The sequence below is a fragment of the Pseudomonas sp. H3_D04 genome, from assembly GCF_054669175.1.
This window is the reverse complement of sequence record NZ_CP162801.1, coordinates 5,669,864-5,727,026: the sequence shown is the minus strand read 5'-3', so window position 1 is coordinate 5,727,026 and position 57,163 is coordinate 5,669,864. Positions and strand designations below refer to the sequence as shown.

48 protein-coding genes, 2 tRNA genes and 4 rRNA genes (1 of these 54 only partly in view) are annotated in these 57,163 nt (G+C 58.1%); 26 read left to right on the top strand and 28 right to left on the bottom strand.

Going from position 1 to position 57,163, the window contains the following annotated elements:
- Window positions 1-87: 87 nt before the first annotated feature.
- Entirely contained in the window at window positions 88-1,146 is a 1,059-nt protein-coding gene (locus AB4N91_RS26305; RefSeq protein WP_460111896.1) for a PA0069 family radical SAM protein, read from the bottom strand.
- Window positions 1,147-1,354: 208 nt separating this feature from the next.
- Here AB4N91_RS26305 and AB4N91_RS26300 point away from each other — a divergent pair, with 208 nt between their 5' ends.
- From AB4N91_RS26300 to AB4N91_RS26285, 4 genes are all read left to right on the top strand, one after another.
- Window positions 1,355-1,657: a hypothetical protein gene (locus AB4N91_RS26300; RefSeq protein WP_154913652.1), complete on the top strand. Its 303-nt coding sequence runs from the start codon at window positions 1,355-1,357 to the stop codon at window positions 1,655-1,657.
- Between the two features lie 137 nt (window positions 1,658-1,794).
- On the top strand, window positions 1,795-2,046 hold the full coding sequence (locus AB4N91_RS26295; RefSeq protein WP_102595197.1) for a hypothetical protein: 252 nt from the start codon (window positions 1,795-1,797) through the stop codon (window positions 2,044-2,046).
- A 189-nt stretch (window positions 2,047-2,235) separates the two neighbouring features.
- Entirely contained in the window at window positions 2,236-2,541 is a 306-nt protein-coding gene (locus AB4N91_RS26290) for a hypothetical protein (protein ID WP_010465681.1), read from the top strand.
- A 239-nt stretch (window positions 2,542-2,780) separates the two neighbouring features.
- Window positions 2,781-3,428: a phosphatase domain-containing protein gene (locus AB4N91_RS26285; RefSeq protein ID WP_154913650.1), complete on the top strand. Its 648-nt coding sequence runs from the start codon at window positions 2,781-2,783 to the stop codon at window positions 3,426-3,428.
- Window positions 3,429-3,431: 3 nt separating this feature from the next.
- Here the strand turns inward: AB4N91_RS26285 and AB4N91_RS26280 are convergent, their stop codons facing one another.
- The 3 genes from AB4N91_RS26280 to prlC form a co-directional block, all read right to left on the bottom strand.
- A complete protein-coding gene (locus AB4N91_RS26280; RefSeq protein WP_460111895.1) occupies window positions 3,432-5,480 on the bottom strand; it encodes a M3 family metallopeptidase in 2,049 nt (682 codons plus the stop codon).
- Between the two features lie 112 nt (window positions 5,481-5,592).
- Entirely contained in the window at window positions 5,593-5,880 is a 288-nt protein-coding gene (locus AB4N91_RS26275) for a YheV family putative zinc ribbon protein (protein WP_010465685.1), read from the bottom strand.
- Window positions 5,877-7,955, bottom strand: coding sequence for an oligopeptidase A (prlC, locus tag AB4N91_RS26270; RefSeq protein WP_191650654.1), 2,079 nt, complete (start codon window positions 7,953-7,955; stop codon window positions 5,877-5,879). The genes AB4N91_RS26275 and prlC overlap by 4 nt, the downstream gene beginning before the upstream one ends.
- A gap of 62 nt (window positions 7,956-8,017) precedes the next feature.
- Here prlC and AB4N91_RS26265 point away from each other — a divergent pair, with 62 nt between their 5' ends.
- From AB4N91_RS26265 to AB4N91_RS26255, 3 genes are all read left to right on the top strand, one after another.
- The gene (locus AB4N91_RS26265; RefSeq protein WP_010465689.1) at window positions 8,018-8,563 is read left to right on the top strand and encodes a gamma carbonic anhydrase family protein; all 546 of its coding nucleotides are present in this window, start codon (window positions 8,018-8,020) and stop codon (window positions 8,561-8,563) included.
- Between the two features lie 26 nt (window positions 8,564-8,589).
- Window positions 8,590-9,240 carry an HAD family hydrolase gene (locus AB4N91_RS26260; protein WP_102595200.1) on the top strand — a complete coding sequence of 217 codons (651 nt, stop codon included), beginning with the start codon at window positions 8,590-8,592 and terminating at the stop codon, window positions 9,238-9,240.
- 175 nt (window positions 9,241-9,415) lie between these two features.
- Entirely contained in the window at window positions 9,416-9,874 is a 459-nt protein-coding gene (locus AB4N91_RS26255) for an REP-associated tyrosine transposase (protein ID WP_077748819.1), read from the top strand.
- 102 nt (window positions 9,875-9,976) lie between these two features.
- On the opposite strand, the gene AB4N91_RS26250 is transcribed toward AB4N91_RS26255, so the two are convergent.
- Complete coding sequence (locus AB4N91_RS26250; protein WP_154913644.1) at window positions 9,977-11,053, bottom strand: aminopeptidase; 1,077 nt, start codon at window positions 11,051-11,053, stop codon at window positions 9,977-9,979.
- Window positions 11,054-11,113: 60 nt separating this feature from the next.
- On the opposite strand from AB4N91_RS26250, the gene AB4N91_RS26245 reads away from it, so the two are divergent.
- Together AB4N91_RS26245 and AB4N91_RS26240 are read left to right on the top strand one after the other, a co-directional pair.
- On the top strand, window positions 11,114-11,536 hold the full coding sequence (locus AB4N91_RS26245) for a PA0061/PA0062 family lipoprotein (RefSeq protein ID WP_077748817.1): 423 nt from the start codon (window positions 11,114-11,116) through the stop codon (window positions 11,534-11,536).
- Between the two features lie 40 nt (window positions 11,537-11,576).
- Complete coding sequence (locus AB4N91_RS26240; protein ID WP_145306378.1) at window positions 11,577-11,999, top strand: PA0061/PA0062 family lipoprotein; 423 nt, start codon at window positions 11,577-11,579, stop codon at window positions 11,997-11,999.
- A 6-nt stretch (window positions 12,000-12,005) separates the two neighbouring features.
- On the opposite strand, the gene AB4N91_RS26235 is transcribed toward AB4N91_RS26240, so the two are convergent.
- On the bottom strand, window positions 12,006-12,239 hold the full coding sequence (locus AB4N91_RS26235) for a DUF1161 domain-containing protein (RefSeq protein ID WP_010465702.1): 234 nt from the start codon (window positions 12,237-12,239) through the stop codon (window positions 12,006-12,008).
- 193 nt (window positions 12,240-12,432) lie between these two features.
- Window positions 12,433-12,864 carry an OsmC family protein gene (locus AB4N91_RS26230; RefSeq protein ID WP_008152515.1) on the bottom strand — a complete coding sequence of 144 codons (432 nt, stop codon included), beginning with the start codon at window positions 12,862-12,864 and terminating at the stop codon, window positions 12,433-12,435.
- A 242-nt stretch (window positions 12,865-13,106) separates the two neighbouring features.
- Between AB4N91_RS26230 and AB4N91_RS26225 the strand changes: the two genes are divergently transcribed.
- The gene (locus tag AB4N91_RS26225; RefSeq protein WP_010465706.1) at window positions 13,107-14,108 is read left to right on the top strand and encodes an LLM class flavin-dependent oxidoreductase; all 1,002 of its coding nucleotides are present in this window, start codon (window positions 13,107-13,109) and stop codon (window positions 14,106-14,108) included.
- A 64-nt stretch (window positions 14,109-14,172) separates the two neighbouring features.
- Here the strand turns inward: AB4N91_RS26225 and AB4N91_RS26220 are convergent, their stop codons facing one another.
- A complete protein-coding gene (locus AB4N91_RS26220; protein ID WP_010465708.1) occupies window positions 14,173-14,397 on the bottom strand; it encodes a DUF1161 domain-containing protein in 225 nt (74 codons plus the stop codon).
- Between the two features lie 123 nt (window positions 14,398-14,520).
- Window positions 14,521-14,736, bottom strand: coding sequence for a dodecin (locus AB4N91_RS26215; protein WP_010465710.1), 216 nt, complete (start codon window positions 14,734-14,736; stop codon window positions 14,521-14,523).
- A gap of 156 nt (window positions 14,737-14,892) precedes the next feature.
- On the opposite strand from AB4N91_RS26215, the gene AB4N91_RS26210 reads away from it, so the two are divergent.
- Window positions 14,893-15,219, top strand: a complete 327-nt coding sequence (locus AB4N91_RS26210; protein WP_010465712.1) for an ElaB/YgaM/YqjD family protein — start codon at window positions 14,893-14,895, stop codon at window positions 15,217-15,219.
- Here the strand turns inward: AB4N91_RS26210 and AB4N91_RS26205 are convergent.
- Window positions 15,192-16,109: a LysR family transcriptional regulator gene (locus AB4N91_RS26205; protein WP_010465714.1), complete on the bottom strand. Its 918-nt coding sequence runs from the start codon at window positions 16,107-16,109 to the stop codon at window positions 15,192-15,194. The two genes, AB4N91_RS26210 and AB4N91_RS26205, sit on opposite strands and share 28 nt — an antisense overlap.
- A 112-nt stretch (window positions 16,110-16,221) precedes the next feature.
- Here AB4N91_RS26205 and trpB point away from each other — a divergent pair, with 112 nt between their 5' ends.
- From trpB to AB4N91_RS26190, 3 genes are all read left to right on the top strand, one after another.
- Window positions 16,222-17,442, top strand: coding sequence for a tryptophan synthase subunit beta (trpB, locus tag AB4N91_RS26200; RefSeq protein ID WP_010465716.1), 1,221 nt, complete (start codon window positions 16,222-16,224; stop codon window positions 17,440-17,442).
- Window positions 17,442-18,254: a tryptophan synthase subunit alpha gene (gene trpA, locus AB4N91_RS26195; protein WP_010465718.1), complete on the top strand. Its 813-nt coding sequence runs from the start codon at window positions 17,442-17,444 to the stop codon at window positions 18,252-18,254. The genes trpB and trpA overlap by 1 nt, the downstream gene beginning before the upstream one ends.
- 121 nt (window positions 18,255-18,375) lie before the next feature.
- The gene (locus tag AB4N91_RS26190; protein WP_077748816.1) at window positions 18,376-18,831 is read left to right on the top strand and encodes an anti-virulence regulator CigR family protein; all 456 of its coding nucleotides are present in this window, start codon (window positions 18,376-18,378) and stop codon (window positions 18,829-18,831) included.
- A gap of 54 nt (window positions 18,832-18,885) precedes the next feature.
- Here the strand turns inward: AB4N91_RS26190 and AB4N91_RS26185 are convergent, their stop codons facing one another.
- The 11 genes from AB4N91_RS26185 to AB4N91_RS26135 all read right to left on the bottom strand — a co-directional run bounded on the left by AB4N91_RS26185 (window position 18,886) and on the right by AB4N91_RS26135 (window position 28,986).
- Complete coding sequence (locus tag AB4N91_RS26185; protein WP_154913642.1) at window positions 18,886-20,847, bottom strand: DUF7844 domain-containing protein; 1,962 nt, start codon at window positions 20,845-20,847, stop codon at window positions 18,886-18,888.
- Complete coding sequence (locus AB4N91_RS26180) at window positions 20,844-21,164, bottom strand: DUF2388 domain-containing protein (RefSeq protein WP_010465724.1); 321 nt, start codon at window positions 21,162-21,164, stop codon at window positions 20,844-20,846. Before AB4N91_RS26180 ends, AB4N91_RS26185 begins: the two co-directional genes overlap by 4 nt.
- 28 nt (window positions 21,165-21,192) lie before the next feature.
- Entirely contained in the window at window positions 21,193-21,510 is a 318-nt protein-coding gene (locus tag AB4N91_RS26175; protein ID WP_010465727.1) for a DUF2388 domain-containing protein, read from the bottom strand.
- A 106-nt stretch (window positions 21,511-21,616) separates the two neighbouring features.
- Window positions 21,617-21,934 (bottom strand): DUF2388 domain-containing protein, encoded by a 318-nt coding sequence (locus AB4N91_RS26170; RefSeq protein WP_010465729.1) that lies wholly within the window; start codon window positions 21,932-21,934, stop codon window positions 21,617-21,619.
- 144 nt (window positions 21,935-22,078) lie between these two features.
- Complete coding sequence (locus AB4N91_RS26165) at window positions 22,079-22,288, bottom strand: DUF1127 domain-containing protein (protein ID WP_010465731.1); 210 nt, start codon at window positions 22,286-22,288, stop codon at window positions 22,079-22,081.
- A gap of 260 nt (window positions 22,289-22,548) precedes the next feature.
- Entirely contained in the window at window positions 22,549-22,701 is a 153-nt protein-coding gene (locus AB4N91_RS26160; RefSeq protein ID WP_370694728.1) for a DUF1127 domain-containing protein, read from the bottom strand.
- 382 nt (window positions 22,702-23,083) lie between these two features.
- Complete coding sequence (locus tag AB4N91_RS26155; RefSeq protein ID WP_460111894.1) at window positions 23,084-24,577, bottom strand: acetyl-CoA hydrolase/transferase family protein; 1,494 nt, start codon at window positions 24,575-24,577, stop codon at window positions 23,084-23,086.
- A 180-nt stretch (window positions 24,578-24,757) separates the two neighbouring features.
- Window positions 24,758-26,194 (bottom strand): NAD(P)(+) transhydrogenase (Re/Si-specific) subunit beta, encoded by a 1,437-nt coding sequence (locus AB4N91_RS26150; RefSeq protein WP_010465736.1) that lies wholly within the window; start codon window positions 26,192-26,194, stop codon window positions 24,758-24,760.
- Entirely contained in the window at window positions 26,194-26,514 is a 321-nt protein-coding gene (locus AB4N91_RS26145) for an NAD(P) transhydrogenase subunit alpha part 2 (protein WP_003187417.1), read from the bottom strand. The genes AB4N91_RS26150 and AB4N91_RS26145 overlap by 1 nt, the downstream gene beginning before the upstream one ends.
- Before the next feature lie 15 nt (window positions 26,515-26,529).
- The gene (locus AB4N91_RS26140; protein WP_010465739.1) at window positions 26,530-27,651 is read right to left on the bottom strand and encodes a Re/Si-specific NAD(P)(+) transhydrogenase subunit alpha; all 1,122 of its coding nucleotides are present in this window, start codon (window positions 27,649-27,651) and stop codon (window positions 26,530-26,532) included.
- A 435-nt stretch (window positions 27,652-28,086) separates the two neighbouring features.
- The gene (locus tag AB4N91_RS26135) at window positions 28,087-28,986 is read right to left on the bottom strand and encodes a LysR family transcriptional regulator (protein ID WP_077748814.1); all 900 of its coding nucleotides are present in this window, start codon (window positions 28,984-28,986) and stop codon (window positions 28,087-28,089) included.
- Between the two features lie 157 nt (window positions 28,987-29,143).
- On the opposite strand from AB4N91_RS26135, the gene AB4N91_RS26130 reads away from it, so the two are divergent.
- The 10 genes from AB4N91_RS26130 (at window position 29,144) to AB4N91_RS26085 (ending at window position 39,879) form a co-directional block, all read left to right on the top strand.
- Entirely contained in the window at window positions 29,144-30,325 is a 1,182-nt protein-coding gene (locus AB4N91_RS26130; RefSeq protein ID WP_010465741.1) for an acyl-CoA dehydrogenase, read from the top strand.
- Between the two features lie 13 nt (window positions 30,326-30,338).
- Window positions 30,339-31,559, top strand: coding sequence for a CaiB/BaiF CoA transferase family protein (locus AB4N91_RS26125; protein ID WP_010465742.1), 1,221 nt, complete (start codon window positions 30,339-30,341; stop codon window positions 31,557-31,559).
- A gap of 28 nt (window positions 31,560-31,587) precedes the next feature.
- The gene (locus AB4N91_RS26120; RefSeq protein WP_178113210.1) at window positions 31,588-31,908 is read left to right on the top strand and encodes a hypothetical protein; all 321 of its coding nucleotides are present in this window, start codon (window positions 31,588-31,590) and stop codon (window positions 31,906-31,908) included.
- Window positions 31,909-32,200: 292 nt separating this feature from the next.
- Window positions 32,201-33,739 (top strand): 16S ribosomal RNA (locus AB4N91_RS26115).
- 123 nt (window positions 33,740-33,862) lie between these two features.
- Window positions 33,863-33,939, top strand: a tRNA-Ile gene (locus AB4N91_RS26110).
- A 10-nt stretch (window positions 33,940-33,949) separates the two neighbouring features.
- Window positions 33,950-34,025 (top strand) — tRNA-Ala (locus tag AB4N91_RS26105).
- 240 nt (window positions 34,026-34,265) lie between these two features.
- A 23S ribosomal RNA gene (locus AB4N91_RS26100) occupies window positions 34,266-37,157 on the top strand.
- A gap of 158 nt (window positions 37,158-37,315) precedes the next feature.
- Window positions 37,316-37,431 (top strand): 5S ribosomal RNA (rrf, locus tag AB4N91_RS26095).
- A gap of 107 nt (window positions 37,432-37,538) precedes the next feature.
- A 5S ribosomal RNA gene (gene rrf, locus AB4N91_RS26090) occupies window positions 37,539-37,654 on the top strand.
- Together the 16S, 23S and 5S rRNA genes with 2 tRNA genes alongside form the textbook arrangement of a ribosomal RNA operon.
- A 344-nt stretch (window positions 37,655-37,998) precedes the next feature.
- On the top strand, window positions 37,999-39,879 hold the full coding sequence (locus AB4N91_RS26085; protein ID WP_154913423.1) for a methyl-accepting chemotaxis protein: 1,881 nt from the start codon (window positions 37,999-38,001) through the stop codon (window positions 39,877-39,879).
- Window positions 39,880-40,005: 126 nt separating this feature from the next.
- Here the strand turns inward: AB4N91_RS26085 and AB4N91_RS26080 are convergent, their stop codons facing one another.
- The 5 genes from AB4N91_RS26080 to AB4N91_RS26060 all read right to left on the bottom strand — a co-directional run bounded on the left by AB4N91_RS26080 (window position 40,006) and on the right by AB4N91_RS26060 (window position 47,035).
- On the bottom strand, window positions 40,006-40,473 hold the full coding sequence (locus AB4N91_RS26080) for an SRPBCC family protein (RefSeq protein ID WP_102594826.1): 468 nt from the start codon (window positions 40,471-40,473) through the stop codon (window positions 40,006-40,008).
- 27 nt (window positions 40,474-40,500) lie between these two features.
- A complete protein-coding gene (locus AB4N91_RS26075; RefSeq protein ID WP_154913425.1) occupies window positions 40,501-43,911 on the bottom strand; it encodes a non-ribosomal peptide synthetase in 3,411 nt (1,136 codons plus the stop codon).
- Between the two features lie 13 nt (window positions 43,912-43,924).
- Complete coding sequence (locus AB4N91_RS26070) at window positions 43,925-44,854, bottom strand: diiron oxygenase (RefSeq protein WP_154913427.1); 930 nt, start codon at window positions 44,852-44,854, stop codon at window positions 43,925-43,927.
- Window positions 44,851-45,627 carry a DUF3050 domain-containing protein gene (locus AB4N91_RS26065; RefSeq protein ID WP_077750431.1) on the bottom strand — a complete coding sequence of 259 codons (777 nt, stop codon included), beginning with the start codon at window positions 45,625-45,627 and terminating at the stop codon, window positions 44,851-44,853. The genes AB4N91_RS26070 and AB4N91_RS26065 overlap by 4 nt, the downstream gene beginning before the upstream one ends.
- A gap of 697 nt (window positions 45,628-46,324) precedes the next feature.
- Window positions 46,325-47,035 (bottom strand): GntR family transcriptional regulator, encoded by a 711-nt coding sequence (locus AB4N91_RS26060; RefSeq protein WP_083375328.1) that lies wholly within the window; start codon window positions 47,033-47,035, stop codon window positions 46,325-46,327.
- A 220-nt stretch (window positions 47,036-47,255) separates the two neighbouring features.
- Between AB4N91_RS26060 and lapG the strand changes: the two genes are divergently transcribed.
- Together lapG and lapD are read left to right on the top strand one after the other, a co-directional pair.
- The gene (gene lapG, locus AB4N91_RS26055; RefSeq protein WP_010464935.1) at window positions 47,256-47,948 is read left to right on the top strand and encodes a cysteine protease LapG; all 693 of its coding nucleotides are present in this window, start codon (window positions 47,256-47,258) and stop codon (window positions 47,946-47,948) included.
- 14 nt (window positions 47,949-47,962) lie between these two features.
- Complete coding sequence (gene lapD / locus AB4N91_RS26050) at window positions 47,963-49,909, top strand: cyclic di-GMP receptor LapD (RefSeq protein WP_200667390.1); 1,947 nt, start codon at window positions 47,963-47,965, stop codon at window positions 49,907-49,909.
- A 137-nt stretch (window positions 49,910-50,046) separates the two neighbouring features.
- Here lapD and AB4N91_RS26045 read toward each other — a convergent pair whose 3' ends face one another.
- A complete protein-coding gene (locus AB4N91_RS26045) occupies window positions 50,047-50,385 on the bottom strand; it encodes a tryptophan synthase subunit beta (protein ID WP_102594831.1) in 339 nt (112 codons plus the stop codon).
- 147 nt (window positions 50,386-50,532) lie between these two features.
- Window positions 50,533-57,163: the 3' portion of a retention module-containing protein gene (locus AB4N91_RS26040; protein ID WP_460111893.1), read on the bottom strand. 8,111 nt of this gene lie beyond the right edge of the window; the window shows 6,631 of its 14,742 coding nt (coding positions 8,112-14,742); the start codon falls outside the window, past its right edge; it ends in the stop codon at window positions 50,533-50,535.

Genomic DNA, 57,163 nt, shown 5'->3' with positions numbered 1-57,163 from the left:
CTAGGACGTGTGTTCCAGGTCACAAAAAACGTGACCAGCCTAATGGCCAAGTGCTTTTCCTCCTACTCAACCATAGGCCAATTGTCCTCAAATCAACGACATCTGGCGACCTGGCGGACAGAAGGCGTCGCAGTCCAGGTTAAAACCTTCGCGATGATTGAGCCCCAACCGTTTGATCGATTTGGCAAAGCGTTGCGCCAACAGATCTGCAAACGGCCCCTCTCCGCGCATTCGGGCTCCGAACCGACTGTCGTAGAGCTCCCCGCCACGGCTCTGGCGGATCAGGCTCAACACATGAGCGGCACGCTGCGGATAGTGGGCGGCCAGCCATTCTTCGAACAACGGCGCCACTTCCAGCGGCAGCCGCAACATCATATAGGCGGCGCTCTGGGCACCGGCAGCATGGGCTTCGGTGAGCAGGCTTTCGAGTTCGCTGTCGTTGATCATCGGAATCATCGGCGAACACAGCACGCCCACCGGTATCCCGGCTTCGCGCATGACCCGGATGGCGCGTAGCCGGGCCTTGGGCGCAGCCGCGCGCGGTTCGAGGATGCGTTTGAGTTCATCGTCGAGGGTGGTGAGGCTGATCATCACCGCCACCAGCCGTTGCTCGGCGAGTTCGGCCAGCAGGTCCAGGTCCCGAAGAATCAGCGAGCCCTTTGTAATGATGGTCACCGGATGCCGGTACCGCAGTAGCACTTCAAGGGTCTTACGGGTGATTTTGTGTTCGCGCTCGATCGGCTGGTAGGGATCGGTGTTGGAGCCCAGATTGATCGGCGCGCATTGATAGCCGCGCTTGGACAGCTGTTCTTCCAGCACATCGGCGGCGTTGGTCTTGGCGATCAGTTTGGTTTCGAAATCGAGCCCGGGTGACATGTCCCAATAGGCATGGCTGGGGCGCGCGTAGCAGTAGATGCAACCGTGCTCGCAGCCGCGGTAAGGGTTGATCGAGCGGTCGAAGGGCAAGTCCGGGGAATTGTTGCGGGTGATGATGGTTTTCGCCGTTTCGATGCGCACTTGTGTGCCCTGCGTGACGGGCGCTTCCTGATACCAGCCGTCATCCTCGGCCACCGAGCGATTCGGCGCGATGCGGTTGTGCGGGTTGGTGGCGGTGCCGCGGCCGCGAGGGGGAATAGGAATGGCCATTTGAGCTCCTGCTAGCTGTATAAATACACAGTATTAGAAGCAACAAGATTTGCCTAGCTCCGTTCGGCGTGTTCTCCAAGGTAGAGGGGACTGGTTGTGTATATACCTGTCATGTTTGACAGTAGACGGGGCAAGAAATACATCCTATGAATAACAAGGCACCGATATCTGGCCGCTGTTTCACGTTTACGTCATAGGAGATTTGGTTATGGAGACGAGTAAAGGGATATTGTTGACGGTACTCGACGTTAATAAAGACGGAGTTCAAGAGGTCAAAATAGAATTTGTTACTCGGGAAACTGACTTCGATCTGGGCTCCGGGAATTTTAGCGACACTATCGTTAATTCATATGCGGTTTTGGTTTCTAAGAAAAATGGCTCGACAACATTAAATAAGGCTTCCGTGCATGGCGATATTGACCAAGATGGAGATATTGATATGGAGGATGAGCAACTGCTTTTTGATCTTGCAAACACAGTCATTAAATTCAAGGCGAGTAGCGGAAATTGAAGGCGCTGAACAGTACTGGATATACAGCCACCTGTCATGTATGACAGTAGACAGCTTGTGAGTGGGCGGCCTACTTTGGGTTGGAGGATTCCAATTCAATGGAACCTCCCTCTCAATTGACTGACTCACGAGGTGTCATGATGGCCGTTAAAGAGATTCGCATTTCCATTGAAGATTTTAACAACGATAAAGTCCCAGAAGTCTTGCTCGAGTTCTATGATAAAAAGAAGGAGCTCGAGTTTTCAACTTCCGTTTCGGCGTCAAAAAAGAAAGGTGTTTACGATAAGGTTGACGTTAAAGGTGACGCCGATGGTGATGGGGATTTCGATCCCGCCGATGATAAAAAATTCATCCGCCTTGCGGCTGCCGCCGCTGAAATGTTGAAGTAAGTATTGGTGAGGCCGTACGGAATGCTCCCTACGGCCTATTTAGTTTTGGATTTGTTGGAGTATTGATGGGTTCTATCAAATATTTGCAATCATGAGAAACACATCGCAAGTGGCGCAATTATAAACTTCATTAGTAGTATTCGTTTTACGCGAAATTGTCGTGTTTAAAACATTAAAAGGATTTAATGAATGTCGAATTACAATCAGCGCGGTATCTTTCTTCAGCTGTTGCCCGCCTCTATCGTTAGTCCAAAAGAAGTTCGGGTTTCCATGCAGTTTGCGTTAAAGGAGGAAGGTTATGACCCGGAAAACCGCACGAGCACTTACTCCCTGCTGGACTCCAGCACCCGCGAGGCTGTATCGAATGACGGCGGCGTGACCTTCACCATGGGCGCCGCTCGTTCTGATGTGGACGGTGATGGTGACATCGACGCGCAAGACAAGGCCGTTCTGCTGGCCCTGGCGAAAGCTTATTCGAAAATCACTAATCCTTGAGTGCTACTGAACGCAGGCTTGTATAAAAACTGCATGAGTATGTCTTTGAACTAAGCACTTATAAGCGGTGCGAAAATTTCCGTGCCGCTTCTGTGTTATTGAATTGTGTAGGTCGCGCGATGAAAGCAGGATGAACTGTTCGATTCACAATTCTTTGACGGTTGACTCACGGGCCTTTGACCGTTCAGGGCCGAAGCTGTGAGTCATCTATCCACTTCTTCACACACGGTCGTCCGAGCATGTCCTTAACGCGCCTCTTTCCTGTGACGCTCCTGTTGTCGCTGGCCGCACTTTTCAACCTGACGGTGGCCTTCGCTGACGACAGCGCATCGCCCCGCCCGGCGGAATGGGCTCAATCGGTAGAGGCGCAATACAACCTCTACCAAATGACCCCGACGCTTTACCGCAGCGCTTTGCCCGACAGCGGCGCCGTATCGCTGCTGAAGAAACTCAACGTCGCGACCGTCATCAATTTTCTGCCCGAGTCGGATTCAAGCTGGTTGTCCACGCCGGACATTACTCAGGTGCAGCTGCCCTATCGCACCAATCACGTGGATGACGCCCAGGTGCTCAAGGCCCTTCGTGCCATCCAGACCGCCGAATCCCACGGCCCGGTGCTCATGCATTGCAAACATGGTTCGGACCGCACCGGCCTGATGGCGGCGATTTATCGGGTGGTGGTGCAAGGCTGGAGCAAGGAAGACGCCCTGAACGAGATGACCCAAGGCGGCTTTGGTGACAGCACCCATTTCAAGGACGGTGTGCGTTACATGATGCAGGCCGATGCCGACAAGCTTCGGACCGCGCTCGCCAACGGCGATTGCAGCACCAGTCCGTTTGCGGCCTGTTCCATGAAGAGTTGGTTCCAGTCCGCCCACGTCGAATAAGCATCAGTTCAGTGGGCAGCGGCTGCTGGACGGCGTTGCGAAAAAGCTGTCGGCGATCGGTTGTCCGAGGAATTCTTCCAGGGCGACCAATAGCGATCGCGAATCCCCCGGCGAAAAAAAGGCTTCGCGAAAGGCCTTGCCGGTTTGCGGGTTGAATACCCACTCGCGTTGAAACCGTTTGAACACCTCGGTCGCCAGTACACCCGACCATTTGTAGGCGTAAACCGACGCTGCGTACCCGGTCACCAGGTAATCGAAGCTGTTGGCGAACCGACAGTAAGGCGGCAGTTGCAGGTGAGGGATCTCGCGCTGTACGTCGTCGAAGATCTGTTCAACGCTTCGGCCATCGCCTTGGCTGCGGTGCAATTCGAAGTCAAACAACGCGGACATTAACAGCTCTGCGGTTTGCCGGCTGGTCTGGGTCTGGATGGCTGCCAATGCGGCGTCGACTCGCGCTTCGGCCAGGCGCTCGCCGGTCTGGTGGTGAGCGGCCAGCCACAGCAGAAACTCCCCTGACAGGCACCAAAGCTCGAACAATTGCCCGGTGAACTCTGCCGAATCGCGTCCCAGCTGGGTGATACCGGACAGGCGATGGTGAGGCGAGCGGGTCAGAACGTGCTGCAGGCAATGGCCGAACTCATGGAACAAAACCCGCAGGTCCTTATGAGCGAGAAGGCAAGGATGCTCGGCAATTCCGGGCGTGAAGTTGCCATGAAGCACGGCGATCGGCAGCGTCAATCGACCTTCGGCGTTCACCCGTCGATTACGTGGCGTGGCGGTCCAGGCAAAGTCCGGCGCTTCGTCCCGATGAAAAGGGTCGAGGTAAATGTACCCGACGACCTGGCCATGCTCGCTGATTTCAAACAGACGCACGTTGTCATGCCAGCGACGGCACTCTTTCTGTTCGACGATCCGGATGCCAAACATGCGCTCGCTGAACAGGCAGAGCCGCTGCAAAGTCCCGTCCAGTGGAAAGTACGTTCGCAGGTTTTTCAGCGCCCCGCCGAGACGTTGCTGGCGCAATTGTTCGGCGAGAAACTCGTGGTCCCAAGGGGCAACTTCAGTCATGCCGCGCTCAAGCGCAATCGTCTTGAGTTCTTGTGCGTCCTTCTCGAGTTCCGGTGTTGCCTGCACGATTTGCCGCCGCAGGAAACCGGTGACTTGCTCGGTGGACTCGGCCATTTCCGTTACGAGGCTGAGTTGCGCAAAGTTCTCATACCCCAGCAACCTGGCTTTCTGATGACGCATGGACAACAGCAGCTCCAGCACCGGACCATTATCGAATTGCCGGTCGTGGGGGCCTTGATCGGAAGCCCGGGTGGAGTAAGCGACAAAGTATTCTTCGCGCAGGGATCGGTCTTCGGCATAGGCCATGACACGAGTGTAGGTGTCCTGGTCCAGACGCATCAGCCAGCCGTCGTGCCCTGCCTGTTGCGCGTTGACTGCCAGACGCTCCAGTGTCGCCGCAGACAAACCGCGCAACTGCGAGATGTCATCGATGCGCTTGCTCCAGGCTGCGCTGGCGCCTTCCAGGTTGGTCAGGAACAGGCTTTGCAGCACCCCGATGTCACGATTCAGCCGGGCCAGCGTCTGCTGTTGTTCGATGGGCAAGTCGATGCCGGACAAGCGAAACCGGCGCAGAATTTTGTTCAAAACCGCTTTGCGCGGTTCATCGTAATTCGCCGCAGCGGGACTTTGCGCCAGCCGCTGATAAGCCCGGAACAGTGCGTGATTACCCATCTTTTCAGATTTGTACTGCGCAGCGGCATCGCGGCAAGTCCCGCTGGCTGCGTCCCAGGCCTTACCCTCATGTTTCACCATTGAAAGGGTTTCGATGACGCCCATGGCCTCATCCAGGCGCGCATCGGTTTCATCAACGGCCAATACCAGATCATCCCAGTTCGGGGTCGTGGATTGGCTCGCGATAATCCCGGCAATGGCCTTGCGGTTGTCGGCAACAAGGGTGTCGATGGCATGCACCAGGTGCTCGGCGCGGATGTCCGGCCACGGCGGCAGGTCCCAGTGTTGTAGCAGCGGATTGTTATCAGGCATGGCGTCTTCCTTGAGTAGGGCTGAGGGATTCAGCCTAAGGAAGAAGCGCGGGGGAAGGGTGGTAAATAGATACCACCTTCCACCCGGTCAAAGGGTGGAAGGTGATGTTGACTCAATGGTGCTCGTCAGGCTTCTTCTTCAGCTTCGGGTTCGGGAAGAACTGCACCGCCTGAACCTTGGCGTCCGGCACCTTGAGCGCCGAAGTGTTGACCCGCGTGCCCAATTCCTTGGGCACCGACAGACCTTGTTCATTGAGCGTATCCGAATAACCGCAGGCCACGCATTCGCGATGCGGGACCTCGTCTTCGTTCCACATCATCAATTTGTCTGGCTCGCTACAGGCCGGGCAGACCGCCCCGGCGATAAAGCGTTTCTTCGTGATCACAGGCCCCTCGCTCATGCTGCCGCGTCCTCACTCAGGCCGCTATGGCGCAAGAGTGCGTCAATCGATGGCGCACGGCCACGGAAGTCGACGAACAGCACCATGGGTTCCTGCGAACCGCCACGCGCCAGAATCGCTTCGCGGAACGCACGACCTGTTTCGGTATTGAGCACGCCGTCTTCTTCGAACTTCGAGAAGGCGTCGGCCGACAGCACTTCAGCCCACTTGTAGCTGTAGTAACCCGCTGCGTAACCGCCGGCGAAGATGTGGGCGAAGCTGTTCGGGAAGCGGTTGTAGGCCGGTGGACGCATGACCGAGACCTCGTCACGCACACCTTCGAGTACTTGCAGCACGCTGCGACCGTCGCCGTGGGTGGCGTGCAGTTCGAAGTCGAACAGCGAGAACTCGAGTTGGCGCACCATCATCAGGCCGGACTGGAAGTTCTTCGCCGCGAGCATTTTCTCCAGAAGATCCTGAGGCAGCGGCTCGCCGGTTTCGTAGTGACCGGAGATCAGCGCCAGGCCTTCCGGCTCCCAGCACCAGTTTTCCATGAACTGACTTGGCAGCTCCACCGCATCCCAGGCCACGCCGTTGATGCCGGACACGCCGGCGTGTTCTACGCGGGTCAGCAGGTGATGCAGGCCGTGACCGAATTCGTGGAACAGGGTGGTCACTTCATCGTGGGTCAGCAGGGCCGGTTTGCCGCTGTCGGCTGGGGTGAAGTTGCACACCAGATTGGCCACCGGGCTTTGCAGCACGCCGCTGATGGTGCGGCGACGGTCACGGGCGCCGTCCATCCATGCACCGCCGCGTTTGTTGGCGCGGGCATAGAGGTCGAAGAAGAAGCGGCCGACGTGCTGGCCGTTTTCCTTGATTTCGAACAGGCGAACATCCGGGTGCCAGGCGTCGAAGCCTTTCAGCTCGGCGATCTCGATGCCGTACAGGCGCTGGACGATAGCGAACAGGCCGCCCAGCACTTTGTCGATCGGGAAGTAGGCGCGCAGTGCTTCCTGGGCAACGCTGTAACGTTGTTCGCGAAGCTTTTCGCCGTAGAAACCGCTGTCCCAGCTTTGCAGGTCCGGGCAGCCTTGTTCGGCGGCGTAGGCCTTGAGCTGTTCCAGGTCCTGGGCGGCGAACGGTTTGCTGCGTTTGGCCAGATCGCGCAGGAAGCTGAGGACCTGATCGCTGGATTCAGCCATTTTGGTGGCCAGGCTCAGTTCCGAGAAGCTGGCGAAGCCGAGCAGCTTGGCCAGTTCCTGACGCAGGTCGAGGATTTCTTCCATGACCGGGCCGTTATCGTTCTGACCGGCGTTCGGGCCTTGGTCCGACGCACGGGTGCAATAGGCGGCGTAGACTTCTTCGCGCAAGGCACGGTCCTGGGCGTAGGTCATCACCGCGTAATAGCTCGGGAATTCCAGGGTGATGAGGAAGCCATCCAGATCTTTGGCCTGGGCTGCGGCGGCCATTTGCGCCTTGGCCGAATCGGTGAGGCCGGCGAGGGCGGCTTCATCGGTCACGTGCTTGGTCCAGGCTTGAGTCGCGTCGAGCAGCTGGTTGGAGAAGCGGCTGCCCAGCTCCGACAATTTGCTTTGCACTTCGGCGTAGCGCTTCTGCTCGGCGTCCGGCAGATCGATACCCGACAGACGGAAGTCTCGCAGGGCGTGTTCCAGGATGGTTTTCTGCGCCACGTCGAAACCGGCGGCTTCCGGGCTGTTGGCCAAGGCTTCGAAGGCCTCGAACAGTTCACGGTTCTGGCCCAGCTCGGTGGAGTAGGCGCTCAAGGCCGGCAGGCAGGACTCGTAGGCTTCGCGCAATTCGGCGCTGTTGCACACGGCATTGAGGTGGCTGACCGGGCTCCAGGCGGCGCCCAGACGATCATTGAGTTCGTCCATCGCCAGCACCAGGCCGGCCCAGGTCGGTTGTTTGCCCTGGCTGTTGAGGATCTCGATAATGGCGGCACGGTTGTCAGCCAGGATCTGTTCAATGGCCGGTTGTACGTGTTCGGCCCGGATCGCCGAGAAGGGCGGCAGGTCGTAGGACTGCAAAAGAGGGTTGTTCACGCTCACGGTTGGCACCTTGGCTGGAAGAAACATGGGGCCATCTTAATTACAATCGACGCTCACCGCAGCTATCAGCAAAAGAGAGAGAGCCTATCGTGACCCTTCGCAAGTATCAGAACCACACGCCGCTACTGGGTAAAGGCGCTTTTGTCGACGGCTCGGCGGTGGTGATCGGCGACGTTGAAATCGGCGAAGACAGCTCTGTCTGGCCGCTGACGGTGATCCGTGGCGACATGCACCGCATCCGTATCGGTGCGCGCACCAGCGTTCAGGATGGCTGCGTGCTGCACATCACGCATGCCGGGCCGTTCAATCCCGATGGCTTTCCCTGCTTAATCGGAGACGACGTGACCATTGCCCATAAGGTCATGCTGCATGGCTGCAGTGTCGGCAACCGGATTCTGATCGGCATGGGCAGCATCGTCATGGATGGTGCGGTGATCGAGGACGATGTGATTGTCGGCGCTGGCAGTCTGGTGCCGCCGGGCAAGCGTCTGGAAAGCGGCTTCCTGTATGTGGGCAGCCCGGTGAAACAAATCCGCCCGCTGACGGACAAGGAAAATGCCTTTTTCACCTACAGCGCGGCGAACTACGTGAAGCTCAAGAATTTGCATCTGGCTGAAGGCTACGACCAGCTCTGACCCCGCGCCCCTATTCAGGATTCAACATGCATTACCAAACCGTTTTGTTTGATCTCGATGGGACCCTGACCGACCCGCGCGAGGGCATCACCCGTTCGATCCAGTTCGCCCTGAGCAAACTGGGGATCGATGAACCCGACCTGACCAAGCTCGAACACTTCATCGGCCCGCCGTTGTTGCAGGCGTTCATGCAGTTCTACGACTTCGACGAGCCCAAGGCTTGGGAAGCGGTGAATTTCTACCGCGAACGCTTCAAGGTCACAGGCCTGTACGAGAACCGTGTGTTCGACGGCGTCACACCGCTGCTGGAAACCCTCGGCGGGCAAGGGCGACAGTTGTTCATCGCAACCTCAAAGCCGTGGGTGTTCGCCCGGGAAATCGCCCGGCACTTCGACTTCGCCAGGCACTTCAAGGTGATTTACGGTAGCGAACTGGACGGGACACGCACCAACAAAGTCGAGTTGATTGCCTACCTGATGGCCGAAGAAGGCCTGGACCCGGCCAACACCCTGATGATCGGCGACCGCAAACACGACCTGATCGGCGCGCGCAGCAATGGGCTGGATGCGGTGGCGGTCGGTTATGGGTTTGGCAGCCGGGAAGAATTGAGCGCAGAAGCACCGGCCTATCACTTTGAGACGCTGGAAGAGATGCATCAGGCGTTTTTGCGGCGTTGATCAGTACGCCTTCGCGGGCAAGCCTCGCTCCTACAAAAGCAACATAGACCCCGTAGGAGCGAGGCTTGCCCGCGAAGAGGCCCGCCCAGATACATCCTGTGCAACAGTTACCACCCAAGTCCCTTCTAATCGTCCTAGGCTCAAAGTCTGAGGTCACGATCAAGGAGGATCATTAATGACAGAGCTAAAACATGCTCATCGATTGCGCACCGGCCGATATTCGGAGCCCGGACAGATTTACCTCCTGACAGCCGTCGTTTTGAACCGGCAACCGTTATTCCATGACTTCAAGAGTGGGCGACTGGTAGTCGATGCCCTGAAAACTGCTGAGCAGGAAGGGTTTGCGACGTCACTGGCCTGGGTCGTCATGCCCGATCATTTCCATTGGCTGATCGAGTTACAGAATATTCAGTTACCCAGTTTGATGGCTCGAACCAAATCACGCATCGCAGTAACGCTTAATCGCTCGGCAGGACGCCAAGGTCCGGTTTGGCAACATGGTTATCACGATCGCGCCATTCGTAAGGAAGAAGATCTACAGGCAGTTGCTCGCTACATCGTCGCCAATCCGTTGCGAGCTGGCTTGGTCGAGAGGGTAGGGGATTATCCGCTATGGGACGCGATCTGGTTGTGAGGTTGAAAACGCCTTCGCGGGCAAGCCTCGCTCCTACAAAAGCAACATAGACCCCGTAGGAGCGAGGCTTGCCCGAGAAGAGGCCCGCCCAGCCACCAGATTTTATGACCCCGTCAATGCCTTCAGCGCTACCTTGCGCTCAACCACTGGCAACGCACCAAGCTGCTCGACGGCGGCATAAAACTTCAGCCAGTCCCCACCCTCCTGCCTGTACAGCGCCGCAAACGCCGGCACCCATTGGTCATACAACCCAAACGGTAACAACCGGGCGTTGTTCATTGGCGCGTTGATCCACGCGTCATAGCGTTTATCCCCGGCCCATTGGCTATCGCGCAGCTGTCGATAGTCATGGCGCAGACGTTCGAATTCCGCCGCTTTGCGTTGGCGCATCTGGTCGGCGGGCAGTGGCAGGGCGTAGAGATTTTCAAGCCGCGTGCGCGTATCCAGAACCAATTGAATAAATTGGTCTCGATGCTGCGCCTGCGCGCCATTGTCCGCTGCCAGACCGCGTGATGCCCGCCATTGCCGGGTGCCTTCCTGCTCGACGAAGGTGGCGAAGGACTCGTTGAACTCGGTGTCGTCCTTCACATAAAAGCGCTGGTGCGCGAGCTCGTGAAAGATCAGCGTTGCCAGCCGCTCGTCGCCCCAACCCATCATTGAACTGAGAATCGGATCGTTGAACCAGCCGAGCGTCGAATAGGCCTCGACGCCGCCAATGGACACGTCCATACCTTTCAGGCGTTGCAAGGCCGCTTCGCCGCGGGCAGCACTCTGGCTGTAGTAACCGCGGTAGGCGACGCAACCGGCGATAGGGAAGCAATGGTTTTGTGCTGTCAGGGAAAATTCCGGCGTGGCAAAGACGTTCCAGACCACGAACGGCCGGCCAATGTCGGCGTACAGACGGTAGCTCTGGTTATCCGGCAGATGCAGCTGTTGGCTGGCGAATGTCCGGGCCTTTTGCGATTGGGTCAGGTGCGCACGCAGCATCGGATCGCGAGACGGATCGGCAAGCACCTGGGCCACCGGCTCCCTGGCCCGCAGCAATTGCAGCTGACCGCTGGCCAACTGGCTGTAATAGCTGACGCTGGCGCAGCCGCTGAGGAATAAAAGCAACATACCCGGAAACAAAATCCGCAAAACGCGATCAAGTAACCCAAGGCTTGGAAGCGGCCTGATCAAAATAAAATCATCCCTGGAAAGTCTGCCCGCAAGACTATCCCGCCTGACTGGAGCTCCGCTATGCGCAAATTGATGCTGACGGGAGGCTTGTTGATGCTGACCGGCTGTGCTGGTTTCGGTTTACCTCACCATGATCCGTCGCAAGCATGGATCGAACTGGACTCACAGCAAGAAGACACCGCCCTGCAAGCGCTGGAAGTCGATGACAAAGCCTCTACCGACAAGCGATATTTCGAGGTGCATCCGGGCCGTCATGAGCTGACGGTGCGCTACCAGTTTGCGGTCCAGCCCACCAACATAGGCCCCGACGCCGAGCCGCTGTGGCGTGACTGCCAGTTAAACGTGAAATTCAACGACTTCAATGCCGGTGAGCGATATCAGCTGCAAGCGGGGAATATCGGCTTCCGGCCATGGGCAAAGCTCTATGACCAGCAACGAAAAGTGATTGGCCAAGGCACGCCGGCTGGCTGCCAAAGCAGCTGATCGGCGCTATGCTGAATGACCATCCTTTGGGACATTCATCATGCGCAGATTGATGCTGTTGCTCGCGGCAGGCGTGGTTGCCGGCTGCCAGAGTCCGTTACCGGCGGTAAATCCGCAGATGGCCTGGATCGACTTCTCGACGCCATTCCCCAACGACAGGTTGCTGATGGCAGAGCGACTGGACAAACAGCGATTGCGTGACGGGCGTTTTTTCCAGGTGACGCCCGGCAGCCATGAGCTGGTCGTCAGGTTCGACTTTGAGGTGCCCGGTGGTGGGGGCATGAACATGATGAACACCCCCACGGAACGGCTGTGCTACCTGACCGTCAACTACGATCATTTCGAAGCCGGCCAGCGTTATGTGCTGGAAGGCCGTTCGATCGCCTTCACCCCAAGCGCCCGATTGTTCAATGCAAAGCGGGAGATCGTCGCTGAAGATCGGCAGACCTATTGCGTCCCGTGAGGTGAATCAGCGGTCGTTTTTCTGGTAGATGATTTTCTTTGTGCCGTTTTCGCAGCTGCCGACGACCATGTTCTGATCGTGGACTTCGTCATTGGTGACGATTTCCAGGGTGTAGGACGAGACGTTATTGGCCTGGATCTTGGCCTCGATCTCGGCCTTGAGTTCTTCACAGGATTTCGGTGCCGCCAGGGCCGAAGTGGCCAGCGTGCAACCGATAATCGCCAAGGCAAAACGTTTCATGGTTGAAGCTCCCTTGAGGCCGCGCGCAGTTTTTGCGCTTGAGCGGCTGTCATTTATTCGACCACAGTTTTGCAAAGCGAGTTCTGACACCGCTCACAAAGCGCAGCTTTATCGTTGGAATTGTGTTGTTTACAAGTTCGCCTTCGCGAGCGGGTCGGGTCGCGAAGGCGTCAGTACATTCAGCGCCTGATCATCAGCTGACCAACGTCGCATCCAGGCTGATTTTCGCATTCAGCACTTTGGACACCGGGCAGCCTTCTTTGGCCTTGTTGCTCAGCTCCTCGAACTGCGCCTGAGTCGCCCCGGGGATTTTCGCCTTGAGGATCAATTTCACCGCAGTGATCGCAAAACCACCGTCGACTTGATCCAGGGTCACTTCAGCATTGGTATCGATGCTGTCAGCCTTGAGCCCGGCATCACCCAGGATCATCGAAAACGCCATCGAGAAACATCCCGCATGCGCCGCGCCGATCAGCTCTTCCGGATTGGTGCCTTTGCCGCCTTCGAAACGAGCCTTGAAGCCGTAGGGCGCTTCTCTGAGTACACCGGTTTCAGTAGAGATCGAGCCGATGCCGGTTTTCAGATCGCCTTCCCAATGAGCCGATGCTTTCTTCGTAATAGCCATGTCTGCCTCCTCAAGATCCGGTGCGAGCGTCGCACCTTCGTGGTTTTCGGTTGCTAGGGTTCTGAGGGTAGACGGTTGTGCAAAGTTCACCTCATCTCATAAAGTCCTACTGCTTTCGTAGGATTTTTTGGCCTGGCTATTGAATCTCGGGTATATGCCCTCATTGCATGAAGCACGCTTATAGATTCGGCAGGTTTTCGTTCGCAAGAAAAACCTGCGCCCACCATTGGAGAAGCAGGCTTATGAAACGACTGTCCGATATCAAGTTTTCGACCCTTGATCTGGTGCCCGTACGCGAGAACGGCAGCGCGGCCCAGTCGCTGCGTAATTCCCTGGACCTGGCGCAGCATGTCGAAAAATTAGGCTATACCCGCTTCTGGGTCGCCGAACACCACAACATGGACGGCATCGCCAGTTCGGCCACCTCGGTATTGCTCGGCTACCTGGCCGGTGGCACGTCGACCATTCGTGTCGGCTCCGGCGGCGTGATGCTGCCCAACCACGCGCCGCTGGTGATCGCGGAGCAATTCGGCACACTCGAAAGCCTGTATCCAGGTCGGATCGATCTGGGTTTGGGGCGCGCCCCCGGTTCCGATCAAATGACTGCACGCGCCCTGCGTCGCGAACGTTCCGGCAGCGCCGACGAGTTTCCGGAAGATGTTACGGAGCTGATGCGATATCTCGGCCCACGCACGCCTGACCAGCGAATCATCGCCATGCCGGGCACCGGCACCAATGTCCCTGTCTGGTTGCTGGGCTCCAGCCTGTTCAGTGCACAATTGGCCGGTGAGCGCGGTTTGCCCTACGCCTTCGCCTCGCATTTCGCACCGCGCTTCATGCACGAGGCGATTCGCGTCTACCGTAATCACTTCAAGCCTTCGGCGGTGCTGGATAAGCCGTATGTGATGCTCGGTGTGCCGCTGGTCGCCGCTGACACGGACGAGCAGGCGGATTACCTGGCGACATCGGTCTATCAGCGCATCCTGGCGTTGATGCGTGGCCAAAGCCTGGTGCAGCGTCCGCCGGTGAAAACCATGGATGGCCTGTGGCTGCCCCATGAGAAAGAAGCCGTCGGCGATTTCCTCGGTCTGGCGATGGTGGGCAGCCCGCAGAAGATCCGCGCCAAGCTTGAAGTGCTGATCGAGCAGACTCAGGCGGACGAGCTGATTTTCACCTGCGACCTTTACGAACATGCGGATCGGGTGCATTCCTATGAGCTGCTGGCGCAGGTCATGAAGGGCTGAGGCGCCGACGCCGCCACACAAAAAAGCCGACGCATTGCGTCGGCTTTTTGATTTGTAAGGGACATCAGTCTTTCTTGTAGACGATTGCCTTGGTGCCCTTTTCACAGGTACCGACGACTGTTCCGCCGGCCTCAGCGCCTTTATCGACGATTTCCAGTGAATAGCCGGCAACGCCCTTGACATCCAGTTTTGCTGCGATTTCGGCTTTCAGCTCTTCGCACGATTTGCCGTCAGCAAAGGCTGTTCCTGCAAGGCTCAACAAACCTACCGCTAAAATAAAATACTTCATCTGTCGCATTCCCTGGTCGGATCAAAGGGAGCATCCAGCCATCAGCCGGAGGCACTCATGTAGCGCTTTGCCATTTCCCTATGGCATTCGGCCAGCGCGCAAGTTCAGGAGACTAGCTCAAACTCAGCTGCTGGCAATCCGGAACCCGACTTTGAGCGTCACCTGAAAGTGAGCGGCCTTGCCATCCTTGATGTGCCCGCGGGTTTCGGTCACTTCAAACCATTCCAGGTGCTTGATGCTCTTATTGGCTTCGGCCAGCGCGTTATTGATGGCGTCCTCAATGCTGCTGGTGGACGAGCCAACCAATTCGACTTTCTTGTAGGTGTGATGGTCAGTCATGGCGTTCTCCTTGGGTGTGAAATACAGCCTAGCAGTGATTTTTCGTATTACTTCTGTCGGCTAATGCCATGCAGAAGTTCAGATTTACTGCACTTTCTCGAACCGTTGAAGTCCCAACCAACACACGCTACTCATCATCAATGAAGGAGAGCCACCATGGCCAACACCTCTTTACGTAAAGCCTCATTGCAAAGCATGGAAGCCGAGATCGAGAGTCTGCTGAAATCTTTGGAAAATCTGAAAGACGACGCCTCGGACGAGTCGCGTAAAACCCTCAAAGCGCTGAAAGGCAACGCCGAGAACGCGCTGAAACATTCGCGCCATCTGCTCAGCGATGCGTATGAAGAAGTCAAAGTCAAAACCCGCGAAACCGGGATTGCCACTCGGGACTACGCCCAGGAACACCCTTGGACTACTGCGGGCGTCGCTGTCGGCGCACTGGGTCTGCTTGCGGCTTATCTGCTGTTCAAGCGCGGCGACTGATCGGTTTGGTGCAGCTCGGCCTTGAGCCACTGCGCCAACTGTCGAGCGCGCCCGTCCGCGGCGCGCTTGGGTAGCCACAAGGCCAGTTGCGCCGGGGTTTCACTGAATCCCCAGGGCGCAACCAGGCGACCGGCCTTCAAGTCCTCAGCCACCAGCGGCTCAGGCGCAATCGCCACCCCCAGCCCCGCTACGGCTGCTTCCAGCAAATAATACAAATGCTCGAAACTTTGACCGTACTTCAACGCCTTGGCGTCGAGGCCACTTTGCTGTGCCCAGCTCGGCCAAGCCTGTGGGCGCGAGGTGGTGTGCAGCAAGGGTTCGTTCAATAACGCTGTGGCCTGCGCAGCTTGCAGCCTTTCATAACCCGCGAAACGCGGGCTCATCACCGGGCCGATTCGTTCGCTGGCCAACTCATAGACTTGCATGTCCGCCGGCCATGGCGGCTCGGCAAACACCAGCAGGGCATCGAGCCCCGGCCGTCGCGGATCGAGATCGCCTTCCCCGGCCGACAGGTGCAGGCGCAGGTCGGGCAAGTCCGCATTCAGTCGTCCCAGGCGTGGAATAAACCAGCGCGCCAACAAACTGCCCGAGCAACCCAAAACAAATGGAGCGTCAGCGGTGCTTTGGGTCAGCTCTGCGCAAACCGTGCGTAGACGTTCAAAGGCCTCACCGCTGGCATCGCGCAAACGCACGCCGGCATCTGTGAGTTTCAGGCCGCGTCCATCCTTGATGAACAGGCTCACACCAAGGTGTTCTTCGAGCACCTTGAGTTGTCGGCTGACCGCGCCATGAGTGACGTGCAGCTGTTCGGCAGCCTGACTGACGCTGTTCAGCCGTGCCGTGGCTTCAAAGGCGCGAAGGGCGTTGAGCGGGGGAAGGTCGTGGCTCATGGGATCTGTGAGTTTTCCTGACAGGTTGTGGCGATCTTATCGGTTTTCAGGCTGGGACGTCAGGGGTAGAGTGACCGTCATTGTCATCTCACGAATCCCACTGGAGCGAACCATGACCCAGACAAATCTGCGCAACGGCCCCGACGCCAACGGCCTGTTTGGCTCGTTCGGCGGCCGTTACGTCGCTGAAACCTTGATGCCGTTGGTGCTCGACCTGGCCCGTGAATACGAATTGGCCAAGGAAGATCCAGCATTCAAAGAAGAATTGGCCTACTTCCAACGGGACTACGTCGGACGTCCAAGCCCGCTGTACTACGCCGAACGCCTGACCGAATTCTGCGGCGGCGCAAAGATTTATCTGAAACGCGAAGAGCTGAACCACACCGGCGCGCACAAGATCAACAACTGCATCGGCCAGATCCTGCTGGCGCGGCGCATGGGCAAGAAACGCATCATTGCCGAGACCGGCGCCGGCATGCACGGCGTGGCGACGGCGACCGTGGCTGCACGTTTCGGCCTGGATTGCGTGATCTACATGGGCACCACCGACATCGAACGTCAGCAGGCCAACGTGTTCCGCATGAAGCTGCTGGGCGCCGAAGTGATCCCGGTGGTCGCCGGGACTGGCACCCTGAAAGACGCGATGAACGAAGCGTTGCGTGACTGGGTGACCAATGTCGACAGCACCTTCTACCTCATCGGCACCGTGGCCGGCCCGCACCCTTATCCAGCGATGGTTCGCGACTTCCAGTCTGTTATCGGCAAAGAAACCCGTACTCAACTGCAAGCCCAGGAAGGTCGTCTGCCGGACAGCCTGGTGGCGTGCATCGGTGGCGGTTCCAACGCCATGGGCCTGTTTCACCCGTTCCTCGATGACAAAAGCGTCGAAATCATTGGCGTGGAAGCCGCCGGTTACGGCATTGAAACCGGTAAGCATGCCGCCAGCCTGAACGGCGGTGTTCCGGGTGTGCTGCACGGCAACCGTACTTTCCTGTTGCAGGACGACGATGGCCAGATCATCGACGCCCACTCGATCTCGGCCGGCCTCGACTATCCAGGCATCGGCCCGGAACACGCTTGGTTGCATGACATCGGCCGCGTTCAGTACACCTCGGTGACCGACGACGAAGCCCTCGATGCGTTTCACAAATGCTGCCGCCTGGAAGGGATTATTCCTGCACTGGAAAGCGCCCACGCCTTGGCCGAAGTGTTCAAGCGCGCACCGACCCTGCCCAAAGATCACCTGATGGTGGTCAACCTGTCCGGTCGTGGCGACAAAGACATGCAAACCGTGATGCACCACATGGAACAATCGAAGCAGGAGAAACACTGATGAGCCGCCTGCAAACTCGCTTTGCCGAACTCAAGGAACAGAATCGCGCCGCCCTGGTGACCTTCGTCACCGCTGGCGACCCGAGCTATGACACGTCCCTGGCGATCCTCAAAGGCTTGCCCGGTGCGGGTGCCGATGTGATCGAGTTGGGCATGCCTTTCACCGATCCAATGGCCGATGGCCCGGCCATCCAGTTGGCCAACATCCGCGCCCTTGGCGCCAAGCAGAACCTGGCGAAAACCCTGCAAATGGTTCGCGAGTTCCGTGAAGGCAATACCGAGACGCCGCTGGTGCTGATGGGGTATTTCAACCCGATCCACATGTACGGCGTGCCGCGCTTCATCGCCGACGCCAAGGAGGCCGGTGTTGATGGTTTGATCGTGGTCGACCTGCCGCCGGAGCATAACGGTGAGCTGTGCGAGCCGGCGCAGGCCGCCGGACTGGATTTCATCCGCCTGACCACGCCGACAACCGACGATGTGCGCCTGCCGACCGTTCTGAACGGCAGCTCTGGCTTCGTCTACTACGTGTCGGTTGCCGGTGTGACCGGGGCGGGCGCGGCGACGCTGGAACACGTTGAAGAAGCGGTTGCTCGTCTGCGTCGCCACACCGACCTGCCGATCAGTATCGGTTTCGGCATTCGCACACCGGAGCAAGCGGCGTCCATCGCGCGTCTGGCCGATGGTGTGGTGGTAGGGTCGGCATTGATCGACCACATCGCCAATGCCTCAACGCCGGCGCAGGCGGTTGATGGCGTGCTGAGCCTTTGCTCGGCGTTGGCTGAAGGCGTGCGTAAGGCCCGCGTCAGCTGAAGGTAAAGTTCCTGATACAGAGGAATTAGAGCCTCGCGGCACAGACTAAACAGCAAGACCGAGGGCTTCAGGACTACGTTCTGAAGCCCTTTTTGCTGTGTGTGCAGTGAGGAAAGACCTGATGAAAATGCCGAAACGTCTGATTGCCGGCCTGGGCGTGCTGATGCTCAGTGCCACGCCGCTGCTGCATGCGAGCGCCGATCAGCGCGACGATCACGACCGCGGCGGCCCGCCGCAGGGCCATTACGATAACCGTGGTGACAACCATGGCGATGACCACCGTGGCCCGCAGGACAATCATCGCGGCGGCCCTCCGCCACGGGACTTCGGCCCGGTGCGCCAGACTATTCACGATAACCACGGCTATTTTGTACGCGGGGCACCCCCTCCTCCAGGTGTTCATCTGGTGCGTGGTCGACCATTGCCTCACGGCTATTACGGTGAGCGTCTGGATAATCGTGCCTTGGGGCGGCTGCCGCATTACCCGGGCTACGAATGGCGCCGTGCAGGGGGCGACATTGTGCTGATCGCCGTGGGCACCGGGATCGTCTATGAAATTCTGGAAGGGGTGCTTTGATTTAACGTGCAGGCAAAAAGAAGGCGTCATGGATCATCCACGACGCCTTCTTGCTTATGGCAACTCCAGCCCGCCTGCTGCTTTATGCAATTTGCGCAAATGTTCGCCAACCAGTTTCAGGTTGGCTTCATTGGCGGCCATCTCCGCTGCCCGGCCTGGTTCGAGCAGCGCTCTGACTTCCTTGTCCAGATCGCCGGTCAGCAGTTGAAGCTGCTTCTGCCGCAGGTTGCTTTCCGATTCCAGGCGCTGCCATTCATTCGGTTGAGGCAATCCGTAACCGCCGGTGCCGAGCAGCTCTGCGGGACGACTGAGGAAGCCGCTATTAGCGAGAATTTGCTGCAAGGTCGCGTTTGCCTTGTCCATACCGCCGTTCTTCAATTCCCGTGCGCCCAGATAACGCTGCTTCACTTCATCCTGGGCCAGCACCAGTTGTTGACGGAAGCTTGCCTGCTCCAGCAACAGCAATGCCGCGCTGGTGCGCAAGTCAGCCTGCTCAAACCATTGCCGGCGCTCGTCAGCTTTTAATGCCAGCCAGTCTTCGACTTTTTCCTGCTTGATCGGCAAGTGCTTTTTCAGCACTTCGAACATCGCTTGGTAACGATCACGGAAGGAGTCGAAGCGGTAACCCAGGCGCAACGCTTCGCGTGGGTCATCCAGCACGCTGGTATTCGCCAGTCCGCGGCCCTTCATCACTTCCAGCAAGCCGTTGGGCATGATGCTGTCGAGCCCGACCAGTTTCGCGTTGTTGCTGCCGCTGCGCAGCAACTTCAAGCCTTCCACCGCGCAGTTGTTGGAGAGGAAATAATAGTTGCCGTCGTAACTCCAATGCATCTCGGCGGCGTGTTCCACCACGTCTTCAATTTCGTTGCGCGACAAGTTCAGCGGTACCGAGGCCAGGCTGCGCAGTTCAGTCTTGGTGTATTCGTCGATCACTTGGGCCAACGGCAGTACAAACAGGCGCGAGGGGTATTTACCCACCAGCCCATCCCAGCTCGAGAGCTGCACGTCGCCGACGAAGGCGCGGTAGGACAAGACCAGGTGCTGGTCGAGATCCAGTCGGCAATCTGGCCCGCGAGGCCGACCCGGCGCGCAGATCACCAGGCGCAACATGCTGTGCCCCCAGCGACTGACCCAGTTCTGGTTGGCTTCGGCCAGCAGATAGTCGACGGCGTACACCCGTTCCGGATCGACTTGGCCCAGCGGTTGTTTAGCAAAGTCGTTGCCGGCATTGAGGAAGGCAAAGGATTTGCTGCACGGGTCCTTGGCGGCGGGAGCCCAGCCGAAATGTTCTTTGTAGTAGCGATACAGCGCGGGGCGACGGCAGGCATAGCTCGGGTCGAGGAGGAAATACTCCATGTTGACCGCGACAAACTCTTTGGGACTGCTCGTTTCGTAGATGTCCGGGCTGCGGGCGATCTGCCGGTTGTGCTGCTCGCGCTCGCCACGGCGACCGACGTATTGCGGCCAACCGGCCAGGTCGAGCAAGCGCGGATCATCGCTCAGGGTAAAGCGGCGGTCGGATTGACCACGGCATTCATCCGGGATGCCGATCAGGCCGGAACTGTTGTTGCGCCGGGTACAGCGCTGGATCAGCGTACGTTCCGCGTCCGGCCACAGGCGCGAACGGTCGTAAATATGGGTGAGTTCATGCAACACCGTTGCGAGCATTTCGCGGCGGACGGTGACGTGGGGGCGATAGGTTTTTTTGGTGGCAGCGCTGCCGTCCGTGAGGCTGGCGAGCAGGTTGCGGTTCAGGTCGAGTTCGGACACCAGCGAAGCCTGGCCATAGGCATTGCTCGGCATGTCGTCGGTCCAGCCAACATCAATGCGCCGGTCCAGTTTTTCGATAAAACGTGGCGGCAAGGCCTGCATGGCTTCATCGAGCAACGCCTGACTGGCTTGCTGTTGTTCGGCGCTCAGACCCTCGGTCTTGAGTCGTAATTGCAAGCCAGCCTGGGCCGTGTTGCACAGCAGCAACATCAGCCCGGCCAGCAGCCAGGCGTTTGGCGACCTCACAGTGCGAGGATGGCTTCGGCGAGCACCTGATCACTGGCGTCCCGGGCTTCCGGCACACGGGTGCGCAATGTACTGAAGGCGGCCTCCAGATGCGCACCACGAATATCCCCATCGCTGGCGACGAAACTCGCGGCATCATCGTGGGCTTCGCGAATAATTTTCGAGTCGCGAATGGACGTCGTGGTATCGGAAGTGAAATCAAGTGTGCGTTGGGTGGCATTGATGAGGATGTTGCTGGTGGCAACCAAGGTGTGCGCCTGGGTCACATCGGCCAATAAAAGCAGGCCAAGGGCAACAGCAATCAGAGGGCTACGCATGGAACGACTCCGCAAGGACAAAGGATAACTATTGGACGAGAATTGCCTGCGCCAGTTCAAGGTCGCTTGCATGAAGTTTTGGCTGGCTGCGGCGCAAGTAAATCAACGCGGATTCCAGTTGCGCTCCGCGTAGTTGGCCGTCACTGGCAATGAACGCCGCAGCGTCATCGTGTGCGGCGATCAGCAGCTTACGGTCGAAGGGGGCGGCGGTCACCATGCTGGTGGCGTAACCCGTGACGACGATGCCTTGGGTCGACAAGTTGAACGCGTCGAAGGCATAGGTCGGGGCCGACCAGCAGGCCGCGAGAAATACTGAAATGAAAAGCTGCTTTGAAAGAAGACGCATGAGACTCGTTTGTCGAAAGCGAGTCCAAAGGCTAGCGCAATCCCCGGGCTAGAGCCAGTGCCGAAACATTGGGACACGACAGGCGTGTCCCATGTGACAGCGTTGCTTAGATCGTCAGGATGGCCTGTGCCAGCTGTGCATCAGTGGCGTTTAGCTGAGGAGCCTGGTGGCGGATGTGGTCAAGTGCGCTTTCCAGTTTCACGCCACGAATGGCGCCTTCGCTGGCGACGAAGCTGGCGGCGTCGTCACGGGCAGCGCGCACGATCTTGTCATCGCGAAAGGAGGAAGTGACATCGGAGGTTGCATCGGAACTGGACTTAAGTGCGCCTACGACGGCATCCGTGGTCACGATAAAGCTGGTCGCGTGGGAATTGGCAGCCACGGCAAGCAGGGCTGCAGCGCTGAGCAGACGAAGACGGGACATGGTGTAACTCCTTTGGATAACCGATTGAGAGGTGTTGAGGTAGCTGTTGAGTCAGACGCCTGTCGAACAGCGCTCGCCACGTTCTGGCTTGATATTAGGCCTGCTTTTATCGGTTCGAACAGTCCCTTCTGTTAAAGCAGCGGCCTAGCGCCAGAACGGTTTATCCAATTCATTAATCCGATCCGCGTGGCTGATGCCTAGGTCCGAGAGTTGCTGATCATTGAGCTGGCCCAGCAAACGCCGGGTTCTGGCTCTCTCAAGGGCGGCGGCGAGCGACTGCAGCAATCGTTTAAGTCTGTGGAGTCGAGGCTTCTTTAGAAGTGCGGGGGCAGAAACATTCAGTAAGTTATCCATGGCGCGAAGTCCTTTTGCCGGAGAGTCAGGACTTCATGTTGAGCGCAGCGACACTGGGCCTACAGATACACTGTCGTAAAATTGTACTGGTGCAATATGATAAATATTAAAACTGTACTCATTGTCGGCTAACCCTTTTGTACGGCCGCCGACTAGGGCCGAAAACGACAAAGCCCGTCGTGGTTTCCCACGACGGGCTTTGTTTTTTCAATTTGGAGTGCTGGCGGTGGACCCGGTGGGTCAGAGCCAGCGACGCTAACTTAGCGCCAGAACGGCTTGCTCAGCTCTTCGTAGCGTTGTGCTTCGCTAATCCCGGCATCAGCCAGCAGACGCGAATCCAGACGAGCCAGTTGATGGCGGCTGGAGATGCGGCGCTGCCACAGCATCAGGTTGGCAATAACGCGAAGAGGCATGGAAGCCTGGGTTTTTGCAGCGGTATCTTCGAAGAACAGTTCGGAACTGAGTGTACGTTCCATGGTTGACATCCTTCCGCTTGTGGCGGGATTAGGTAGTGGTTTAACTGATGCCAATGATCCTCTCGTTTGGCTAGTCTCTGTAGATACAGTTCACCTGTATTGTGAGGGACCAGTTAACTGTTAATAGGGGGTGTACTGGTCGAAATTGAGGCAACTGTACCTGTCGGCACTATATTGGTGCGATTTTGATGTTTTCGCTTGAATGGGTAGGCAAATACGGTAGGAAATGACCAGTACAGCAGTACAGTTTTAAACAAAATCTAGTGTGGCCAAAGCCAGCTGACGCAACTGTGTTTGCGTCAGCTGTTTTTTTGCTGAATCAGACCGCCAGCATTCGTCCGGTTTCTTCCAGGTTGATGTGCCAGCGCAGGGCATCGCGCAGGATATGCGGGGTGTGCCCGCCCAATGCGCAGGCCGACGTAAAGTAGTCATCCAGCGCCTGGCGATAGTCCGGGTGCACACAGTTGTCGATGATCACCCGTGCTCGCTCCCGTGGTGCCAGGCCACGTAGGTCGGCCAGGCCAATCTCCGTCACCAGGATGTCGACGTCATGCTCGGTATGGTCGACGTGGCTGACCATCGGCACCACGCTGGAGATCGCGCCACCCTTGGCGATGGATTTGGTCACGAAGATTGCCAGGTGCGCGTTGCGCGCAAAGTCCCCGGAGCCGCCGATGCCATTCATCATGCGTGTGCCGCAGACATGGGTAGAGTTGACGTTGCCGTACAGGTCGAACTCCAGAGCGGTGTTGATGCCGATGATGCCCAGGCGCCGCACGACTTCCGGGTGGTTCGAGATTTCCTGTGGCCGTAGGACCAGTTTGTCCTTATAGCGCTCGAGGTTGCCAAAGACGTCGGCGTTGCGCCGGCTCGACAGGGTGATCGAACTGCCTGACGCAAAACTCAGCTTGCCGGCGTCGATCAGGTCGAAGGTCGAGTCCTGCAGCACCTCGGAATACATGGTCAGGTCCTCGAATGGCGAGTCGATCAGGCCGCACATTACCGAGTTGGCGATGGTGCCGATACCGGCCTGCAATGGGCCGAGTTTGTTGGTCATGCGCCCGGCAGCCACTTCTTGCTTGAAGAAGTCGATCAGGTGATCGGCAATGGCTTGGGTGTCGACGTCCGGCGGCAGGACAGTGGAGGGCGAGTCGGACTGGTTGGTGATCACGATCGCGACAATCTTTTCCGGCGGGATGGGGATGGCGGTGCTGCCAATGCGATCGTCAACCTTTACCAGCGGAATCGGTGTACGAGTCGGGCGATAGGTCGGGATATAGATGTCGTGTAGACCTTCGAGATTCGGGTTGTGCGCGAGGTTGATCTCGACGATCACCTGTTTGGCGAAAATCGCGAAGCTGGCCGAGTTGCCAACCGAGGTGGTCGGCACGATATGGCCCTGCTCGGTGATCGCCACGGCCTCAATCACGGCGATGTCCGGCAGCGTGAGTTGCTGGTTGCGCAATTGCTCCACAGTTTCCGAGAGATGCTGGTCAATGAACATCACTTCGCCGGCGTTAATCGCCTTGCGCAAAGTGCTATCAACCTGGAATGGCATGCGTCGCGACAGTACGCCGGCTTCGGTGAGCTGTTTATCGAGGTCATTGCCCAGACTGGCGCCGGTCATCAACGTGATTTTCAGCGGGGTGATTTTGGCGCGCTCGGCCAATGCGTGGGGGACGGCTTTGGCTTCGCCAGAGCGAGTGAAACCACTCATGCCGACGGTCATGCCGTCCTGAATCAGAGCGGCAGCGTCAGCGGCGCTCATCACCTTTTCCAACAACGAAGGCAAGCGAATACGATCACGGTACATGGATGGTTATCTCGGGCAACGGAAGCAAGGTGTGCAGTCTAGTGATTTGAAAAAAATCCGTCCCGCTACCATGGTCGAATGCAGAGGCCTGATTTAGAGCCTTTGGTCGGGTTTCACGGGGAATAAAAAAACCCCAGCCTACTAAAGGCTGAGGTTTTGGGTATTGCGTTGGAGCAGGTTTTACTCGACAGCTTTGACCATGTCTTCGATGACTTTCTTGGCGTCGCCGAAGACCATCATGGTTTTGTCGAGGTAGAACAGTTCGTTGTCCAGGCCGGCATAACCGCTGGCCATCGAGCGCTTGTTGACGATGATGGTCTTGGCCTTGAACGCCTCGAGAATCGGCATACCGGCAATCGGCGATTTCGGGTCGTTCTTCGCGGCCGGGTTGACCACGTCGTTGGCGCCGAGCACCAGCACTACGTCGGCCTGACCGAACTCGGAGTTGATGTCTTCCATCTCGAACACCTGGTCGTAAGGCACTTCGGCCTCGGCCAGCAGCACGTTCATGTGGCCAGGCATGCGACCGGCAACCGGGTGGATCGCGTACTTCACGGTCACACCGCGATGGGTCAGCTTCTCGGTCAACTCTTTAAGCGCATGTTGCGCCCGAGCGACCGCCAGGCCGTAACCCGGAACGATGATCACGGTGTCGGCGTTGGTCAGCAGGAAGGTCGCGTCGTCAGCCGAACCGGATTTAACCGGGCGGGCTTCTTTCGAACCGGCCGGGCCAGCCGCGTCTGCCGTATTGCCGAAACCACCGAGCAGTACATTAAAGAAGGAGCGGTTCATCGCCTTGCACATGATGTACGAGAGGATCGCACCGGACGAACCCACCAGCGAACCGGCGATGATCAGCATCGAGTTGTTCAGCGAGAAGCCGATCCCCGCGGCTGCCCAGCCGGAGTAGCTGTTAAGCATCGACACCACCACCGGCATGTCGGCCCCGCCGATCGGGATGATGATCAGCACACCCAGGACGAAGGCCAGGGCCAGCATCAACGCGAAGGCACTGAGGTTGCCGGTCAGCATGAAGGTGATGCCCAGCGCCAGAGTGGCCAGACCCAGCAAAAGGTTCAGCTTGTGCTGGCCGCCGAACTGTACCGGTGCGCCCTGGAACAGGCGGAACTTGTACTTGCCCGACAGCTTGCCGAAAGCGATCACAGAGCCGGAGAAGGTGATTGCACCGATGGCCGCACCCAGGAACAGTTCCAGACGGTTGCCCGCCGGAATTGCATCACCGAGCTGTTTGACGATGCCCAACGATTGCGGCTCAACGACCGCCGCGATCGCAATAAACACCGCAGCCATACCGATCATGCTGTGCATGAAAGCGACCAGTTCCGGCATCTTGGTCATTTCAACGCGCTTGGCCATGATCGACCCGGCAGTGCCGCCGACCAGCAGGCCGACGATGACGTAACCGATACCGGCGGTGGCCAGCTCAGCGCCCAGCTTATAGATGAGGCCTACGGTAGTGAGAATCGCCAGGCCCATGCCGAGCATGCCGAACAGGTTGCCACGGCGCGACGTGGTCGGGTGCGACAGGCCTTTGAGCGCCTGGATGAAGCAGATGGACGCAATCAAGTACAGCGTCGTTACGAGGTTCATGCTCATTACTTGGGCGCCTCTTCTTTTACTTTCGGGGCTTTTTTCTTGAACATCTCAAGCATTCTGCGGGTGACCAGGAAACCACCGAACACGTTTACCGCGGCCAGCGCCACGGCGAGGGTGCCCATGGTTTTGCCCAGTGGCGTCACGGTCAACGCGGCGGCCAGCATGGCGCCGACGATGACAATCGCCGAGATCGCGTTGGTCACCGCCATCAATGGCGTGTGCAGTGCAGGTGTAACGTTCCAGACCACGTGATAACCGACATAAATCGCCAGCACGAAGATGATCAGGTTGTAGATACCGGGGGAGATAAGCTCTTCCATCGTCTGAATCCCTGCTTAGGCGTTTTTGCGGATGACTTGGCCGTCGCGGCACATCAGGCACGCGGCGACGATGTCGTCTTCGAGGTTGATCTCGAACTGGCCTTCTTTGTTGAAGACCAGCTTCAGGAAGTCCAGCAGGTTGCGTGCGTACAGGGCCGAAGCGTCTGCCGCGACCGCGCCCGCCAGATTGGTCGGGCCGCAAATGGTCACGCCATTCTCGACCACGACCTGATCGGCCACGGTGAGCGGGCAGTTGCCGCCCTGGGCTGCGGCGAGGTCGATGACCACCGAGCCTGGCTTCATCTGCGCCACGGTTTCCGCGCTCAACAGCGTCGGCGCCTTGCGGCCCGGGATCAGTGCGGTGGTGATGACGATGTCAGCCTGCTTGGCGCGTTCGTGCACGGCCAGGGCCTGACGCTGCATCCAGCTGGCGGGCATTGGCCGGGCGTAACCGCCGACACCGACAGCGCATTCGCGCTCTTCATCGGTTTCATACGGTACGTCGACGAACTTGGCGCCGAGGGATTCGATCTGCTCTTTAACTGCAGGGCGCACGTCGGACGCTTCGATCACTGCCCCCAGGCGTTTCGCCGTGGCGATCGCCTGCAAACCTGCAACGCCGGCGCCCAGAATCAGCACGCGCGCCGCTTTCACGGTACCCGCAGCCGTCATCAGCATCGGCATGAAGCGCGGGTAGTGGTGAGCGGCCAGCAACACGGCTTTATAGCCGGCGATGTTCGCTTGGGAGGACAGCACATCCAGGCTTTGAGCGCGGGAGGTGCGCGGAGCCGCTTCCAGCGCGAACGCGGTAATGCCGCACTCGGCCAGCTTGGCAATGGTTTCATTGCTGAACGGGTTGAGCATGCCGACCACAACGGTGCCGCTTTTAATCAGCGTCAGCTCGCTGTCGCTGGGGGCGACCACCTTGAGAATCAGCTCGGCACCAAACGCGTCGTTGGCGCTGCCAATCGTTGCGCCTGCCGCTTCATAAGCACTGTCGACAACGCTGGCGTTAATGCCGGCGCCGCTTTGCACAGTGACCTTATGACCCTGGCCGATCAGCTTCTTGATGGTTTCCGGGGTTGCAGCAACCCGCGTTTCACCCGTCTGGGTTTCGAGAGGAACACCAATGTGCACGTCAAATCTCCTGCGTGATCTTATTGAGTAAACCCAGGCACTTCGGATGGTGCGGCTGGGGCGGCCGATCAGCACGATCCCGCCAAATCTGGGCGGGGCGCGGCATTTTGCAGGCGAACTTTGTGCCCTTCAAGGGATTATGACGGGTGACGGAAAATTAACTACAAGTCACCCCGTGACCGAATGTCGCAACCGACCGCCTCAATCCCTTGCAGGCCGTGCCTTGTAAGGATTTTGGCCGAATTTCAAGAATTTACACATCGGCACGGTGAATGAGGCGTCATTGCTGGTGAATGGAGGCTCAAAGCCACGTCGGCAGGCACTTGTGGGACGTTTGTACTGCTTGTCGGTACAGTCTGCGAATATGCGACAAAAACGTATATCTGTAGGGCTTTGGTTTTGTTGACTACGGGGTCAGCTAACGCCGGTAAGCCTTTACCCTTCTAGGCTGTAGCTTTGTGCTTGGGTGACCAGCCAATCGCGAAATGCCCGTAGAGACGCCGATTCGACCTTTCGCTCCGGAATCATCAGATAATAGGCCTTGATGCTCGACAGCGCCTGAGTGTTGGCTATCACCAGGCGCTTCTCCGTCAGTTCGCGTTGAATCAGGAATGGCGGAATCAGCGCGATCCCCATGTCGTGCATCGCCGCTTGGGCAAGCATGGAGAATAGCTCGTAGCGCGGTCCTGTCATGTCCCGTGGCACATTCAGGTGCTGAGAGTTGAACCACTGGCGCCAGGCATAAGGGCGCGTGGTCTGTTGCAGCAGGGGCATTTCGGCGATTTCATCGGGTGTCAGATTGGCTTTTTTGCGCAGTAGCGTAGGGCTGCACACCGGCATCGGATTTTCGCCCATTAGCCTGTGGGATTCGGTACCCGACCAATCCGCATCACCAAAGTAAATTGCGGCATCGAAGTCGGTATCGGCGAACAGGAAGGGGCGTGTTCGGTTGGTGAGGTTGACCGTCACTTCCGGGTGTTTGTGCTGGAAGTCTTTGAGGCGTGGCAGCAGCCATTGGGTGCCAAAGGTCGGTACGACGGCCAGCTCGATCACATTGGCGCCCTGTTGCCCCATCACGGACAAGGTGTCCCGCTCGACCGCGTCAAGCTGGGTTGCTACGCGGCGACTGTAGGAAAGTCCGGCTTCCGTCAGCTTCACTCCGCGCCGCGAGCGTCGGAAAAGTTCTACGCTGAGGAACTCCTCGAGGCTGGCGATCTGTCGGCAAATGGCGCCTTGAGTGAGCGAAAGCTCCTGCGCCGCTTTGGTAAAGCTCTCGTGGCGCGCTGCCGCTTCAAAGCTGATCAGGGCGGTGGTGCTAGGGATTTTCCGGCGCATGTACTCCAACCTCACTAATACATCGCATAAAGGCTATTTCGCGACGTTACGGAGTGAGAAATTAGCACAACAGTATGCAAAATCCTCGTTTGCCGTAATGCCGGACCAGGCCTAGGATCAGTCCACGTTATTTGACCCGATTCGAGAGGACACACTCATGGGCGGTAAAGCTAGCTTCAACTGGATCGATCCCCTGCTGCTGGATCAACAGCTCACCGAAGAAGAGCGCATGATCCGCGACACTGCCGAGCAATTCGCTCAGCAGAAGCTCGCACCGCGCGTGCTTGAAGCTTTCCGTCATGAAAAGACCGATCCGGCGATCTTCCGCGAGATGGGCGAAGTGGGCCTGTTGGGTGCGACCATTCCCGAGCAGTACGGTGGCAGCGGTCTGAACTACGTCAGCTACGGGCTGATTGCTCGTGAGGTTGAGCGTGTCGACTCCGGCTACCGCTCGATGATGAGTGTGCAGTCCTCGTTGGTCATGGTGCCGATCAATGAATTCGGCACTGAAGCCCAAAAGCAGAAGTACCTGCCGAAACTGGCCTCGGGCGAGTGGATTGGCTGCTTCGGTCTGACAGAGCCTAACCATGGTTCCGACCCGGGCGCGATGATTACTCGTGCACGCAAAGTGGAAGGCGGCTACAGCCTGACCGGCAGCAAGATGTGGATCACCAACAGTCCGATTGCCGATGTGTTCGTGGTTTGGGGTAAGGATGATGCGGGCGACATCCGTGGCTTTGTTCTGGAAAAAGGCTGGAAAGGCCTGAGTGCTCCGGCGATCCATGGCAAGGTTGGTTTGCGTGCATCAATCACCGGCGAGATCGTCATGGACAACGTGTTTGTTCCTGAAGAGAACATTTTTCCTGACGTCCGCGGTTTGAAAGGCCCTTTTACTTGCCTCAACTCCGCGCGCTACGGCATTTCCTGGGGCGCTTTGGGCGCTGCCGAGTTCTGCTGGCACACCGCTCGCCAGTACACCCTGGATCGTCAGCAGTTCGGTCGCCCGTTGGCCGCCACTCAGCTGATCCAGAAGAAGCTTGCCGACATGCAGACCGAGATCACCCTGGCACTGCAGGGCTGCCTGCGTCTGGGTCGTATGAAGGATGAAGGCACGGCGGCAGTCGAGATCACCTCGATGATGAAGCGCAACTCCTGCGGCAAGTCCCTGGACATCGCGCGTATGGCGCGTGACATGTTGGGCGGTAACGGCATTTCCGATGAATTCGGTGTTGCTCGCCACCTGGTCAACCTGGAAGTGGTGAATACCTATGAAGGTACGCACGACGTCCACGCACTGATCCTCGGTCGCGCGCAAACCGGCATCCAGGCGTTCTATTAATAGGAGAACGTCCATGGGCGCGCTTTCGCATCTACGGGTACTGGATTTATCGCGGGTGCTGGCCGGGCCTTGGGCCGGGCAGATCCTTGCCGACCTTGGCGCCGAAGTGATTAAGGTTGAGCGTCCGGGCAATGGCGACGATACGCGCGCCTGGGGACCGCCCTTCCTGAAAGACGCCTATGGCGAGAACACCAGCGAGGCCGCCTATTACTTGTCGGCCAATCGCAACAAGCAATCGGTGACCATCGATTTCACGCGTCCAGAAGGGCAAAAGCTGGTGCGTGAGCTGGCAGCCAAGTCGGACATCCTGATCGAGAACTTCAAGGTCGGTGGCCTGGCGGCTTATGGGTTGGACTATGAGTCGCTTAAAGCCATCAATCCGAATCTGATTTATTGCTCGATTACCGGGTTTGGCCAAACCGGGCCTTACGCCAAGCGTGCGGGTTATGACTTCATGATCCAGGGTCTGGGCGGGCTGATGAGCCTGACCGGTCGACCTGAGGGAGATGAGGGTGCAGGGCCGGTGAAAGTCGGTGTGGCGCTGACAGACATCCTGACGGGGCTCTATTCGACGGTAGCGATCCTTGCCGCGTTGGCCCATAGGGAACATGACGGTGGTGGTCAGCATATCGATATGGCGTTGCTGGATGTTCAGGTTGCGTGCCTGGCGAACCAGGCGATGAACTATCTGACTACGGGTAATGCGCCCAAGCGCCTGGGTAATGCACATCCGAACATCGTGCCCTATCAGGACTTTCCTACGGCGGATGGAGACTTCATTCTCACTGTGGGTAATGACGGGCAGTTCCGCAAGTTTGCGGAGGTGGCTGGGCAGCCTCAGTGGGCGGATGACCCACGCTTCGCGACCAACAAGCTGCGGGTGGCGAATCGCGCGGTGTTGATCCCGCTGATTCGTCAGGCGACTGTCTTCAAGACCACCGCTGAGTGGGTGTTACAGCTGGAGCAGGCGGGTGTGCCATGCGGACCTATTAATGACTTGGCTCAGATGTTTGCTGATCCTCAGGTCAAGGCGCGTGGTTTGGCGATCGAGCTACCCCATGTGCTAGCAGGCATGGTGCCGCAGGTAGCGAGCCCCATTCGCCTGTCGGAAACGCCGGTGGAGTATCGTAATGCGCCTCCGTTATTGGGCGAGCACACGCTGGAGGTTCTGCAGCGGGTGTTGGGTCTGGATGCAGAAACGGTCGCCGCTTTCAAAGTGGCGGGGGTCCTCTGAGGATTCCTTCTATATAGAGGGGGTGGTTTTGCTCTCCTATATAGAAAGAAGCGGTCTGTTTTCCGGCTTTCTGCAAGTTATTGATAGAAAAGCCAAATCAGGGGTTGACGGCAGATTCTGGAAGTCTATAATTCGCCCCACTTCCGGCGCAGTCGAAACGGAAAACTCCTTGGTAAACAAAGAGTTACGCAGTTTTCGACAGCGAGTTGCTTCAGGTCATCGAAGCCCAGAAGGAGTTGATCAAGCGGGGTTGTTTGGCTTGATTGACGGTTCGATCTTCTCGGTCGAAAGCGGAGAAAAAGAGGTGTTGACAGCAGCGAGTAACGCTGTAGAATTCGCCTCCCGCTAACGAGAGATCGGAAGCGCAAGTGGTTGAAGTTGCAAAGGAAACTTTGAAAACTTCTGAAAATAACCGCTTGACAGCAACAGAGGCTGCTGTAGAATGCGCGCCTCGGTTGAGACGAAAGATCTTAACCAACCGCTCTTTAACAACTGAATCAAGCAATTCGTGTGGGTGCTTGTGGAGTCAGACTGATAGTCAACAAGATTATCAGCATCACAAGTTACTCCGCGAGAAATCAAAGATGTAACCAACGATTGCTGAGCCAAGTTTAGGGTTTCTTAAAAACCCAAAGATGTTTGAACTGAAGAGTTTGATCATGGCTCAGATTGAACGCTGGCGGCAGGCCTAACACATGCAAGTCGAGCGGCAGCACGGGTACTTGTACCTGGTGGCGAGCGGCGGACGGGTGAGTAATGCCTAGGAATCTGCCTGGTAGTGGGGGATAACGCTCGGAAACGGACGCTAATACCGCATACGTCCTACGGGAGAAAGCAGGGGACCTTCGGGCCTTGCGCTATCAGATGAGCCTAGGTCGGATTAGCTAGTTGGTGAGGTAATGGCTCACCAAGGCGACGATCCGTAACTGGTCTGAGAGGATGATCAGTCACACTGGAACTGAGACACGGTCCAGACTCCTACGGGAGGCAGCAGTGGGGAATATTGGACAATGGGCGAAAGCCTGATCCAGCCATGCCGCGTGTGTGAAGAAGGTCTTCGGATTGTAAAGCACTTTAAGTTGGGAGGAAGGGCAGTTACCTAATACGTATCTGTTTTGACGTTACCGACAGAATAAGCACCGGCTAACTCTGTGCCAGCAGCCGCGGTAATACAGAGGGTGCAAGCGTTAATCGGAATTACTGGGCGTAAAGCGCGCGTAGGTGGTTTGTTAAGTTGGATGTGAAATCCCCGGGCTCAACCTGGGAACTGCATTCAAAACTGACAAGCTAGAGTATGGTAGAGGGTGGTGGAATTTCCTGTGTAGCGGTGAAATGCGTAGATATAGGAAGGAACACCAGTGGCGAAGGCGACCACCTGGACTGATACTGACACTGAGGTGCGAAAGCGTGGGGAGCAAACAGGATTAGATACCCTGGTAGTCCACGCCGTAAACGATGTCAACTAGCCGTTGGGAGCCTTGAGCTCTTAGTGGCGCAGCTAACGCATTAAGTTGACCGCCTGGGGAGTACGGCCGCAAGGTTAAAACTCAAATGAATTGACGGGGGCCCGCACAAGCGGTGGAGCATGTGGTTTAATTCGAAGCAACGCGAAGAACCTTACCAGGCCTTGACATCCAATGAACTTTCCAGAGATGGATTGGTGCCTTCGGGAACATTGAGACAGGTGCTGCATGGCTGTCGTCAGCTCGTGTCGTGAGATGTTGGGTTAAGTCCCGTAACGAGCGCAACCCTTGTCCTTAGTTACCAGCACGTAATGGTGGGCACTCTAAGGAGACTGCCGGTGACAAACCGGAGGAAGGTGGGGATGACGTCAAGTCATCATGGCCCTTACGGCCTGGGCTACACACGTGCTACAATGGTCGGTACAGAGGGTTGCCAAGCCGCGAGGTGGAGCTAATCCCAGAAAACCGATCGTAGTCCGGATCGCAGTCTGCAACTCGACTGCGTGAAGTCGGAATCGCTAGTAATCGCGAATCAGAATGTCGCGGTGAATACGTTCCCGGGCCTTGTACACACCGCCCGTCACACCATGGGAGTGGGTTGCACCAGAAGTAGCTAGTCTAACCTTCGGGAGGACGGTTACCACGGTGTGATTCATGACTGGGGTGAAGTCGTAACAAGGTAGCCGTAGGGGAACCTGCGGCTGGATCACCTCCTTAATCGACGACATCAGCTGCTCCATAAGTTCCCACACGAATTGCTTGATTCATTGAAGAAGACGATAGAAGCAGCTTTAAGCTCCAAGCTGATAGCTCCAAGCTAACAGTTGCGCGCTCGAAATTGGGTCTGTAGCTCAGTTGGTTAGAGCGCACCCCTGATAAGGGTGAGGTCGGCAGTTCGAATCTGCCCAGACCCACCAATTTTGTTATGGGGCCATAGCTCAGCTGGGAGAGCGCCTGCCTTGCACGCAGGAGGTCAACGGTTCGATCCCGTTTGGCTCCACCATATAACTGCTTCTGCTGTTAGAGTTTAGAAATGAATATTCCGGTGTGAATATTGATTTCTAGTCTTTGATTAGATCGTTCTTTAAAAATTTGGGTATGTGATAGAAAGATAGACTGAACGTTACTTTCACTGGTAACGGATCAGGCTAAGGTAAAATTTGTGAGTTGCTCTTAATTGAGTATTATCGAATTTTCGGCGAATGTCGTCTTCACAGTATAACCAGATTGCTTGGGGTTATATGGTCAAGTGAAGAAGCGCATACGGTGGATGCCTTGGCAGTCAGAGGCGATGAAAGACGTGGTAGCCTGCGAAAAGCTTCGGGGAGTCGGCAAACAGACTTTGATCCGGAGATGTCTGAATGGGGGAACCCAGCCATCATAAGATGGTTATCTTAAGCTGAATACATAGGCTTAAGAGGCGAACCAGGGGAACTGAAACATCTAAGTACCCTGAGGAAAAGAAATCAACCGAGATTCCCTTAGTAGTGGCGAGCGAACGGGGACTAGCCCTTAAGTGGCTTTGAGATTAGCGGAACGCTCTGGAAAGTGCGGCCATAGTGGGTGATAGCCCTGTACGCGAAAATCTCTTAGTCATGAAATCGAGTAGGACGGAGCACGAGAAACTTTGTCTGAATATGGGGGGACCATCCTCCAAGGCTAAATACTACTGACTGACCGATAGTGAACTAGTACCGTGAGGGAAAGGCGAAAAGAACCCCGGAGAGGGGAGTGAAATAGATCCTGAAACCGTATGCGTACAAGCAGTGGGAGCCCACTTTGTTGGGTGACTGCGTACCTTTTGTATAATGGGTCAGCGACTTATTTTCAGTGGCGAGCTTAACCGAATAGGGGAGGCGTAGCGAAAGCGAGTCTTAATAGGGCGTCTAGTCGCTGGGAATAGACCCGAAACCGGGCGATCTATCCATGGGCAGGTTGAAGGTTGGGTAACACTAACTGGAGGACCGAACCGACTACCGTTGAAAAGTTAGCGGATGACCTGTGGATCGGAGTGAAAGGCTAATCAAGCTCGGAGATAGCTGGTTCTCCTCGAAAGCTATTTAGGTAGCGCCTCATGTATCACTGTAGGGGGTAGAGCACTGTTTCGGCTAGGGGGTCATCCCGACTTACCAAACCGATGCAAACTCCGAATACCTACAAGTGCCGAGCATGGGAGACACACGGCGGGTGCTAACGTCCGTCGTGAAAAGGGAAACAACCCAGACCGTCAGCTAAGGTCCCAAAGTTATGGTTAAGTGGGAAACGATGTGGGAAGGCTTAGACAGCTAGGAGGTTGGCTTAGAAGCAGCCACCCTTTAAAGAAAGCGTAATAGCTCACTAGTCGAGTCGGCCTGCGCGGAAGATGTAACGGGGCTCAAACCATACACCGAAGCTACGGGTATCACTTAGGTGATGCGGTAGAGGAGCGTTCTGTAAGCCTGTGAAGGTGAGTTGAGAAGCTTGCTGGAGGTATCAGAAGTGCGAATGCTGACATGAGTAACGACAATGGGTGTGAAAAACACCCACGCCGAAAGACCAAGGTTTCCTGCGCAACGTTAATCGACGCAGGGTTAGTCGGTCCCTAAGGCGAGGCTGAAAAGCGTAGTCGATGGAAAACAGGTTAATATTCCTGTACTTCTGGTTATTGCGATGGAGGGACGGAGAAGGCTAGGCCAGCTTGGCGTTGGTTGTCCAAGTTTAAGGTGGTAGGCTGGAATCTTAGGTAAATCCGGGATTCTAAGGCCGAGAGCTGATGACGAGTGTTCTTTTAGAACACGAAGTGGTTGATGCCATGCTTCCAAGAAAAGCTTCTAAGCTTCAGGTAACCAGGAACCGTACCCCAAACCGACACAGGTGGTTGGGTAGAGAATACCAAGGCGCTTGAGAGAACTCGGGTGAAGGAACTAGGCAAAATGGCACCGTAACTTCGGGAGAAGGTGCGCCGGTGAGGGTGAAGCATTTACTGCGTAAGCCCATGCCGGTCGAAGATACCAGGCCGCTGCGACTGTTTATTAAAAACACAGCACTCTGCAAACACGAAAGTGGACGTATAGGGTGTGACGCCTGCCCGGTGCCGGAAGGTTAATTGATGGGGTTAGCTAACGCGAAGCTCTTGATCGAAGCCCCGGTAAACGGCGGCCGTAACTATAACGGTCCTAAGGTAGCGAAATTCCTTGTCGGGTAAGTTCCGACCTGCACGAATGGCGTAACGATGGCGGCGCTGTCTCCACCCGAGACTCAGTGAAATTGAAATCGCTGTGAAGATGCAGTGTATCCGCGGCTAGACGGAAAGACCCCGTGAACCTTTACTATAGCTTTGCACTGGACTTTGAATTTGCTTGTGTAGGATAGGTGGGAGGCTTTGAAGCGTGGACGCCAGTTCGCGTGGAGCCAACCTTGAAATACCACCCTGGCAACTTTGAGGTTCTAACTCAGGTCCGTTATCCGGATCGAGGACAGTGTATGGTGGGTAGTTTGACTGGGGCGGTCTCCTCCTAAAGAGTAACGGAGGAGTACGAAGGTGCGCTCAGACCGGTCGGAAATCGGTCGTAGAGTATAAAGGCAAAAGCGCGCTTGACTGCGAGACAGACACGTCGAGCAGGTACGAAAGTAGGTCTTAGTGATCCGGTGGTTCTGTATGGAAGGGCCATCGCTCAACGGATAAAAGGTACTCCGGGGATAACAGGCTGATACCGCCCAAGAGTTCATATCGACGGCGGTGTTTGGCACCTCGATGTCGGCTCATCACATCCTGGGGCTGAAGCCGGTCCCAAGGGTATGGCTGTTCGCCATTTAAAGTGGTACGCGAGCTGGGTTTAGAACGTCGTGAGACAGTTCGGTCCCTATCTGCCGTGGACGTTTGAGATTTGAGAGGGGCTGCTCCTAGTACGAGAGGACCGGAGTGGACGAACCTCTGGTGTTCCGGTTGTCACGCCAGTGGCATTGCCGGGTAGCTATGTTCGGAATAGATAACCGCTGAAAGCATCTAAGCGGGAAACTAGCCTCAAGATGAGATCTCACTGGGACCTTGAGTCCCCTGAAGGGCCGTCGAAGACTACGACGTTGATAGGTTGGGTGTGTAAGCGCTGTGAGGCGTTGAGCTAACCAATACTAATTGCCCGTGAGGCTTGACCATATAACACCCAAGCAATTTGCTGACCTGAAAAGGCACCAGATTGCGGTGTGTGAAGACGAAACGAACCGAAAGTTCGATTGTTCACAAACACCGAGATCTATCACATACCCATTCGCTGGAGCGTGCGCCGTAAGGCAAGCGACCTGGCTACCGAATTTCTTGACGACCATAGAGCATTGGAACCACCTGATCCCATCCCGAACTCAGCAGTGAAACGATGCATCGCCGATGGTAGTGTGGGGTTTCCCCATGTGAGAGTAGGTCATCGTCAAGATTAAATTCCGAAACCCCTATCTGCGTATGCAGGTAGGGGTTTTGTTTTAGTAGAAGTCACCAATTTTGCTGGCACGTTACGACTGTAACGGGCTGGTCACAGAATTTCTTGACGACCATAGAGCATTGGAACCACCTGATCCCATCCCGAACTCAGCAGTGAAACGATGCATCGCCGATGGTAGTGTGGGGTTTCCCCATGTGAGAGTAGGTCATCGTCAAGATTGAATTCCGAAACCCCTGTCTGCTAACGCAGACAGGGGTTTTGTCGTTTTGGCTCCTAAAAACGTCAGGTCATTATCCCCCGCGAGTCATGTCACTTCTGCGCCACACCCTTGCCCAGTGTTGATGTCCAATAAGCGCATCGAGCTCCAACGGCTCTAGAACGCCGTTCGGCGGGAATGTCGGTCATTTCATACAAACCCCTAAGATTTCTCCGACTAGTGCCGAAAGACTAGTGAGACATGCGTGCACCAAAGTAGCGCGACCGAAGAATGCCGCCTGCGCTGTTACATGGAATGTTGCACCTGGAACGCATCCCCACTTTTTGCATAAGAAGTCCCATGAAATGAATCTCAAGTTCAGCCATAAAATCCTTCTGGCCGCCTCTGGCGTCGTGGTGCTGGCTTTTGCGTTGTTCACTTTGTACAACGACTATCTGCAGCGAAACACCATCCGGCAAAACCTCGAGTCCTCCGTCCAGCAAGCTGGCGATCTGACCGCCAGCAGCGTGCAGAACTGGATGAGCGGCCGTGTGCTGGTGCTGGAAAACCTTGCCCAGAACGTCGCTCATCAAGGCGCCAATGCGGACCTTCCCGGACTGGTTGATCAACCGGCCCTCACCTCGAACTTCCAGTTCACTTACGTCGGCCAGGCCAACGGCGTGTTCACCCAACGCCCTGACGCGAAGATGCCGGACGGTTACGATCCGCGTCAGCGTCCCTGGTACAAACAAGCCGTGGCTGCCGATAAGACCATGCTGACGCCGCCGTACATGGCCGCCGTCGGTGGGTTGGTGGTGACCATCGCCATGCCGGTGAAAAAGAACGGTGAATTGCTCGGCGTGGTCGGCGGTGATCTGAGCCTGGAGACCCTGGTAAAGATCATCAACTCGGTGGACTTCGGTGGCATCGGCCACGCGTTCCTGGTCAGTGCCGACGGTCAGGTGATCGTCAGCCCGGACAAAGACCAGGTGATGAAAAACCTGAAGGACATTTATCCAAACTCTGGCGTGCGCATCGAGAAGGGCAATCAGGACGTCACCCTGAACAAGCAGGACCGCATCCTCTCGTTCACCCCGGTGATCGGTTTGCCGAATGCCGAGTGGTACATCGGTCTGTCGATCGACAAGGACAAGGCCTACGCACCACTGAGTCAATTCCGCACTTCGGCGTTGATTGCAATGTTCATCGCCGTCAGTGTGATTGCCGTGCTGTTGAGCCTGCTGATCAACGTGCTGATGCGTCCGCTGACCACCATGGGCCGCGCGATGCAGGACATCGCCCAGGGCGAGGGCGACCTGACCCGTCGTCTGGCCGTGGAAAGCAAAGACGAGTTCGGCGAGTTGGGTGGTTCGTTCAACCAGTTCGTGGAGCGGATTCACGCATCGATTTCCGAAGTGTCCTCGGCGACCCGCCAGGTCCACGATTTGTCGCAGCGCGTAATGGCATCGTCCAACGCTTCGATCGTCGGCTCCGATGAGCAAAGCGCGCGCACCAACAGCGTGGCTGCCGCCATCAACCAATTGGGTGCCGCCACCCAGGAAATCGCCCGCAATGCTGCCGATGCTTCGCAGCATGCAAGCGGTGCAAGCGAGCAGGCGGATGATGGTCGTCAGGTAGTAGAGAAAACCATCCTGGCCATGACCGAGTTGTCGCAGAAAATCAGCCTGTCCTGCACCCAGATCGAAACCCTGAACGCCAGCACTGACAACATCGGGCACATTCTGGATGTGATCAAAGGCATCTCCCAGCAGACCAACTTGCTGGCGCTCAACGCCGCCATCGAAGCGGCGCGTGCCGGTGAAGCCGGTCGTGGTTTTGCGGTCGTGGCGGACGAAGTGCGCAACCTGGCGCATCGCACACAGGAGTCGGCGGAAGAGATCCACAAGATGATCACCTCGCTGCAGATCGGTTCTCGCGAAGCAGTGACGACCATGAATGCCAGTCAGGTCTCCAGTGAAGAGAGTGTCGAAGTGGCGAATCAGGCGGGCCTGCGATTGGTCAGCGTGACGCAGCGCATCGGCGAAATCGACGGCATGAACCAGTCGGTGGCCGCGGCGACCGAAGAGCAGACGGCGGTGGTGGAAACCCTCAACGTCGACGTCAACCAGATCAATTTGTTGAACCAGCAGAGCGTGGCGAACCTCAATGAAACGTTGAAGGATTGTGATGCGTTGTCGTTGCAGGCGAACCGGTTGAAGCAACTGGTCGATAGCTTCAAGATCTGATTCGGGTCAGTTCTACTGCGTTATCGTTCTTCGCGGGCAAGCCTCGCTCCTACAGGGCATGGAAAACCCTGTAGAAGCGAGGCTTGCCCGCGATAGCGGTAGAAAAGTCACCGCTGAACCAAAGCTCTACACAAACAGCTTCAACACATTATTCATCGCGTCATCCGCAAAGCCCTGCACAAAATCCTTGAACCCCGGCAACGCCTCAGCACCTCCCTGCGCCGGTTCGGCAATGATCGTCCAGGTCGCCCGTGACGTGTCCGCACCCAGCGGTTCAACACTCATCGCCGCCCACAAATTGGCCACGCCCAGCGTGTTGTAAATGGTCGTCCACGTGATGTTCAACGCCTGGTCATCCCGGGAGTTGAGTTGCTCGACCACCAGGTTGCCGTCCTTGAAAAATTTCTTGCGCAGCGACGACACGCCTTCGCCCGTCATCTCGATGTGCGACAGCGCCGGAATGAATTGATCGAAGCCGGCAAAGTTGCCGACCACCGCCCAGACCTGCGCGGCATCCGCCGGCACCTCCACCGAGGACACGACGTGGCAGCCTTGCGGGTTTTTGATCAGGGTATCGGGTTGCAGATTGTTCATGGTCTTGCTCCATTGGGTTTGAATGAATCAGATGAAATTGATTTCTTTGAGGTAGTCGCAACCGCGACGCAGCAGTGCGGGTGATTTTTCCGGGTAGTGCGCGCCCATCTGCCGAACGCCGGCCTGGGCGTTGTCGTGGCCGATCATCGAGATGTCGCCGATGTCTTCCTCGAAGCCGTTGAGGTAGAAACCGAGTACGCCGAACAGCGCGTTGTCGCTGTCGACCCGACCCAGTTGCTGTTGCCAGTCGGCGACGCTGACCATGGAGAACTCCCGGCCCGCCTCACGGAATGACGCGACGTAATCGTCCCAACTCAGGGGCTCGGGGTTGTGCAGGTTGAACACCGCTTTTTCAGATGAATAACGGCTGGCATGGAAGCCAATGAAGCGAGCGAGAAAGTCCACCGGCATCAGGTCGAAATTCAGCGAAAACTCCGGCACCTGGCCGAGCTGGATCGAGCCCTTGAGCATCAGCATCAAGCGGTTTTTGTGCGGCTGACAGACGCCGGAGAGGCTGTTGAAGCTGATGTTGCCGGGGCGATAAAGATTGACCCGCACCCCACGTTCACGCGCTCGTTCGAGGATCCGTTCGCCGACCCACTTGGACAGGTTGTAGCCGTTCTTGATGTAGATCGGCGGTGTCTGCGCTGCGGGTAATTCCAGCACTCGGCCATCGTCGGCAATCGTGCTGGACGCCGACAGCGTGGAGACAAAATTGAAGATCTTCTTGCTGCGCCCCTCGCACAGCCGAAGGCATTCGAAAATCGGCTCGACGTTGTCCCGCGCCAGCGACTCGTAATCGAGCACGTGATTGACGTTGGCGGCGTTGTGCACCAGCGCGCCGAACTCTCGATCGAGGCGCTCGTAAACGTGCGCATCAAGCCCCAACGCCGGGCGAGTGATGTCTGCCGCGTAAACCTGCACCCGACTCAGGTCCAGGTGCTCCAGGCGGTTTTCCCGCAACGCATGAGCGAAGCGCTCAGCCGCCGATTGCCCACCGCCATCGCGCACCAGGCAGGCCACTTCAGTGACGCCCCACGCCAGCAACGCTTCGACGATGTGCACACCGACAAAACTGTTTGCGCCGGTGACGATCACCTTGTGCACATCGCCCATGCGGCTGATGGGCAGTGGCTGAATATCCAGCTCGCGAAAGGCATCCGCCAGTGCTTGCGCGCTCAGGACTTCCTCGGTGCCGGAGCCGCGCACCAATGTCGCCAGCTTCGCAATAGTCGGCAATTCAATGAAGCGATTGATCGAGATGCTGCGGCCGAATTCTTCACGTAATCGCAGCAACATTCGTGACAACAGAATCGAGTGGCCGCCCAGATTGAAGAAACTTTCGTCGGTCGAAATATCGCTGGCCGGCAACTCCAGCAGCTCAGCCCAGATCTCCAGCAACAGCGCTTCATCGGCGCTCGCGGGCAAGCGCCGTGTCGTGTTTTCGGCAACATTCACCGGCATCGCCAGCAGCGCTTTACGGTCGACTTTGCCGTTACTGGCGAACGGCATGCTCGGCAATTCAGTCCAGGCGATGGGTTGCATGTAGTCCGGCAAAAACTGCATCGCATGAGCCTTCAAGGCTTCGCGCGCGGCGCCCGTTTGGTTCTCCTGAGGTTGTGCGAGGAACGCCAGAATCCGCCGTTGGCTGTCGATAACCACCGCCACCTGGCGGTACAACTGACTGTCGCGCAGGCAGCGTTCGATCTCTTCCGGCTCGACGCGAAAGCCGCGGATTTTCACCTGATTGTCCCGCCGTCCACACAGCTCGATACCGTCGCCGGTCCATTTCGCCATATCGCCGGTACGGTAGGCGCGCAGGCGCTGGCCGTCTGCCAAGTTCATGTCCAGGTAACGTTCGGCAGTCTGCTGCGGGTTGTTCAGATAACCCAGGCACACCCCCGGCCCGACAATGTACAACTCACCGACGACCTGCTCGGCCACCGGCTGAAAAGCCTCATCGAGAATCAGCACCTGGCTGTTGGCAATCGGCGACCCGAGGGTGCGGTTGCTGTCGCCAGCGCGCAGTTGGCGCGCGGTAATCAGCACCGTGGCTTCGGTCGGGCCATAGAGGTTGTAGAGATTGCCCTGACGGGTGAGCTGCTCGATAACGTAGGGTTCGCAGACATCGCCGCCGGTCATTACATGATCCAGGACCTGCAGCTGATCCAGCGGCAGAATGCTCAACAGTGCTGGCGGTAAAAATGCATGGCTGAGGCGTTGATGGCGAATCAGCTCGACCAGTTGCAACGGATCGCGACGCTGGTCGTCGTTCGGCACGATCAGTTCAGCGCCCTGAAGCAGGGTCGGGAAAATATCGATCAGCGACGAGTCGAAACTCAACGACGAAAACTGCAAGGCCCGACTGTGTTCGGTCAGCTGCACATAGTCGGCATACCACGCGGTGAAGTGCGCGAGGTTAGCCTGGCTGAGCAGCACGCCTTTGGGATGCCCGGTGGTGCCCGAGGTATAGAGCGCCATGCAGGGCGCGTCGAGAGCGGGGCGCTGGTGCATCAAGGGTTGACCGAGGGCGACGTCAGCGAAGTCGATGCGACTGATGTCCAGCCCCGGCATTTCATCGGCGAGGGGATGCTGGCCGTCATGCAGCAACAACACCGCTCCTGCATTCGCAAGGATGTACTGCTGACGTTGCAGCGGATGGCTCGGCTCCAGCGGCAAGTACACCGCGCCGCTGCCCAGAATCGCCAGGATCCCTGCATACAACGCACTGCTTTTCGGCAGGCAGATCCCGACCACCAACGGGCCTTGATGCTGTGCGAGCAACGGCAGCAAGCGTTGCTGGATCGCACGGCTCTGGGCGTGTAATTGCCGATAACTCAGCGATGTGCCATCGATGTTCAGCGCAGGTCGTTCGGCGGACTCGATGAAGCGTTGCTGCAGACGCTCGATCATCGGGATCCGGGCGAGTTCTTGCAGCCACGGTTGAGCGGTGTTGTTGAGTTGATGAACGAACGCCAGGCGTTCTAAAAACAGCAGATTGTCCACCTGTTCAAAATGGGCTGCCGCAGCCGGTTCAGCGCAGAGAAAATACTCGGCGTCCCGGGAGAATCGGCTGACCAGCAGTGAGACGTGATCCACCAGTTCCGCCACCGCTCGCAGGCGCAAGGCCTGGCCGTTTCCGCTAGGTTCACCGGCAATCGGCACGCGCGTGAACAGCGTTGATCCTTGCATGCACAGCAGGTCAATCGGCGGTAGACCGGTGACGTTCGGCACGCCAATTCCCAGTTGCAGTGTTAGATGCGGCGCATCACTCGGGACTGAAAACGCCTGGCTGGCGTCGTCAATCAGCAGATCAAACGACGGTGCCTCCTCAAACGCATCGAGCCGCACCAGCGAATGACCCTGTTGTTCAAGTTCCAGCGCCAGGTCGGTCAAGGCCTGGCTTTGCCCAATGAGCAGAATGTCGAGACGTCTCATGATGTTCTCCTCGTTAAACCAGGTAGTCGCTGAGGGTGTCTTGCACGCACGGCGAATCCAGCAGCGAACTGCTGCGGAAAAACCGCACGATGTTGGCGACCAGTGGGTGATGACGATTGATCGGGAAGGCCAGCCCCGAGATCTCGTTCTTGAGTGCCTGGCGTGCCGCGTCGCTGATCCGCAAGGCTTCGATCAAGCGGAAATCGAAGGACTTCTGGATGTCGTTGGTCAGGTAATGGCCGATGAACACTGGCAGGATTTGCGCGATGAGCTGGCGGTCGTCTTCGCTCGCGGTGTGCCAGTAAATACGCACCATCCGCGACCAGAACCCGGAGTGGCGGCCCTCGTCGAGCAAGTGATCGGCCATCAAGCCTTTGATCGACTGTTTGACCGTGTCGTCCTTGGCGAACGCCGCGACATCGCCGGTTACGGTGTTCTCGGCGATGGCCACGCAGATCAGTTCTACCGCGCTGCGCAGATGCTCTGGTGCGAGGGCCACGGCCGCCGGGATCGCTCGGCTCAGCTCGATTTCATCCGGCAGCTGGATTGGCGTAATGCCGGTCATGGCGACGGTCTGCTGCATGAAGTCCATGGCCACCAGCGCGTGGTAATCCTCGTCCACCACCACCGTCATGGCGTCATAGCGACAGGCAAACGGGAACGCCACGGCGAAGCGATTTTTGGCGATGCTGCGGGCGGTCTTGTCGACGATCTCGGTTTCGAAAATCACCACGTCGTTGATGAATTTGTAGAGCGTCTGCACCAGCGCGAAGTCCCGTTGTTCCGGGCATTCGCGCAGGAAGGTCTCGCTCAGCACCAACGGTTGGCGGCTCAACGGATAGATCAGCTTGCCGTCATTCTCCAGCACGCGCCGCGGGCGGGTGCGGATGGTCGCGCGACTTTCCCAGGCGTCGGCGAAGGATTGGTAGTCGGCGGCGTTCATGCGTTCACCTCCGCAACCGGTTCGCTCATGCTCAGGCGCAGGCCGTCCCACAAGGCAATGCGACTTTCCACGGCGGCAATGGCGCTGGCGTAGACGTCTGCTTCGCGTTGCGGATCGCCGTCGACCAGCCGGGCGAGGAGTTTTTCAGCGGCGGGGCCGTGGTCCTCGGAGTCGACTTCGATGTGCCGCTCCAGGTAGTAACGGAAGGTGGGTGCCTGCTCGATGCCGATGCCCCAGTCGTCGAGAATCCGTTGGAACATCTGCGGAATAACGCTCTCACGACCGTGCAAAAACGCTGCGGCAACGCTATGTCCCGGCGCATGCAGCGCGGTGTGCAAGGTGTGCCGTACAAACTGCGCAGCCGCCGGATCGACATCAACGCTTTGCAGCGCCACGTCGTAACTCACGCCTTCTTGTTGCAACGCCACAAAGCGTTCCACGGCCGCCGTGCTGGCACCGACTTCGCGCATCGCATCCAGGTACAACTCGAAATGACTGTAATGACCTTGGGCCGGGCGATCATCGGACTCTTCACCCAGCACAATCTCATTGATAAGACGCGCGGCCTGCGGATCTCGCGGCGGCAACCAGGGCAGTTGGACGCAGGTCAGCTCCTGTTGCAGGCGTTTGGTCAGCGACATGAAATCCCACACCGCAAAGACATGGGTTTCCATGAACCGTTGAAGTACCGACAGCGAATGTATTTCAGAAAAGATCGGGTGTGCACTAAGTTCTGCTTTCTTCTGGTTGAGTCGGTCTTTATTCGTTTTCATGAGCGAGCCTATAAGTGATCTGAAATGCCGTTAAGGGTGTTGTGATCAATAAGTGACGGTCGTCTAACGTTTTTGTTGGCGAGCGAATGCCTCAACTAAATTGATCTCATTAAGTGCGATACAGTCGTTTGGGTGCCGTGTTTGCTGGCGGCGGAGAAAAACTAATACACGAATAAAGTATCGGGCAAGTTATTTTTATATTATTTGAAAGTTAAACTTTCTTGAGTGCGATAAGTTCTAATAAAACTATAAGTATCAGTTTTATTTGGGCGTAGTTGCTCCTTTCGGCGAAGTATCGTCAAAATTCAAATGAAGAGTGAATGCCTCACTCAAAGCAACTTTCAAAGTTGTTCCGTTGAATGCTTCAAGGGGGTGGAAGTTGGCTGGGATTGACGCCGGTGCTTCCTTTCCCGTGACAAGACTCCTTCCGTAGGTTCTTGGTGCGAGGACTGTGCCGCCATGGCGGCGCGTCGCCCGTTCATTATTCGTTGGCAGCCCAAGAGTGAGCGTAAATCACGGCCGCCGCTATCGCCCGGCCGTCATCTTTGCTGGCGTATTGATGGAACCTGAGGGAGGCGAATCGAAGGCAGGCTTGGGGTGGGGGCGTGCGGTGGCTGAAGCGGGGATGTGTAAGTAGATTATTCACAGCAAGCGCGGCGCGCAGTTCGAACTGCGCGCCCAGGCTTGGCGCCGGGAGTTACCTGGGGGTTTTCTTGTTAAGCGCTTCGGGGCTGTTGAGGTAGCGCGTGATGACCTCGACACCGCGATTGAGGTGATGCTTGAGCAGCTCGACCGCACGCTCGACGTTGCGGTCTTCGACGGCCAGCAACAGCGCTCGGTGGTCTTCCTGGGACAACTTGCCCAAGCCCATGGCTTCCAGATTAAAGCGCAGAAAGCGCTCTTCTTCGTTCAACCCGTCCTCGACCAGCCGCAATAGCCGCTGGTTAGGGGCCTTGCAATAAAGTGCCATGTGGAAGAGCCGATTGAGGCGGCCGATTTCGCTGTAATCGTGCTCCATTTCCAGGTCGTCGATATGCTTGGCTGCCCGCTCGACGTCTTCCTTTTCCAACAAGGGAATCGACAAACGCAGTGCCTCGGATTCCAACAGAATCCGTAATGCATACGTTTCGACGGCATCGCCCTGGACCAGCGGTGCAACCACCGCGCCTTTATGGGCGATAACATTCAGCAGCGCCTGGGCTTCAAGTTGGCGCAAGGCTTCACGCACCGGCATGCGGCTGACGCCGAACAGGTCGGCCAAATCTTGCTGGCGCAACGCGGTGCCGCAGGGAATGCGCCCGTCTAGAATGGCCGATCGCAGGGTTTCTTCGATCACCGAGCGTGCCAAGTGAGCGGGAATCGGCCCGTTGACCTTGATACTGCTGAGGGGGTTGGGCTTCTGTGTCACAACTACGCACCCTGATTGGCTGAAATATTTGGATCCAAATGGACACTAGTGACTGCCATGCAGCTTGTCAAACGGACAAAAGACCGCAGCCCGCGACGTTTCATGTCACCTACCATTCAAAGTCTAGCGCGTTGCCAGTGATTGCACCGTGCCATTGTCTTTTAACGGGCTAACCTGCACCATCAACCGAATTTCACCTGCCTGACCTGGATGCCTCGCATTGGCGGTACGTTTCGCGATCCCTCGGACTTTGCGCTGGCTGTGTTGCGCGTTGCTGCTGGCCGGCGCCATGCTGGGCGGGCTGCATGCCGATTGGGATTTTTCGCTGATCAGCCGCAAGGCGCAGGCCTTGTATGGGCCATTGGGTGACGGGAAGCCGCGCATCGATGCCTGGCAGCATCTGCTGGCCACGCAGAAGCAGGCCAGCGAGCTGGAACAGCTCAATGTGGTCAATCAGTTTTTCAACAAGCAGGTGCGTTACGTTGAGGACATCGACCTTTGGCATGAGGTCGATTATTGGGAAACACCCATCGAAGCCCTGTGGAAGGGCGCCGGCGACTGCGAAGACTATGCGATCGCCAAGTACTTCAGCCTGCGCCATCTCGGCGTTTCCAGTGACAAGCTGCGCATTACCTACGTCAAGGCGTTGCGCCTGAACCGGGCGCACATGGTGCTGACTTACTATTCGAGCCCCGAGGCCATGCCGCTGGTGCTCGACAGCCTGATCGATGCAATAAAACCGGCCAGCCAACGAACCGACTTGCTGCCGGTCTACTCTTTCAATGCCGAAGGGTTGTGGTTGCCGGGCGCCAAGGGCAACAAAAAGGTCGGAGATACCAAACGCCTGTCTCGCTGGCAGGACGTGTTGAAGAAAATGCAGGCCGAAGGTTTTCCGGTCGAGACGACTAACTAGGAGCACGCGCTCAGATGTCTTTGTTCAAACAGCTGTTGATCGCTATCTGTCTGTTCCTGGTGGTCGCCTTCACCGGCAGCTTCATGGTCAGCCTGGAAAGCTCTCGGACCCAGTACGTCAACCAGTTGCGCTCCCACGCCCAGGACGCTGCGACGGCATTGGCGCTGTCCCTGACGCCGAACATCGACGACCCGGCGATGGTCGAGCTGCTGGTCAGTTCGATCTTCGACAGCGGCTATTACGCGAGCATCCGCGTGGTCGACCTCAAGACTGACCAGACCATCGTCGAGCGCAGCGGCATTCCAGCGGTGAACAACGTGCCGGACTGGTTCGTCAAAATGATCGGCCTGGAACCGGCCGGCGGCGATGCGCTGGTCAGCCGTGGCTGGGAACAGGCGGCGCGGGTCGAGGTGGTCAGCCATCCGATGTTCGCCTTGGCCAAGCTTTGGCAGAGCGCGTTGGGCAGCCTCGGCTGGTTGCTGATTTGCGGTGCGGTGAGCGCGGTATTGGGCGCGCTGTTGCTGCGTCGACAACTGAAGCCGCTGGATTACATGGTCAAGCAATCCCACGCCATTGCTCGCCGCGAATTCCTCAGCCTGCCGGAACTGCCGCGCACACCGGAACTGCGCCGAGTGGTGCAGGCCATGAATCAGATGGTCGAGAAGCTCAAGGCGCTGTTTCAGGAACAGGCCGAGCGCAGTGAAAAACTACGGGTCGAGTCCTACCAGGACAACCTCACGGGCCTGGCCAACCGTCGTTATTTCGAGATGCAGTTGAACGCCCGGGTGAGCAATCCGGAGCAGGCGAGTTCGGGTTATCTGCTGCTGTTGCGGGTCAAGGACCTGGCCGGTTTGAACCAGCGTCTGGGCGGTCAGCGCACCGACCAATTATTGCAGGCCGTGGGCGAGCAACTGTCCCGCGAGTGCGCCAAGTACCCGGAAACACAGAACCTCGTCACCCGGATCCGTGGCGGTGAGTTTGCCGTGCTGGCGCCGGGGCTGGTGCGCGAAGAAGCGCTGCAACTGGCGCAGAATCTGGACAGCGCCTTGGCCAGCCTGCATGCGACCGGTGCCACGGATGTGGCCTCGGTCGCGTCGATCGGTCTGGCGCCGTTTGTTCATGGCGACTCGCCCCAAGCGGTGTTGGGTTTGGGCGACCAGGCGCTGGCTCAGGCTGAAGGCCAGGGCGAACAGAGCTGGGCATGCCTCGATCACAGCGCCTCGGCCAGCGTCGGGGATGACCATCACGCCTGGCATACATTGCTGGACCAGGCGCTGAATCAGCAGCGGTTTCAGTTGTATTTCCAACCGGTGGTGGCCAGCCAGGACACGCAAGTGGTGCTGCATTACAAGGTGCTGTCGCGGTTGATCGACGACGAGGGCCAGACCATTCCCGCCGGACGCTTCCTGCCGTGGCTGGAGCGCTTTGGCTGGACCGCGCGCCTGGATCGGCTGATGTTGGAGTTGGTGCTTGAGCAGATGGCCGAGCATGAAGAATCGCTGGCGCTGAACCTGTCTTCGGCGACGTTGGCCGATCCGCAGGCGCTGAATAAAGTCTTCGAGATTTTGCGTGCCCACTCCGATCTCGGACCGCGGCTGACCCTGGAAATCGGCGAGGAACAACTGCCCGAGCAAGCGATGCTGGAAGAACTGACACGGCGCCTGCGTGAGCTTGGGTTCTCGTTGAGCCTGCAACGGTTTGGCGGACGCTTCAGCATGATCGGCAACCTGGCGCGGCTGGGGTTGGCGTACCTGAAAATCGATGGTAGTTACATCCGCGCGATTGATCAGGAAAGCGACAAGCGCCTGTTTATCGAAGCGATCCAGCGAGCGGCACATAGCATTGATTTGCCGTTGATCGCCGAGCGGGTGGAGACCGAAGGGGAGTTGTCGGTGATTCGGGAGATGGGGTTGTATGGGGTTCAGGGGCAGTTGTTTGGTGAGCCGAAGCCTTGGCAGTGAGGCTTTAGGATTTGGTCGTCTGGGAGTCCGTCTTCGCGGGCAAGCCTCGCTCCTACAAGGTCGTGCGTTGGCGTAAACCTGTAGGAGCGAGGCTTGCCCGCGAAGGCGTCAGCACAGCCAACATCGAAGGCTGAGGTTTAAATCAACCCCGTCTCATCATCATCAATCAAGTGACTCAACCCACCCAACGCCTCACGCGCCTGGGTCCGGTCCATCAGCTTGGCCTGGGCGGCGGCCGGCAGGTCGGTGACGCGGATAACGCCTTTGCTGGTCAGCACCTGGATCAAGTCGTCGAGTACCCGGATCATTTCCTGGTCGCTCGTCTTTAGCTGCTTGAGGCTTTTTTCCACAGCTTCGTTGGCGTACCAAGCCTGGATTTCATGGTTGTCGGCCGGCAGCGTTTCCGTGGCTTCGGCGTAGGCCGCGGCTTCCACGCGCACTAACTGACCTTGCGCATCTCGTTGCACGTAGAACATTGAGCATCCCTCAGAAATGAACCAGCGTCATGCTGTCAGCAGCATAGGCCAACTGGGCACGAGTATGCGGTGCGGCGACGAAATCGTCACCGGGGGGATGGGCACAACGTGACGGCCGCCCCATAAGGGCGGCCGTTTTTCGTGGGATCAGCTGTTGTTGTGATCGACTTTGATGGTCGGGTCACTGCCGGCAATCAACGAGTTCAGGTTGGCGCTGGACCAGTTATTGCCTTCCAGTTTGATCGTCACATCCGGCGTTGCGGCCGCGGCATCGCCTGAGTTGAACTTGCCGCCGGAGCTGACTTGCAGCGACGACACGCCATCCACGGTGCTGATTTTCAGGAAGTTGTCGATGGTGCTGCCGGTTTCGCCTTGCAGCAGATCGCGCAAGTCGATGCGGTCACCTTCGCTGGCCTTGAAGTCCTTGATCACGTCGTTGCCGGTGTCGCCAGCCTTCCAGACGAAGGTGTCGGCACCCGAACCGCCAATCAGGATGTCGTTACCCTGACCGCCCATCAGCGAATCGTTACCCGAGCCGCCGAGCAGAATGTCATTGCCCTTGCCGCCGTCGAGCAGGTCGTTGCCGCCCTGGCCGAAGATAATGTCATTGCCCGAACCGCCCAACAGCGTGTCGTTGCCGTCATGGGCGCCGGACACGTCGAATGCGCTGTAGTGCTCGGTGATGAACTGGTGCACGTTGCTGGTGGTGACTTTGCTGACGTCCACGCCGGTTTCTTTGGCGACGAACGCCTGCATCGCCTGGTAACCCTCGCCGGCGATGCCGTTGAAGCTCACCAGGTCGCCGAACAGGATGTCGTTACCATTGCCGCCATTGACCGTGTCGGCACCCGGCATGGTCGCTTCGGTGTGACCGATGATCGAGTTGGCCAGGTCTTTCGGATCAATGTTGGTTTGCGGCGTCTTGTCCGAGTCGTATGGCTTGAGGTCGCTGAGGGTGACGTCTTTGTTCAGGCCGATGGCTTCAACCGTCGACACCTTGTCCAGCAGCGCGAAACCGTTGGTCGAGTTGTCGATGGCGCTGGAGCCAGTGCTGCTGCCGTTGCCGTCGCGATAGGACAGCTCGTAAGTGCCGTTGCCCTCAGCGCGAATGGTGCCCAGTTCGGAACTGCTCCAGTAACCGCCCCACGAGTTCTTGTACGTCTGCAGTGTGACGGTGCCGGAGTTGTCGATGCTCAGGTAGTGAGTGCTGTCCAGATAACCGGAGTAGGTCTGCCCCAACTTGTAATTGGTGGTGGTGATCACATCATCGAGCTTCACGTTGCCGAACAGGGTCGGGTTGGTCTGCTCACCGCTCTGGTAATAGGTCGGCTTGCCATCGGTGATGAAATACGTGAGGTTTTTGGCCCCGGTGTTGGCCATGGCGTCGGCACTCTGGAACCAGTTCGCCGTGGTTTTGAATACGTCTTCGTAGTTGGTGCCGCCGCCCGACGACATGGAATCCAGCACCGCTTTGAGCAGGATCAGTGCATTCGGATCGTTCAGGTTCACCGAGACAGACTTGTTGACCTGGTTATCGAAGTCCGCAAGGAAGATGTTCACCGTCCCGGAATTACCACCCATGCTCTGCTTGAGGGTGTTGAATACCGACGTCAGCGAGTCCTTGGCGGCGCTGATCGACGAGGCGCTCATGCTGCCCGAACTGTCGACCATAAAGGCGATGTTGTAGTTGGTGCCCGGCACCACGGTCAGCCCGCCGATGTCGGCGACCATGATGTCGTTGCCGTCGGTGCCGGTGATGGTGTCATCGGCCGCCGTGGCTGTAACGGCGTTGTAGACCGCCGGGTAAACCGTGACCGGGATTGTCGCGGTGCTGGCCGCAGAGCCGCCGAGAACTTCGGTGGAGGTCGAGGTCACGGTCAGGTTGAACTGGCCGTTGTAGTACGGCGGCGGGGTCACGGTCAGGGAGCCGAGGTTCCAGCCGGTGACGTTGGCCTCACCCGACGAGGTGCTGGCGGTGAAGGTGTGGCCGGCGCCATCGGTGAGCACGGAGCCCGCCGGGATGCCGCTGATCTTCACGACCAGGCTTTCGGAGCCGTCGGTGTCCGTGAGCGCAGTTTTGATCGCAGACAGGTGAACGCTGGTGCCTTCGGCCGCTTCGTTGAGCTTGTAGCCGTCGTAGTAGCCTTCGCCGTTGGTGCCGTGCAGGTCGGAAACTGTCACGCCGGAAGCGGCCAGATCTGCCACGCCGGTGTACAGCGGCACACCAGCGCTGCTCAGGTCGACCGCCGCGCCGCCGTTGACCGACAGGTTGACGTCATAGCTGCCCGGGCCGCTCTGGTTGTGGTGGTAGATATCCAGGGTGTAGTAGCCGCTGGCGGTCGGGGTGAACGAACCGCTCAGGTTGCCGCCCGCGCCCCAGAGCGCGCTGGCCACGTTTTTGCCGCCAATGGTCACGAGCAGGCTGTCATCGCCGGTGCCGCTGAAGCTGTAAGTCTTGCCGGCTTCAAGGTAGATCAGGCCGGACGTTTTTGATGCGGTGCCAGCGGTCACGCTGCCGTCGGACTGCACGTTGGTCACGGTGGTGCTGCTGTTCGGTTTGCCGGCCGCATCGATTACCGACTTCAGCGTGTTCGACGCCGCGCCGCTGCCATCAGTGCCGAGGCCCGACAGGCCGGTCCAGACTTCCTTGATCAGCCCGGTGGATTTGACACTGTTGTCCGCCACGCTCAAGGACGGCGCGTCAGCCACCGGCGTGATGTCGATCTTGATCGTGCCGATGTTGCCCAACGTCGTGCCGTCAGTAGGCTGGAACTTGATCTGTGCGTAGTCCGCCAGATTGTTGCCGACGCCGGTGCCGCCGTAGCCATTGGCGCCGGACTCGTTGGCATCCGGCAGGAAGCGCACTTTACCCGCGTCGATGTCAGCCTTGGACAGGGTCTGATTGGTCGTCACGTCGGTCCAGGTCGAACCGTTCAGGTACTGCAATTTGCCTTCGCCCGGCAGGCCGGTGATTTTTACGCCGAGGCTGGCGGCCGGACTGTCGACGTCGCTGACGCCGAAGGTCGACCAGCCGAGGATCAGCGGGGTGTCCTCGGTGCCGGTGAGGTTAACCGGCGCGGCGGTTGGCGCATCGTTCACTGCCACGACGTTGACGGTGGTGGTCGCAGTGTTGGAGTAGTTGCTGCCATCGGTCACCGTCACGGTGATGATCCGCGGCACGGTGCTCGGGTCTTCACTGCTGTTGGTGAAACTGATGTTCTTGATCTGCTGCATGTAGTCGGCCAGCGTCGCATTGCCGGACAACGTCAGCGTGACGGTGCCGTCCTTGCTGTTGGCATTGATGGAGATGCCGTTGACGCTGTTGCCCAGGTTCAGCGCGTCGCCCGGTTGACGGTTGGTCAGCACGATGGTCGCGCCGGTCAGCAGGGTGCTGTCCGGGTCGGTGATTTTCAGGTCGGTGTCGCCGATCGATACACCTTGGCCCGTGGTGCCTTCGGTGAAGGTCACGTTGTAGTTGGCCCCGGTGGCGCCGCTGGAGTTGTTGGCGTCCAGGTCGAGCACGGGCGGCGCATCGTTGTCGATGATCGAAGTGCTGATGCTGCCGTTGGACGCGCTGATCGCCAGGTTCTCGAAGTTGCCGCCGGTGGCCGAGTCGATCTTGACCACGAAGTTTTCGGTGCCCTCGGTGATCCTGTTGTCCAAGGTCGCAACATTGAAATTCGCCGTGCTGGCACCCGCCGGAATTTTCACGGTGTACACGCCGGTGAAGTCCGAACCGTCGGCGGCGGTGCCGCTGTAGGTGATCTTCAGGGTGACTTCGGTCTGCGCCGGGCTCGTCAGGCTGACGGTGTAACTGGCGGTCTGGCCCTCAGTCACCGAGGTGCTGCCGGTGATGCTGACTTCGGTCCGGTCGAGGGTGTCGGTGACGTTGGTGACGGCCGCCGCCGGGCTTTTGACCAGGTTCTCGAAATTACCACCGGTGGCGTTGCTGATGGTCGCCTGGACCGTGCCCGCGTCTTTGTAGACGTCGTCGGCCGGCGCCTTGACGGTCACGGAGCCGCTGGTGGCGTTGGCGGCGATGGTGATCACTGCGCCGTTGCTCAATGTCACGGTGACCGGAGTGCCGGCGGCATGGGTCAGGTTCGCTGTGTAGACGATCGAACCGCCTTCAGCGACCGAGTCGGTTGCTGTCAGGCTAAGCGTGGTGGTGTCGGCCGAGTCGGTGACCGAGGTGTCGGCCGACTTGCCATCGACGTCCAGCTTCTCGTAATTGCCGCCCTTGGCGTCGTCGATCTTGACGCTCAGGGAGCCGCCACCGGCCAAGGCATCGTTCGGTGCGATGAAGTTCACACTGGCGCTGCTCGCGCCGACCGGAATGGTGATGGTCTGGTTGTTGGAGAGGGTCACCACTACTGGCGAACCGGTCACTGGTGCAGAGACGGATGCGGTGTAAACCACGGTGCCGCCTTCGGCCACGGACGAAGTCGCGGTCAGGCTGACGGTCGAGGTATCGATCGTGTCGGTGACGTTGGTCACCGCTGCGGCCGGGTCCTTGACCAGGTTTTCGAAGTTGCCGCCAGTGGCATCCTTGATGGTCGCTTCGACTTTGCCGGCGTCTTTGTAAACGTCATCGGCCGGAGCCTTGACGGTCACGGAGCCGCTGGTGGCGCCGGCTGCAATGGTGATCACTGCGCCGTTGCTCAGGGTGACGGTGACCGGCGTGCCAGCCGCGTTGGTCAGGTTCGCGGTGTAGACGATCGAGCCGCCTTCAGCGACCGAATCGGTTGCTGTCAGGCTGAGTGTGGTGGTGTCCGCCGAGTCGGTGACCGAGGTGTCCGCCGACTTGCCATCGACGTCGAGCTTCTCGTAGTTACCGCCCTTGGCGTCGTCGATCTTGACGCTCAGGGAACTGCCGCCGGCCAGGGCATCGTTTGGCGCAACGTAGTTCACGCTGGCGCTGCTCGAGCCGACCGGAATGGTGATGGTCTGGTTGTTGGAGAGGGTCACGACAACCGGGGAACCGGTCACTGGCGCAGTCACGGACGCGGTGTACACCACGGTGCCGCCTTCAGCCACAGTGGACGTCGCGGTCAGGCTGACAGTCGAGGTGTCGACGGTGTCGGTCACATCAGTTACCGCTGCCGCCGGGTCTTTCACCAGGTTTTCAAAGTTGCCGCCAGTGGCGTCCTTGATGGTCGCTTCGACTTTGCCGGCGTCTTTGTAGACGTCATCGGCTGGCGCCTTGACGGTCACGGAGCCGCTGGTGGCGTTGGCGGCGATGGTGATCACGGCGCCGTTGCTCAGGGTGACGGTGACTGGTGTGCCAGCCGCGTTGGTCAGGTTGGCGGTGTAGACGATCGAACCGCCTTCAGCGACCGAATCGGTTGCTGTCAGGCTCAGCGTGGTGGTGTCCGCCGAGTCGGTGACCGAGGTGTCAGCCGACTTGCCATCGACGTCCAGCTTCTCGTAATTGCCGCCCTTCGCATCATCAATCTTGACGCTCAGCGAGCCGCCGCCCGCCAGGGCATCGTTTGGTGCAACAAAATTCACGCTACCCGAACTTGCGCCAACCGGGATGGTGATGGTCTGGTTGTTGGAGAGGGTCACCACTACTGGTGAACCGGTCACTGGCGCGGTGACGGACGCGGTGTAAACCACGGTGCCGCCTTCGGCGACGGAAGAAGTCGCAGTCAGGCTGACGGTCGAGGTGTCGACGGTGTCGGTCACATCAGTTACCGCTGCCGCCGGGTCCTTGACCAGGTTTTCGAAGTTGCCGCCGGTGGCATCCTTGATAGTCGCTTCGACTTTGCCGGCGTCTTTGTAAACGTCATCGGCTGGCGCCTTGACGGTCACGGAGCCGCTGGTGGCGTTGGCGGCGATGGTGATCACCGCGCCGTTCGACAGGTTTACGGTGACTGGTGTGCCTGCCGCGTTGGTCAGGTTCGCGGTGTAGACGATCGAACCGCCCTCAGCGACCGAGTCGGTTGCTGTCAGGCTAAGCGTGGTGGTGTCGGCCGAGTCGGTGACCGAGGTGTCGGCCGACTTGCCGTCGACGTCCAGCTTCTCGTAATTGCCGCCCTTGGCATCATCAATCTTGACGCTCAGCGAGCTGCCACCGGCCAAGGCATCGTTCGGCGCAACGTAGTTCACGCTGGCGCTGCTCGAGCCGACCGGAATGGTGATGGTCTGGCCGTTGGACAAGCTCACGACGACCGGCGAACCGGTCACTGGCGCAGTCACGGACGCGGTGTACACCACGGTGCCGCCTTCGGCCACGGACGAAGTCGCGGTCAGGCTGACGGTCGAGGTATCGACGGTGTCGGTCACATCGGTGACCGCTGCCGCTGGGTCTTTAACCAAGTTCTCAAAGTTGCCGCCAGTGGCGTCCTTGATGGTCGCTTCGACTTTACCAGCGTCTTTGTAGACGTCATCGGCCGGCGCCTTGACGGTCACGGAGCCGCTGGTGGCTCCGGCGGCGATGGTGATCACGGCGCCGTTGCTCAGGTTCACGGTGACCGGCGTGCCAGCCGCGTTGGTCAGGTTGGCGGTGTAGACGATCGAACCGCCTTCAGCGACCGAATCAGTAGCGCTCAAGCTCAACGTCGTGGCGTCCGCGCTGTCGGTCACTTTGGTGACGACGGCGGAGCGGTCGGTGTCGAGTTTTTCGAAGTTGCCGCCCGTGCTCTCTGCAATCGCTGCCCGAACAGGCGAGGCGCCGGTGTAGACGTCATTTGGCACGGTGTACGGCGCCGAACCGCTGGACTCGCCGGCCTTGATGTTGATCACCAGACCGTTATTCAGGGTCACGGTCATGGCC

What these genes read in the sequence shown, in the direction of transcription:
- AB4N91_RS26305 (WP_460111896.1), bottom strand. Translation starts at nt 1,146, where the DNA reads ATGGCCATTCCTATTCCCCCTCGCGGCCGCGGCACCGCCACCAACCCG.
- AB4N91_RS26300 (WP_154913652.1), top strand. Translation starts at nt 1,355, where the DNA reads ATGGAGACGAGTAAAGGGATATTGTTGACGGTACTCGACGTTAATAAA.
- AB4N91_RS26295 (WP_102595197.1), top strand. Translation starts at nt 1,795, where the DNA reads ATGATGGCCGTTAAAGAGATTCGCATTTCCATTGAAGATTTTAACAAC.
- AB4N91_RS26290 (WP_010465681.1), top strand. Translation starts at nt 2,236, where the DNA reads ATGTCGAATTACAATCAGCGCGGTATCTTTCTTCAGCTGTTGCCCGCC.
- AB4N91_RS26285 (WP_154913650.1), top strand. Translation starts at nt 2,781, where the DNA reads ATGTCCTTAACGCGCCTCTTTCCTGTGACGCTCCTGTTGTCGCTGGCC.
- AB4N91_RS26280 (WP_460111895.1), bottom strand. Translation starts at nt 5,480, where the DNA reads ATGCCTGATAACAATCCGCTGCTACAACACTGGGACCTGCCGCCGTGG.
- AB4N91_RS26275 (WP_010465685.1), bottom strand. Translation starts at nt 5,880, where the DNA reads ATGAGCGAGGGGCCTGTGATCACGAAGAAACGCTTTATCGCCGGGGCG.
- prlC (WP_191650654.1), bottom strand. Translation starts at nt 7,955, where the DNA reads ATGTTTCTTCCAGCCAAGGTGCCAACCGTGAGCGTGAACAACCCTCTT.
- AB4N91_RS26260 (WP_102595200.1), top strand. Translation starts at nt 8,590, where the DNA reads ATGCATTACCAAACCGTTTTGTTTGATCTCGATGGGACCCTGACCGAC.
- AB4N91_RS26255 (WP_077748819.1), top strand. Translation starts at nt 9,416, where the DNA reads ATGACAGAGCTAAAACATGCTCATCGATTGCGCACCGGCCGATATTCG.
- AB4N91_RS26245 (WP_077748817.1), top strand. Translation starts at nt 11,114, where the DNA reads ATGCGCAAATTGATGCTGACGGGAGGCTTGTTGATGCTGACCGGCTGT.
- AB4N91_RS26240 (WP_145306378.1), top strand. Translation starts at nt 11,577, where the DNA reads ATGCGCAGATTGATGCTGTTGCTCGCGGCAGGCGTGGTTGCCGGCTGC.
- AB4N91_RS26235 (WP_010465702.1), bottom strand. Translation starts at nt 12,239, where the DNA reads ATGAAACGTTTTGCCTTGGCGATTATCGGTTGCACGCTGGCCACTTCG.
- AB4N91_RS26230 (WP_008152515.1), bottom strand. Translation starts at nt 12,864, where the DNA reads ATGGCTATTACGAAGAAAGCATCGGCTCATTGGGAAGGCGATCTGAAA.
- AB4N91_RS26225 (WP_010465706.1), top strand. Translation starts at nt 13,107, where the DNA reads ATGAAACGACTGTCCGATATCAAGTTTTCGACCCTTGATCTGGTGCCC.
- AB4N91_RS26220 (WP_010465708.1), bottom strand. Translation starts at nt 14,397, where the DNA reads ATGAAGTATTTTATTTTAGCGGTAGGTTTGTTGAGCCTTGCAGGAACA.
- AB4N91_RS26215 (WP_010465710.1), bottom strand. Translation starts at nt 14,736, where the DNA reads ATGACTGACCATCACACCTACAAGAAAGTCGAATTGGTTGGCTCGTCC.
- AB4N91_RS26210 (WP_010465712.1), top strand. Translation starts at nt 14,893, where the DNA reads ATGGCCAACACCTCTTTACGTAAAGCCTCATTGCAAAGCATGGAAGCC.
- AB4N91_RS26205 (WP_010465714.1), bottom strand. Translation starts at nt 16,109, where the DNA reads ATGAGCCACGACCTTCCCCCGCTCAACGCCCTTCGCGCCTTTGAAGCC.
- trpB (WP_010465716.1), top strand. Translation starts at nt 16,222, where the DNA reads ATGACCCAGACAAATCTGCGCAACGGCCCCGACGCCAACGGCCTGTTT.
- trpA (WP_010465718.1), top strand. Translation starts at nt 17,442, where the DNA reads ATGAGCCGCCTGCAAACTCGCTTTGCCGAACTCAAGGAACAGAATCGC.
- AB4N91_RS26190 (WP_077748816.1), top strand. Translation starts at nt 18,376, where the DNA reads ATGAAAATGCCGAAACGTCTGATTGCCGGCCTGGGCGTGCTGATGCTC.
- AB4N91_RS26180 (WP_010465724.1), bottom strand. Translation starts at nt 21,164, where the DNA reads ATGCGTAGCCCTCTGATTGCTGTTGCCCTTGGCCTGCTTTTATTGGCC.
- AB4N91_RS26175 (WP_010465727.1), bottom strand. Translation starts at nt 21,510, where the DNA reads ATGCGTCTTCTTTCAAAGCAGCTTTTCATTTCAGTATTTCTCGCGGCC.
- AB4N91_RS26170 (WP_010465729.1), bottom strand. Translation starts at nt 21,934, where the DNA reads ATGTCCCGTCTTCGTCTGCTCAGCGCTGCAGCCCTGCTTGCCGTGGCT.
- AB4N91_RS26165 (WP_010465731.1), bottom strand. Translation starts at nt 22,288, where the DNA reads ATGGATAACTTACTGAATGTTTCTGCCCCCGCACTTCTAAAGAAGCCT.
- AB4N91_RS26160 (WP_370694728.1), bottom strand. Translation starts at nt 22,701, where the DNA reads ATGCCTCTTCGCGTTATTGCCAACCTGATGCTGTGGCAGCGCCGCATC.
- AB4N91_RS26155 (WP_460111894.1), bottom strand. Translation starts at nt 24,577, where the DNA reads ATGTACCGTGATCGTATTCGCTTGCCTTCGTTGTTGGAAAAGGTGATG.
- AB4N91_RS26150 (WP_010465736.1), bottom strand. Translation starts at nt 26,194, where the DNA reads ATGAGCATGAACCTCGTAACGACGCTGTACTTGATTGCGTCCATCTGC.
- AB4N91_RS26145 (WP_003187417.1), bottom strand. Translation starts at nt 26,514, where the DNA reads ATGGAAGAGCTTATCTCCCCCGGTATCTACAACCTGATCATCTTCGTG.
- AB4N91_RS26135 (WP_077748814.1), bottom strand. Translation starts at nt 28,986, where the DNA reads ATGCGCCGGAAAATCCCTAGCACCACCGCCCTGATCAGCTTTGAAGCG.
- AB4N91_RS26130 (WP_010465741.1), top strand. Translation starts at nt 29,144, where the DNA reads ATGGGCGGTAAAGCTAGCTTCAACTGGATCGATCCCCTGCTGCTGGAT.
- AB4N91_RS26125 (WP_010465742.1), top strand. Translation starts at nt 30,339, where the DNA reads ATGGGCGCGCTTTCGCATCTACGGGTACTGGATTTATCGCGGGTGCTG.
- AB4N91_RS26085 (WP_154913423.1), top strand. Translation starts at nt 37,999, where the DNA reads ATGAATCTCAAGTTCAGCCATAAAATCCTTCTGGCCGCCTCTGGCGTC.
- AB4N91_RS26080 (WP_102594826.1), bottom strand. Translation starts at nt 40,473, where the DNA reads ATGAACAATCTGCAACCCGATACCCTGATCAAAAACCCGCAAGGCTGC.
- AB4N91_RS26075 (WP_154913425.1), bottom strand. Translation starts at nt 43,911, where the DNA reads ATGAGACGTCTCGACATTCTGCTCATTGGGCAAAGCCAGGCCTTGACC.
- AB4N91_RS26070 (WP_154913427.1), bottom strand. Translation starts at nt 44,854, where the DNA reads ATGAACGCCGCCGACTACCAATCCTTCGCCGACGCCTGGGAAAGTCGC.
- AB4N91_RS26065 (WP_077750431.1), bottom strand. Translation starts at nt 45,627, where the DNA reads ATGAAAACGAATAAAGACCGACTCAACCAGAAGAAAGCAGAACTTAGT.
- lapD (WP_200667390.1), top strand. Translation starts at nt 47,963, where the DNA reads ATGTCTTTGTTCAAACAGCTGTTGATCGCTATCTGTCTGTTCCTGGTG.
- AB4N91_RS26045 (WP_102594831.1), bottom strand. Translation starts at nt 50,385, where the DNA reads ATGTTCTACGTGCAACGAGATGCGCAAGGTCAGTTAGTGCGCGTGGAA.